Source organism: Candidatus Nitrosotenuis uzonensis, from assembly GCF_000723185.1.
GTDB classification, from domain to species: Archaea; Thermoproteota; Nitrososphaeria; order Nitrososphaerales; family Nitrosopumilaceae; genus Nitrosotenuis; species Nitrosotenuis uzonensis.
The window spans coordinates 1-57,671 of sequence record NZ_CBTY010000006.1; the positions used below are offsets into that span (position 1 = coordinate 1).

A 57,671-nucleotide genomic window follows, 5' to 3' on the forward strand; every position below is an offset into this window, starting at 1 on the left:
GGGAATAATCAAAGTATAACAAGACCGTTTTAGCTAAAATCTAACCGCAAGACATGATTTACATTATTATAGAATGTGCTTGTAGCTAATCAATAATGTTCCCCATTCGTGACGAGAATCCAAAACCGCCAGGGTTCAAGCCAAAAGTTACATATGCGCTCATCATAATCAACATAATCGTATTCTTTTTTGAGGTTGCAGTGACAGGACAGTTCTTTGAATTTAGCAACAATCGCGCCGCGGCACTGTTCTACGAATGGGGGGCAGTGCCTGCATGTATAATGGGTGAGAGTTCAATAACAATACAACAAATTCGTGTCTCCTGTCCTGACATGCCAATGCTTGGCCTTCTAAGTTCCGTCTTTTTGCATGGAGGACTGATGCACCTTGGAGGCAACATGCTATTTTTGTGGATTTTCGGAGACAATATAGAATTAAAATTTGGCAGGGCAAAATATCTTGGAATATATCTTGTCTGGGGAATAATCGCAGGACTTGCACATGTAGTGGGCGATATGTACAGCCCGATACCTGCAGTCGGAGCTTCTGGGGCAATTTCGGGCGTACTTGGGGCCTACCTTGTCATGTTTCCACGCGCCAAGGTCACAACATTCCTTATGATGGGATTTTTCTGGAGGATGCTGCATGTTCCGGCAAAATGGTATTTGCCATTCTGGCTTCTCTTTCAGAACGTACTGCCATTCCTGATTGGAGGATTCGGATTTGGCTCTGGGGGGGTAGCGTACCTTGCGCACATCGGGGGATTCGCGATAGGCTTGGCAACAGGTTATCTTTACAAAAAAACGCACAGACCAGAATACATGTATGGCTCCAGATACGGTTGGAAGGGAGACTAAAGAATAAATCCGACAGCCAAAGCACACACTCATGCCAATAATTACTGTCTCAATGTATCCTGGCAGAACACAACAACAAAAAGAAGAATTTGCCAAGGCGATAACAAAGTCCGCAGTTGAGATCCTCAAGACCAAAGAAAGTCACGTAATTGTGGTCTTTGAAGACAATCCAAAAGAAAACTGGTACATGGCAGGTAACCCACTGTAACACTTTCTTTTTATTTCATTAAAATTTCACTAAATTCATGAAAGTAGCTGTAGTTCAATTTCGCGCATCAACTGACAAACAAAAAAACCTTCAGCGAATTCTTAATTATGTAAAAGAGTCAGCGCACAAAGGAGCAAACCTTTGCGCATTTCCAGAATTTATGATGTTTTACACAACTGCAAAACAGTCTCCAGCAGAGCTTGCCGAGCTTGCAGAACCAATTAACGGAAACTTTGTTAACTCGATCGCAAGTGAGGCACGAAAACACTCAATCACTGTAGTGGGTACGCTCTACGAAAAAAGCAAAAAGAAAACCCGTGTGTATGATACATCGTTTATAATATCGCCTTCAGGCAAGTTGCTTAGCTCGTACAGAAAGATCCATCTGTATGACGCATTGGGATTTCGAGAATCAGATAAATTAGAACCCGGCTCAAAGATTTCGCTACCCATACGCACCAAAGTGGGAAAAATAGGCATGATGATCTGTTATGATCTACGCTTTCCTGAGATGTCACGCATTCTTGCCTTATCCGGATCCGAAATCTTGGTGGTTCCTTCCGCATGGGTACAAGGGGAGATGAAAGAGGAACACTGGATTACAATCAACAAAACACGTGCAATAGAGAATGGTTGCTATGTAGTGGCCCCAGATCAAGTTGGAAACATTTACTGCGGAAGAAGCTTAGTCGTCGATCCCTACGGAAAGATTTTGCTTGACATGAAAAAAAAGCAAGGAGTTGGAATCGTGGATATATCGCTTGACAGAATAAAGCAGACGAGAAAAGCGCTACCGCTACTACAAAGCAGAAGAACCGATATCTATTCTAATCTTTAGAAATCCTGCTCTGACAGTTCATGTTGGAGCACTGCTGCTGCCATTTCTGCCTTCTAGAATATCTAAAGAAAATAATCGGCCAGGCGCACTGGCTGCATGGAGTCTTTGTAATGCCAAGCATTGCCTTTTGCAGCAGGGGTGATGACGCCCTACATCCGTTATAATAGTTGGAGCATCCAATGAAACGCTTTTTTGTTTTTCTAGATCTGATTATCATCAGCTTGCCTATCTTGCAGCTGGGGCATATGACAAGACCGTTCTTTGGCTCATTTGAGCCTAAAATTATATATTTTTTCTTGTTTTCAGACCATGAAAGATAGCTATTCTTATCATAATACTGTTTGATCTCCGAACGCATCAGATCGACTCGGCGCTTTGTGATCCTAACACTGTTTCGAAGTTTAGGCATCTTTTCCATCAAAACTGAAGCTGATTTCTTCAACAGGATATTCAAATGCTTGAAGGATTTTATAGGGACCGATGGTCACTGAGATTTGTGGAAAAGGTTTGCGTTCTTGGTGCTGGAAGCACAAAATACGGAAAATTAGAAGATAGCATTACAGACATTACAATTCAGGCCTCAATCGGGGCAATAGAAACTGCCGGTATAGACCCAAAAGAGATTCAGGCAGGCTACATTTCAAATGTGTTCGGAATTGCAGACAAACAAGTCCACTTGGGACCTGTCATCATGAGCAATCTAGGGATACCAGAAAAACCATCGCTTTCCATCGAGTCGGCGTGCGGTTCTGGCTCAGTCTCATTCAGAGAGGCATTTGCAAATGTAGCAGCAGGATTCTACGATGCGGTGTTGGTAGCAGGAGTAGAAAAAGTAACACATACTGGCACAGAGTGGACCACAACATACTTTTCATACTGTTCTGATTTCTTTTACGAGGGTGGCGCAGGTGCATCATTCCCAGGCCTCTTCGCATCCATGGCGCGAGCATATCTTACTGAATTCAAGGCAACAGAAGAAGACTTGGCTATGGTTGCAGTAAAAAATCACGAGAACGGGCTGCTCAACCCAAAAGCGCACCTTCGAAAAAAGATTACAGTTGACGATGTCATGAAATCCGCAGTTGTAGCAAGCCCGTTAAAGCTTTACGACTGCTGTCCATTTTCTGACGGTGCAAGCGCCGTTATACTATGTAGTGAAAAATTTGCAAAAGAACACTCTAAAAATTATGTCAGCGTAATTGGATCCGGAAGGGGTGGATCACCTGCCACCCTGCAGGGTAGAGATCATATGACCACCATCCCGAGCACAAAGATTGCCGCAGACGCTGCATACAAGATGGCCGGAATCACTGCAAAAGATGTCGATTTTGCAGAAGTGCACGACTGCTTTACAATCGCAGAAATAGTTGACACAGAAGATCTAGGATTCTTTGAAAAAGGTACTGGAGTGCAGGCTGTAAGGGAAGGAAGGACTGCACGAAACGGCGATATCCCAATCAATCCATCTGGAGGACTAAAGGCAAAGGGTCATCCAATAGGAGCAACTGGCGTGGGCCAAGTCGTAGAAGTTTTCGAGCAGCTAACCGGCAAAGCAGGGGACCGTACAGTAAAAGATGCACAAATAGGGCTTACTCATAACTTTGGCGCAACCGGAGCAAGCTGCGCTGTTCATATCTTCAAAAGCGTGTAAAACCTTGTCTGAACAAAAACACCAGTTCATAGATGCGGTAAAGGCAGGTAAAGTCCTAGTCAAAAAGTGCACAAAATGCGGCCATCAACACCTTGCAACGGTCTACTTTTGTCAGAAATGCGGCAACAAGGGATTTGAGAACGAGATTCTTGAGGGGAAGGGCACGGTTGCCACATATACGATAATCACTGTGCCTCCTGCAGGATTTGAAAAGTATACGCCATACGCGTGGGTGGTCATGAACATTGATGGTCACGATCTTAGGATTTCAGGTTTTCTTGGTGGAATAGGGAGCCCATCCCAACTACCTGTAGGCTCCAAAGTCAAGATAATCGGATATGATGACCGCGGGATCATACTGGAAAAACAGTAAAATCAATTTAGTAAATTAATTAATAATTTTCAAAAAAGATTCTTAATAGTTTTGGCAAGACCATCATATTATTGTCAGTAGATGTTGTATGCGGTAAATGTGGGGCCAAAATCTCCAACATGAAAATGCTCAAGTCGATCAAGGATGTAATGAAGCACTACAACAACAGGTGTCCGTCATGCGGTCAGACTCTGTCTACCAGTGAGTTTTCCGTGGAAGTACAAAAGAACTGATCAATAAAGATAGCTGAAGATCTAGTCATAAATCTTATTTACTCCTGATCTCTAGGCTATGCATGAGCATTGAAGTGGCCACTGGAGCAGCCGACTCGAAGAAGGCCGGAGGTATCTTACAGTCCACCTCAAAGCGTGTAAGGATGATCTTCTCTGTTATGGCAAGTCCAAACAGAATTGACATATTACGAATCCTGAATTCAAAGGGCCCACTAACTTATTCCGAATTAAAATCGCTAGCAGGTTTCAAATCAAAAAAGGAGAGTGGGAAATTTGCATACCATCTAAGAAAACTCTTAAGGCAATCACTTGTCGCACTTAACAAATCTGAAAGACGTTACACGATAACAAACCTTGGAAAGCTCGTGTTGAGCCTTGCAAGGCAGATCGAGGAGCGCTCTATCATAGAGTCTGGTAAAATGTATGTTCGAACATCTCATGAATCAATCGAAGAGTTCAATTCACACAAGATAATCCAATCACTTGTAAGGGAAGGAAGCCTCCCGCTTGAGCTTGCCCAGAAAATCACCGAAGAGGTGGAAAACCGCATCTACAAGTACCAGACTACCTATCTTACAGGCTCGCTTATTAGAGAAATGGTAAACTCGGTGCTGCTAGAGCACGGCCATGAGGAATACAGGAACAAACTTGCCCGCCTAGGCATGCCTGTATTTGACGTCCAAGAGATGCTCACAAACGTGGACAATATCGATAATGGCGCTCAGGGGCTGTTCTTCAAGGCAGGCCAGTCTGTCTTTTCGGAAAACCTTCTACTAAACACTCTTCCAAAAGACGTCGCAGACTCGCACTTATCAGGAGATATCCACATATCAAACCCTGGAATCTGGTCTCTGCTGCCAGACACGCTATTTTTCAACATAAAGGAGCTCATAGATGACGGCTTGGATCTGAAAGGCAAGTACCTTGGCGTAGCGAGAATTCCAACAATAAAAACACTTGACAACCTTGCATCATCGCTCTCAATGATAATATCGCTCACTGCAAAGGAGGCATCAAAAGAAGTCATACTTGACGGACTTGTACATCTATGCTCCAAGCATGCCAAAAACATAACAGATCTTGAAGAAAAACTCGTAGCCGCATTTGCAACATCGTCGGTTTCATCCAAGTATACAAAAGAGCCCACGCTTACATCTTTTAGAATCCAACTCGGATCGGATGGCAAGATAGTTCAAGCAGTGCTCAACGCCTACAAAGCATACGTGAAGATGACTCCGGTTCCACAAATAGGGCTGATAATAGACCATTCGAGCGGCAAAATCTCTGATGTTTCTGATATTGTATCTGAGATAATTTCAATTGGCGGCAAAGTCCTGTTCTCAAAGGATGAAACATCATACAGTGGAGTTGTAAGGATCAAAGGCAAGAACAGCACATCGTCAATCAACTTGCAGTCACTTACGATCAACCTGCCCAGACTTGCGTTCGAATCAAACAAAGACGAGACTTACTTTAGGGCAAGACTTGCACTTTTGATGAAACCGGCACTAGCTGCAATGTCGTTACGCAAAAAGGACATATCCGATCTAACAAGACGCGGCCTTAATCCAGTGCTTGCTGCAAATACACAGTACATGCAGCGCAGCTCAGTCTGCCTTGTAGTGAATTTGGTGGGCCTAAAGGAAGCCGTCTTTAACATACTTGGATACAACAACGACAAGGAGGGCCAAGAAGTAATCTACAAAGTAATTCAGACCGCAGTGGACGTAGCAGAAAAGAAAGGCAAAGAGATGGGTGATACGGTAATAGTCACCATGACTGAAAGCGACGGAACCTCCAGATTCAGTGCCCTTGATGGAGAAAAATATGGTAAAATGTCCGTACAAAAGTCCCTTGACGGCGAGAACTATTCGGAAGGGATATTGATTTCTGCTTCAGAAATTGACTCTATTACCGCCAAGGCAGAAAAGATTGTAGAAGCTAACAAGACATCCAAGATACTCAACGGCGGCCTCCTCGTGAAACTCCGATTTGAGAAGGAAACCAACGTAGAAGACATCAAAAAGGCTTTGGAAAAGGTAGGCGATCTGGTAGGCACGTTCAGGCCTAGTAAGGACGTCCCAATATGCGGCAACTGCGGCTTCAAGGACGAGAAGCTATTTGACAAGTGCCCTGTCTGCAAGTCTCCTTACATACTCAACTAGATCTAAAGTCGAAATTCGCAGTTCTGACATTATGAGATAAAAATTAATCCCTAACTGATCATAGATCATACATCAAATTGGCTGAATTCGTTTTTGTCCTCAGGAACGATTGTTCCGAAATTTTCCGTAGCGGTGTAAACATTGTTGAGCTAAAATCTGAAATCTTTGGCAGTCAGGGTTATATCCAATATGGTTTTACCTAGTGAGGGGAGACATTATGACAACAGATTTTTCTCAAATAGAAAGTTCGATCGTTGACGTCAAGAAGCGTGACGGACGTATTACAAACTTTAACAAAGAAAAAATTACAAATGCGATCTACAAAGCCTTGGTTGCAAACGGCAATCCAGATCGCAAGATTGCAGAGGAACTCACCAGCGGAGTCCTGAGCAAGCTAATTTCACAAGGCTTTTCTGCTTCACACCCTCCAAGCGTCGAGGATGTGCAGGACATGGTAGAATCAACCTTGATTGAAAAAGGATACGGCGAAATCGCCAAATCGTACATATTGTACAGACACGAGCGCCGCAAGATACGTGAGGACAAGATGAAGGTTTTAAATACCAAGTCGCTTGACCCGGTGGCAAAGGCATTTGATCTTAATTGCCTTCGAGTCCTTGCATCAAGATATCTTCTGCGAAACAACAAGAACGAGATAATCGAAAGCCCTTCACAAATGTTCGAGCGTGTTGCAATTCTGGTCGGCATAGGTGATATCCTATATGATAACGAGCTGTTTGCAAAGGACGGCGACATACAGCAAGATGTTGAGGAGGCAAAAAAATATCTGAACAAGCTTGATGACTTTGATTACAAATTCAAGATAGGAAGCTTTTATCTCAACAAATACCACTTCAGGGGACTGATCAACCACTACATCTATCTTGCAAAGCGCGGGCAGATGAAGAAGAGCTTCAAGGAAGTACTAACACTAATTGCAGCAAAAAAGTTTGACAGCTATGCGGACAGGATTCAAGAATACCATACTCTTATGACAGAGCAAGACTTTCTGCCAAACTCTCCAACAATGATGAATGCAGGTGCAAGACTTGGCCAGCTCTCAGCATGCTTTGTTCTTGGAATGCCAGACGATATGGCAGACATAATGAAGTCTACCTCTGATGCAGCTCTCATATTCAAGTCTGGTGGTGGAGTTGGAATCAATTACTCTGATCTTAGGCACGAAGGAGACATTGTAGCCTCTACCTCGGGAGTAGCCTCAGGACCTGTATCGTTCATGAACATCATAAACACAGTAACCGAGGTAGTAAAACAGGGAGGAAAACGAAGAGGGGCCAACATGGGCATCCTCGAAGTTTGGCACCCTGACGTTGAAAAGTTCATCACTAACAAGACCCAGCCGGGAGTACTTGAGAACTTTAACGTAAGCGTAGGAGTGTGGGAAGACTTTTGGACCGCACTTGTAGACAGCCCAGACGGTAAATACACTCTGAGAAGTCCGCGTGACAAGGCACCTGTCAGGGAGATAAATGCACACCAGCTAATCGACGTAATAGCACACTCTGCATGGAAGAGCGCAGAGCCGGGACTGATCTTCTTTGATAACATCAACAAGTACAACGTCTTTGCAAAGGCAAGGGGTGGACCACTGAGGGCAACCAATCCATGTGTTACTGCAGATACGTGGGTTGCTACATCTGAAGGACCAAGAATGGTAAGAGATCTGATTGACGTACCGTTTAAGACACACTTGAATGGCAGACCATGGAGTACAAACGGATTCTTCTCTACAGGTATAAAGAAGATCTACAAACTGAAAACAAAAGAAGGCTTTGAACTGCGCTTGACAGAGGATCACAAAGTACTATCTGTCAGCAACATGAAGAGGAACTCTTTGGAATCCGAATGGACGCAAGCAGGAGATCTAAAAGAAGATCAAAAAATTGTTCTTGATGACTGCCGTTACTATGAATGGGACGGAAAATTCGGTCAAGAAGAAGGATATCTAATGGGTCTTATGATCGGCGACGGTCACATCAAAAAGGACTGCGTTATACTGTCATCATGGGGTGAGAGTAAAGGTGATGCGTCCGTAAGAGGTCTTGTCTTGCAGTATGCGCAACAAATGCCACATAGAGCAGACTTTGATGGCTGGATGAAGGTCAAAGGACGAGGTGAATACAGACTTTCATTGGCGTCAATAAGCGGACTTGCAGAATCTCTCGGATTAAGACATGAAAACAAGACAATAACCAAAGAAATTGAAATGGCGTCGTCTGCTTTTTACAAGGGATTCCTCAGGGGATTCTTCGATGCAGATGGAACCGTGCTTGGAAGCCAGCAAAAAGGCATATCTGTCCGTCTTTCACAAAGTGATCTTGGCATACTGAAAGCAGTTCAACGCATGCTTCTCAGATTGGGCATTGTGTCAAGAATATACACAAACAGAAGAACGGAACAAGAAAAGCTCTTGCCGGATGGGAAGGGACATCAAAAACTATATCATACCAAAGCGCAACACGAGCTTGTAATATCTGGAGAAAATCTACTGCGTTTCCACAATGTAATAGGATTTGCAGATACAGAAAAGATGAACCATCTGGATTCATTGCTTGGGAACTATAAACGAAGTCTCAACAAAGAAAGATTCGTAGCAACAGTAGCAGAGCTGGTGGAGGATGGCATCGAAGAAGTATATGATGTTCAGGTGCCAGGAGTAAACGCATTTGACGCAAATGGAATAGTTGCTCACAACTGCGGAGAGCAATCGCTATACCCGTACGAATCATGCAACCTTGGATCAATCAACTTGGCAAACCTAGTCAAAAGAAAGGCGGACGGACAATACGAGTTTGACTGGCAGCGATACGAGGAGACAATACGCAAGACCACCAGATTCCTTGATAATGTAATAGACATGAACTTCTATCCGGTTCCGGAAATTGACAAAGCATCAAAGGAATCAAGAAGGATAGGGCTTGGCGTAATGGGCGTAGCAGATCTTCTCTACAAGCTGAGAATACCGTACAACTCAAAGGAAGGATACGAATTCCAATCAAAGCTTGCAGAGGCGCTGACATACTACTCTATGGAAGAAAGCGTCGCACTTGCACGATCAAGGGGCGAATTCGATCTTTGCTCAAGAACAGAGTATCCGGAAGGCAAGATTCCAATATCTGGCTATTATGAAAAGCCAAAGGGCGGACACTATTATGACTGGGACGCACTAATTGCGAAAATCCAAAAACATGGAATACGAAACGTGTTGACAACCACGGTTGCCCCCACGGGAACTTTGTCCATGATTGCTGACTGCTCAAACGGAATGGAGCCTACATTTGCACTGGTATTTGAAAAGCGTGTAACTGTTGGAAGATTCTTTTACACAAACAAGATCTTCGAGCAGGTGTTGCGAGAAAACGGCCTGTATAGCGATGAACTGCTGGCAAAAATCGCAGACAATTACGGCTCAGTAAGGGGACTAAAAGAAGTTCCAGAATGGATTCAGAACATCTTTGTTACAGCAATGGACATACACTGGTCCGATCACCTCATGGCCCAAGCTGTATGGCAGGACTGGATTGGAAACGCAATCGCAAAAACGATCAACATGCCAAACGACGTGTCTGCAGATGATGTCAAGGCAGCGTACCTTCTGGCTCACGAGCTTGGTCTCAAGGGCATAACGGTGTACCGTGACGGCTCAAGGCACACACAAGTGTTGCACATGACAAGCGAGAATGCGGAGAAGACATTCGATGTGGAGCCTAGTGCGTACCTGCGGGAATACATTGCAAAGAACATCAAGAACGCGTACATCCGAGCACAGGTAAACAACGCACTTGAGCTCAAGATTCCAGAAGAGCCTCTTAGGCAATCCGAAGTAAAGGAGGAGGTTCCGGAGGAAATGCTGTGCCCATCATGCAAGAACCATCTGGTCTTTGTTGAAGGCTGCAGCATATGCATAGAGTGCGGCTTTAGCGGATGCACATCCGGCTAAAACCATCACAACTCTTTTTACTCTCGTTTTTCACTTGCACAACTAGTGAACAAAAAAATTCTTATTGCAATCGGGATTGCAGTGGCAGTTGTAGTTGGTATAGTGGCATCATTGTCTATGTCTCAAGTCCCGCCGCAGCCTATACAACAAAATGAAAAGCTTGGCATTGTAGTGAATACGCCCACAAAAGAGGTCACCATTGAACAGCTTGACAAGGCTTATTCTGATGCCGCATCCACAGGAGCTGGAAGGAGCAACCTGTATCTGTTCTGGAATCATATAGAGCCACAGCAGGGCCAGTACAACTGGAAGGACACTGACATCCTGATGAGTATGAACAAGAAAAACAACATGAAAGTAACATTGTTTTTCTCGCTTGTGAATGGCAGACTGATAGGGCCATATCCGCAGTGGATGGGCACGCCAGGATTTGGTACCAGCCTTGAACAGCTGACTGTAACAACGCTTGACTCTATACTATCAAGATACAATATCATCGATTCTGTCATAATCGGCGGCGAGCTTGATGCGTACTTTAAGGATTCTGAGGGAAGCGTAACACTCTACAAGAAATTCTATGATAATGTATATTCTAAGCTAAAACAAAAGCATCCGGACGTAAAGTTTGGCAACGCGTTCTCACTTAATGGGATAATCAACAGGGATCTTGGGCAATACGTGACAGAACTTGCCGATTCTGGGGATTTTGTTGCATTTACCTACCTTCCAGTTGACAGGCTAAACGATATTGCAAAAACACCACAAGATGCGCGCTCGGATCTTCAGAAAATGCTGGAGCTTGTACCGGACAAAAAAATCGCAGTCTTTGAGATCAGCTGGAGCACATCGGATTATGTGAATGGCAACGAGCAGGATCAGGTTGAATTCATCAAGGTTGCCTATGACTTTTACAGGCAGAACGAATCAAAAATAGAGTTTTTCACGTGGTACAGGCAGTATGACCGGCCAGAAGGAAGCTGCATAATTGATCAGCAGTTTACAACATCATCAGTTTCAATAGGAGGAGATCAGTTCGTGCGAGAAAGACTTGGAAGCTATACCTGTGCTGCAGGCCTTGTCAAAACAGACGACTCGCCAAAACCGGGACTGTCGGAAATTACAAGACAGATACGGGCAAGTTGATGATTACAACATGCTTTCTTTGATAATTGCGGAAGCATCACTTGAACTGGTGCCAAAGGGGCTGTGGCACCACAACGCGGTTATCTCGTACTGCAGGAGAATTTCAAAGAGACCGTCGGAGGTGCTTCTTGATAATTCCTGGCACTTTGGAGCGATGAAGGGACTGCAAAACGAGATAAAAAGAGGAAGACCTGACATCGTGCACTTTTGCCTGCTTGAGGCGTGCACCATTCCACTGTATGATGACGATGAAATCCAAGTATTCGTTCATACACTGCATGACAAGGTTATAGAGGTCGGCAGAGGAGTGAGAGTGCCAAAATCATATCATCGATTTGCAGGCATAATGGAAAAATTATTTGCAGAAAAAAAAATCACAAGCGGAGATCAGACCCTGTTCGCACTCAAAGACATGACGTTCTCTGAGCTGGTTGATAAAATAAAGCCAGACAAAGTGATAGGACTTTCACCACAGGGACAGGAGAGCAATTACTATGATGCTGCAAGTAGATGTACTAACAAGTCTTGCCTTGTTGTTGGCGGCTTTCCAAAAGGCGATTTTGAAGACTCTACAAAAAAAAGAATCGACACATTTCTGAGCGTTGAGAAAAGATCACTTGAAGCTCATGTAGTGGTGGCTCGAATTTTGTACGAATACGAGAAAACCATTTTTATGTAGGCTACAGACGTTTCAATCTTGTGCGGCCGTAGTATAGCCTGGTAGTACGCTGGCCTTCCAAGCCCGTTACCCGGGTTCAAATCCCGGCGGCCGCACCAGCTATTTTCTGACCTAGGCATCAAATCGTTAGTAGAATCAGTAACAGCGTTACCAAAATCAATAACAGCAGAGTTTTGGATTAAAGGAATTTCTAATAAGAAAAATTCCTTAATCTTTTTTCTGATTTTATAATTTAAAACACGTTTGTGAGATTGACTAGGACTATAATTTCCAGAGAGATATTCACGCTCTGTTTTGCTGAGCACGGGTGTAGAGTCCTTTTCTAGTATTTTAATTCTAGGTAATTGTAGAATAACCTAACAACTAACAAGTAAAATTATGATTTTATAGCTGAGAACACATAATATTGTATGAGTAAAAACAGAAGTAACATATTGTTTGTCAAAAGAGACCTAGGTCAATTGGCGGCATGTAATAATGATTAGGTACGAAAGAAAGGGAAGGAAAATTCCAACTATTCCATAAATTACTCATAATAGAATTATCTAGACTTAACAATACAGATAAACCTCCAACAAACGCAATTGCTAAAATTTGAGGAGTGGTTTTTAGTCTTTTGCAAAATAAAATGATAATAGCAAAACCAAGAATTATGGGTTCATCGTGTTTTAGAATTGGTAAGAATAATAGTTTGTATTCTGGAAACTGAGCCAAATAGTTGTAAATCCATGTAATTCCGTAGATGCTCATAGAAATAATAGGAAATAATCTAGCATCACTAAAATTTGGTATTGTGTTGTTTAGAAATCTACGGATTACTTCAACAAATTGCATTATTTTCCATATTTTTGTTCAAAGCATCCTGTGAAAAAGGAATTGTTATTTTAACAAAAGATGTATCTAAAAAAATCCCTCACTTTTGTTATTTCTCTTTATGTTAAGAGCATAAACACAATAGTCAATTATAAAAATTAAAGAATTAGCAACTAACACATCATTTTATGAATTTAAGTCCAAAAATAATCCTACTAATTATCGCCGCTTCAGCTGCCCCAATAATGCCGATAACCATATCATTAAATCAAGAAGAGAGTCAAACGAAGTTTATTGAAATTGATGAAGACACAACTTTCGATCCAGTATGTCTAAATTCAAATAGGATGTCTTCAGAGCTTTTTGACCAACTATGCAGATCACATGGAGAAGAATGGTATGTCGAGATGGGTGGTTCGACTAATGTCCGATTCCTTAATGATTATTTATCAAAAATATTTTTTACAAAAATAATACTTTCAGATATCCCAACATCAGATGCAACCAAAGATGTTAAAATAGATAATGCAAAACTACGAATAGGCACACTTTATCAATCAATAAATTTTACAACAATGTCAAAAGAACGGTTTGTGATAACCTATGGTTTTTGCAGTAATACTAACTGGTCAGAAAACACCACAACGTCAGATCTACCTTGTATTAATGTCTCTGGTTCACCCATTATGGAGATTGATTCATTTTACGGTATCTTAAATCCAGAACGAATTTCTTCAGTCGAACTTGATATAAAACCACATGTTGATTTCGCACTGGAAAAAAAGTCAAAACGTTTTACTGAAATGATCACATTATTTCCTAGCTCGTTTTTAGAGAATGAGGATCGAATTAAATTAAAAGAATGTATTGAAAAATATGATACCGAAAGTAATCAAAATGATTGTATTAGGCAAAGTCAAATACTAATCTACAGTTCAGAATTTTCTCTGAAAGGGTTTAAACCCCAAATCCAAATTGATTATACTGTATCTCCTACTTCTTTGTCAAAAACAATCAACGCTATTGTATTTGCGATTTATCCCCTTTTATCATCATTTTTCATTTACAGATGGCAACAGGAGATTAGCTTCAACAACAAAATGATAAAAGTTTGCGAATCATTAAAGGAAGAAATTAGTGATTCGTATAAAGGATTAAGAGATGGAGTTGGAAAAGTAAAACCAACGCAAACTGTCAATGTTGAATTTGATGATGAGTATTCTGCCATAACATTTACTCTTACAAAACCGTTTACTGAGATCATACTATTTACTGATGCATACAAGGGGATTTTGCATTCTGGTTCATTTGAAAATTTTACGAAGGAACATCAAATAGATATTTCAACATTTTACAACCGAGTTAATGAATATAATAAAACGATGGAGTTGTATGCTACTGCAATGGAACAATCAAGGTTATCATTAGGTTCAAAGGATCAAAAACAGAAGCTTGAGTGGGGACTAAGAAAAAACATTGGAGATTGGTTAAAGTACATGATAGAATTACGAGATGAGATTATCAAAAGCGTGGAAAATAATGAAAATGGCATTCTTAAGACTCTTGATGATGAGATTCAACGTTTTAGAAACCCCTAGATTTTAATAATTCGTTATGCAAAATACAACATGGGAGAAGAGAAGAAGGAAATAAAGAAGGCAATGCCAAGCAGGACATCGGGAAGATCAGAAGAGGCATTACAAGGTAGAACTACCGCTAGTGGAGAACCAACAGTAAGTGCCAAGCCTGCAAAACCTATAAAAAAATCAGATTAGGTTTTGGCATTAACAACCATTTTTTAATTAATACGTATTACCAAAACACACGCATTCCACCATATCATTAACTAGTCAAATCTAGCAAGAAAGAGCTTAAGAATATAATAAATCAACAAACAAGATGCAGCAAAAAATTGATAACAAAACGGTTAGAGTTATCATTAGTTTTGCAATACTCGGTGCAATTGCTGCATTATTGGCTCAGTTAATCGATTTTGGTTCAGATGAATTTGATGCAAATGTAGATCATCTATTGTTTGCCATAGGAGCCTCTGCCATGGGCGTAATTTTCTTTGTAATGAAAAGAAAAAACATTACTAAATATGCAGCTGAATCATTTGAGATACTATTTTTTATCATTGTTCCTCTCACTAGTTTTATTCCGATTTTATCGGATCCAAATATGCACTTTGCTTTCTTTTTTCCAGTATATTACGGTGGAGTCAATGCATGGTTATTGGCATCCAAACATTTTATTTTTGATCCCTTGGATACTGACGAAAAAAGGATTTCATGGACTGGCATTAAACAGTTGTGGGGCATGCTGATGTTTCTTTCAGTGTTGATATTCCCTTTGTACTTTATATGGGTACAAAATAATTAATCAGACTCAACTTTCTATTGTTTCAAATCCTTTAGTGGGATTATTTCTGCATCACTATCTGTTAAGTCGATATGATGTGTGTTTCCTCTTTTGTTAATATTGACCATGCCACATTCGGTATTTAGGAAGTATTCATAGATAATATCAGAATACAACAAAAGAACTTCAATTAATTGCAAGAGATAGTCTCTATTCAAATCTAATTTGTCATCAGAACCTTTGTACCCTGTTGCATCTCTGTATTTTTGGTTAGGATAACCATTATTGTGAATAAACACATTTCTTCTGTAGAAGCCTTCGGTGAATTGATTGCAATTTTCATTTGTAGTTGATGCCAATCCCCATTCATTTGTGAGTTTTGTTAACATTTTTTTAATGTCCATTTCGCTAATCTCATAGGCTTTTTTCTCTAATTCATCAGGAGTGTGAGATTGATGCTTGTTCTTATACTTGGACTCAATCTCATATATTAGAACAAGTAATTCTCTGATAAATTCTCTAAATCTAGTAGTGAGAAACGAGAGAACCATTAAGTTCATCAAATCTACTGTTCGATCCCGATTTGCCCCATCGTGAGTTAATTTTATAACAACTTCAATCTCATCCCTTTCCAGACTCTCTAAGGCATTTCTTCCACCTTGGTTAAACAACCCAATTTTCTCATTCACTCTTTGTGCTAGATCAGGGTTTTTACTAACAAGACTTGTCCAATATTCGTCAATCCCACTTTTTTTATCTTGAAAGAATTTTGATGCCATTACTGGAAAATCATTTACTAAGTGTTTAGCCGCATCTAGATCATTTTGGAAATACACGTGAATGTCAATTATTTTCCGACCATAATATTCAGCCAGCGGATCTCTGAAGTTGTTTTTTGATACGAATCCCACACAATTACATTTTAGGCACTCCCCATCATTAGGGTGATCTGGAACATTATGTCCGCATCCTTCCCTATTACAAAAGGTATTTTCAAATGGCATTTTGTTTCCCCGATCATGATTAACACTGATCAGCTATAAACTTTGGGCTTTAATTACCAGATTAGTTTCGTTAGATATTTTCTCAATGTTTAATAATATAATCGGTTTTTGCATCCGTTTGATCGGCTAGATGAATTACCAAAGCCTCTGAAAACTGTGGTTCCTTAGGAGACCCCCATTCTAATTTTCCATGATGACTAAGTATAATGTGGATTAGTTTGAGTTTCAGATCCTTTGGAAACCCATCAATCTTTGATATTTTCTCCTCAACCATATGTTGACCTATGCTGATATGACCAATTAGTCTACCTTCTTCACTAATGGTGATAGTACTTGAAATCTCGTATTCTCTAATTTTTCCAATGTCGTGTAGAAAACACCCTGATAGGAGAAGATCTTTGTCTAATTCTGGCCGATCTTTTGCTATGGTTTTACAGATATGAATGAGATTTAGAGTATGTTCTAACAGTCCTCCAAGATAATTCTGATGTCTAGATACGGCAGCTGGGCAACGTGAAAATTTTTCCATAAATTCCGAATCATTAAGAAAACTATCAACTAGGGTAGCTATGTACGGATTCTTCATTTCAGAAAGAAGACTTCGTAGCTCCCCTAGCATTTCTGAAATGTCTTTTTTAGATCTAGGTAGAAAATCACCAACTGAATATTTCTCTACGTTTTTAATTTCATCTGTGCCTGAAATTGAAATTTGTAATGCTTGATTATATCTGATAACCATTCCTTTAACATGGATAACATCACTATTTTGGATTAAATTCCAAATCATTTGGGTTTTAGTTGATTCATTTCCCCAAAATCTAGCCTCAATTTTGCCTGTTTTATCGGCTATCTGGATTGAAAACCAAGAACCTTGCTTCCCATTTTTGTACGGAAATAATGGAGATTTGCTTCTTACAGCAAAGATAGAATCTATATTATCTCCTTCCTTCAGGTCTGATACAAATTGTAATTTTCTTATTTGTTGGTCGAACATTTTACTTCCAAAAAAAAGTTAGGGTGTTACCGTGTTACCAATGTTACCACAGTTTTCTATTAAGCTTCTAGTCATAGAGCTAAATAGTAAAACTGGTTACATCGGTTACTTCGGTAACGACCTCGCTGTTGGGGTTAAGGCTTATGCCTTTCCACACTTTGGTTGGTTTTCCATCCATTCTGCTAGTTTTAGATTCAACACGAACATTCTTCTTCAATTCCTTGTTGAAGGTAGCTTGACTTTCTGGCATTATGTTGTATTTTTTACACCATCTTTTGTAGATTATTTGCGTGATCTTCTTTGGTGCCAATGCCTCAATGTCTTCCACTAGGCATTCTTCTATGAACTTTGGAATGGGGTCTGACTTTTTCTGCCATTCTTCTCGCATCTCAGCTATTGAACGTTCATAGGTCAATCGCTTCTGAGATACCAGTCTCTTTCTTACCTTTATCAAAAGATTGAGTATTCCAGAAAGCTCTTCCTCTGTCGTCAATTCAAACTTGAGATTTGGGTTCTTTTTCTGTCCAATTCCATCTACCTCAGAGCGAAACTTTACCTTCCATTCTGTGACGATGAATCTTCTGTATGCTCCATCAGAGTTGTCATTCAACTTTGGTAGTCTATTCGCTGAGAAAAATAGCCTCGCCTTATTCTTCAGCTTGAAGGTGTTTTTGAACTTCTTTTCTGCCTGCATGGTATCTTGACTTGCTAGGGCTTTTAGCAAACCCATCTTCTTTAGCTCGTCTGATTCAATGTCGGCATAAAGATTCACACACTTTCCATCAAGATCAGCCCTGGCAAACTTGTTGTCTACCAAGTCATGAATAGATGTATTTGAGACATTATCTTCACCAAAGAAAACCTCTATGACGAAGAAAAGCGTACTTTTTCCATTTGCTCCCTCCCCCAAATGAACATAGATTAGCTCTAGATTCAAGTGTGGGCAAAGAATGGAGGCAAATTCCTCAAGTACTGTTGTCCTGTCCTTATGGTCAGGCAAGCTACTCATCAGAAATTCCATGAATCTCTCTGGTTTTGCCTTTGGATTGTGTGGTACTGATAGTTGTATCCTACTTGGATAATCAGGCGTATGTTCCTTGAGTTCTCCAGTTTCCAAGTTCAACAGACCATTCTTTACGTTCAGGATCTTTGGATCACTGTCAAATGCGTCTCTTGGAATATAGGAAAGTCTCTTAATCGTGTTGATGGTTTCCTTGCAAATTGATGTATCACAAGTACCCATCAATTTTTGGCATTGTTCTTTTATGAGTACCTCTGCTCCTTCCTTGTAGATTCCATCTTCATAGACAAGAATTTCTTCAGTGTCTTTTAGTGTCTGAAAGTGGAAATCTTTTGTTATTTTTCGTGCCAGAATAACATGTGGAGACTGCTCAAAAATCTCACGTGATTCTATGTCGCTAGTACCAAAGTTTTCTTTTTTATTTCGTTTTTTTCTACTCATCTGTTATTTTGTTTCAACTTTATGTTGATCTTTTACCATCGTTGTTAATGTGATTCACACCATAGGACTTCAGTCCATGAGACTAGAGCATAGTTTGTGCTCAATGATTAATTGATTTAATTAACTTAAAAGACTTGGGCAAACAGTTGAACATGTCTTTTTCCTATCTGAATTAGCCGCTATCTTCAGTGGTTTTTAGCTTTTCAGTTATAATCCTTGCAACAAATCTACTTCTTGGAAGATCACTTCTTAGCTGGTCAATCTGTTGCCATGTGTTTTCGTCTAAAGATATTGATTTCTGTATTTGACTCATGATTAACCTAGCTTCTCTTTGTTTTATTAAATTGGTGGCTACAGCTTAATGCTAAATTTCATGCCAGTAGCTAAGTAGACTATATAGGACATATAGCCTATATAGACTAAAATTTTACTTTTCATCCAATCTTACGTGGCATATTACCAAAAATCAGGATTATTTCTGCACTCTAACTCCAAATAGGTAATTCGGAAACAAAGGATCAACCTTGTTTTTAATAAACACCGCCCCTGAAAAAATACAGGTATTTGGACGATACTGGAAATGAAAAACCGTAACTTCACAAGAATCATGATAGCCATTAAAGGTAATAATGACTGCTTACAATGATTCATAATGCAAGAATCTGATATTGAATCTTTGAAAGTTGAATTAGGAAATTTGCAAAAGCTACACACAGATTTAGAAAAACAAATGATGAAATTTGACGAAATTATTCCATTTGAACGGCAAACCACTGCCATGATTTTTTCTCCACGACTTTTGAACATGATGCTAGCTTGTGGGCCGCAAATAGAATCTATGACTAAGTTAATTGCCAAGCGTTGTAATATTGATGCATTTGATATTGTTGATGATGCAGGTACAAAATGGTCTAAAAGTGTACCAAAACTGATTCAGGAAATTAACTCTAAAGCGGTTTTAGCCAAGTTTCGTATTGTCTCAAAACCTCATCTGCTATTATTTACACCATTTACATTACATTTAGAATGGTGGCAAGACTATAACAATCTAAAACATGGATTATCTACCAATCAATTTAAGATTAATTATACTGTGGTGATGAACGCATTGGCTGCATTAAGTGCATTACATTGCATAGCTGATAAGTTGATGGGATACTCTGATGACGATATACCACAAGTTCTAGATGCAAAAAATTGGGTTAATGATGAATATTTTATTAAAATTGCAAACTTGGATAAAACTAGCACAGTTAATCATTCTTGGGAATCACTATTGTTTCAAGTTGATGCATTCTACAAACCATTTTGATTGTATATTATAATGTACAAACATATTCCAAAATGGAAGCATTTGTACTAGTGATAACCTCAATTATCTTAACTGTGAGTGATGATCAAAGGTGATAATAGATAGTACTCATTTTGTAATGGCAGATTACATGGTAGATCTAACCAGACAACAGGCTTACGCTGCTGTACAACTGTGCCTACAAAACGCTAGAGAATACCTTAAAGATGCAAAAATGCATTATGATAACAAGAGGTTTCAGCACATACGTATTCCACTTCAATTTTCATTAGAGGAATCTGGAAAGGCTAGAGCTATGATAGATCAGCTACAAAATGGACAGCAAACTATACAGATGAATCGCGATATGCGGAAAGGACATCAAATTAAAGTGGATTATATTAGACAATTTGTAAAACCTAGCAAACAGAAAGAACAGGAATACAATGATGTTTGGAGTGCTTGTCCTTTTCTTAGCCCAAGTGCAGAACCAATTTTTGATGGCGAAGCCGAAGAAATGAGAAAAATGATGCAAGAACAGATTGCAAGCGATACAACAAAAAAATTCATAGAATTGGATAAGGACATCATTAATAGTTTAACTGTAGATGCCCATGAAAAACGACTTGGTACGCTAGTTAATTTTGACGATAACACGTTTGATCCCATATTGGCTGGATCTATGAATGAAGGTCATTGTTTAGTATTGATTGACGCAATTAACAATATGTTAGATGATTTCGATTCTACATTTTCCAAAATTAATCCATGAATGGGTATCAAAACCTTATTGGCATTATCATGTTCGCAAAAATAAAAGAATAGCAAAAGATACTAAAATCATAATCGTTCCACTCGACTAGCTGCCCATCCAGCTGTATTCCAGAAGATTTTGACTAGAGCAATCGTAATTCCTATCAATATAAGAGGAATAGAAACATACCAAATATTATCGGTAAAAAATAGGGCAAAGATGCCTAAAATGATGCAAAATATCGAGACCTTAGCAGCTTTGTGACTCATTTTCATACATCCTAATGCCTGTTGACGCAATTGGTTAATTCGTCTGTTTTAGTGATTATCTTTTGTTTGTATGGCAATAATCCACTGTTAGTAGGTGTTTTCTCAACTAATAAGACCATTTCAGCTGAATTTACTATTACCTGTTCCATAGCATCTTTGCCAGAAGATGGAATCATTGCCGAAGCTGGTAAGCTGTTACATTGCGAGACAGCATTATCCAAAGATTGCAAATAATTATCCAATACCGATTTTGCCTTTGTTATATCCATAGAGCTTAGTTGGGAAGCTGTTGAGCTTGAATTGAAACAATTTTGCTTCCATATATCCTCCCATTTCATCCGCACATCTGGATCTGGATCGTAGTTAATTATTTGTACCATGCCAAGACACACATCCGAGGTACTAATCCTTCCATTCATTTCAGCCTCTCTATAAGTATCTGATACTGCCCAATATGGCCTGTATTTTAGAATGCCATTCTTGTCCACAGCGTCTTGATAATCCTGCAGCTTTTTCTCATAAGATTCCTGTTTTTGAATCGCTTCCTGTTTTTGTTGCTCCAATTGTTGTTCAAACTTCTGCTTTTCTTCCCGTTCTGCAGCTTGTTTGGCATATTCTTCTGGATAAAGCATCTGATAAGTAAATGCCGCAGATAGTCCAATGGCAAAAAACCCAACTATTCCAATTACAATAACAAGCGTAATTTTCTTAGCTCTACCCATAGGTAATTTTGGAGGCTTGTTTATCACTGTGATTAGAATGTGTGTATATTGTATTTAATTTGTGCTAAAAAATATCCTTACAGATTAATCACAGTTTACATACTTGACAAAATCTGACGAATTATTAGGGTATATCAAAGCGAGTTCGTACAGGTATAAAATAATCAAAGCATTAGAAGGCAGAAAACTAACTCCCAAGGATCTTGCCAAAGAAACTAGTATTCCTCTCTCTCACGTGAGTAATACTTTAGCAGAGTTATTGGATAAAGAGCTAGTGGTATGCTTGACTCCCAAACTAAAGAAAGGGAGATTGTATGATCTTACGAAAGAAAGTATGAAAGCTGTGAACGATCTTGAATAATTAATTCAATCAGTCTACGATTGAGTTGGTTAGATCACAATAAACTAATAATCATAAAAATAACTACATTATACTCATTTTATGTCCAATGATGATACTAAAGAAAAAATTGAAGACGTTAAGAATATTGAAAATAAATTCTATGAATTTCTTAGAGATGCCCAACCATTAGCCTTCTTAGCATCCTTCTCTATGATTATAGCAGTTTTTGCATTTCCTAATGACAGATTTAATTCAGTTTTTGAATTTGCAGCAATAGCATCAGCTATGTTCCTAGTGTCATTTATCGTCTCATTGATTGGACGAATAGCTCTATTTGGAGAATCATTAGAAAAATCAGATAGATCAACATATACCGATCTAGCAAGATATGGTACTTTCTTTTTCTTTGGAATTGGAATAATTTACCTTATCCTAATTCTGCTAGAGTTCTCAAAAACTATCTCTTCGTCAATTACTTCTATCAGTATAGGATGGGTTCCTCTATTCATGGGGATTGCCATTTTTCTTTCTGTTAGAAAGGGAATAAAAGATTCTATAAAAAATGACTCACTCATACGAAAATTAACCAGTATTGTCTTTATAGTTACAATTACATTGTTACTTTTTGATGGTGTCAAGAATCTTACCAAAGGATTAACTGGAATAATTCTAATTCCAGATGATATTTCTCGAGTTCTTTCATATTCGCTATTTGCTCTATTTGGTGCAGTTGTTGTTTTGATGGGAATACAAAATAAAAAAACAAAAGGTTCGTTTACTAACCCAGATTATAAAGAAGGAAAAACTGGTCAGATATTGAACATTGTTTATGTAATAATCGCATTCGTTTTCATAGTAGTCATATTTATGCATACAAATGCCACAACAAACTGTGACGAAAAATGTAAATCATATTTCGAAAATCTTGGATTTTTATGTACTAAAGAAAATGAAAATATCTTTTCATGCAGATTTGTTGCAGATAAGCCAATCACAGTCATAATTCCACAAGATGCATCAATATCACCAAATGAAAAAAATTTTTCACCAAACCAAATTGTTGTTAGTTTAGAAGTAAACAATACCATACGTTGGGTTAATCTTGATAAAAATAATCATAAAATAATGAGTGATGATAATCTGTTTAATTCTAACGAGTTATTTTCTGGTGATGCATTCACGTATCGATTTACAAAAGAAGGTGCATATTATTATCATGGTGACTTGCCTTGGTTATCAGGCAAAATAATAGTTAAGGACATTGATGTCAATTACAAAAAAGGGAAACCACTAGAACAGATGACCAATGAACAAAATATCTTTTATTTAATATTTAGAACAACTGATAATTGGAATCCAATACAAAAATTATCAATTTTATCAAAGAATTCTATAATGCTAAACTTACAGAATCAGACAGAACCACAACCTATGGCAATCGGGGATACTATTGTAGTGAATTGTCTCATTTATGAGGATCATCCCATAAAGGCAAACATGACGTTGATGGAGATTAATGAAAATAAGTCATATGTGATTTTTAAAAAAATTCAAAGAAATACTGAATTTTGTGATGATGGAGTAACTTTTGTATCTTGATAACAATTCTTGAGATGTCGATTCGCTTATGATCTCACTATTGGCATTGCAAGAATTTTTAGGCTTTAATGATGGTGTGACTATACACAATACCACACATGTTATTGATATAACTCCTAGTGTGATTTTTGGTATTTTTGGAATCATAGTTATTTTACTATATACAAAAACTAAACTGCTTAAATTTCTTGAAAAAGGTATTGCGAGAGCTTCTGATCCAATAACAGATCATAGTACTCCATATGAGCAATTTCATGTAGATAAGCTTGAAACCATCAGGAACAATATCCTGAATAACTATCGTATTCTGATCACTATTTATGGGATATTGCTTGCTTTTGTTATTTCAGATAAAATTTCCTATGTTTTTTCCACGTGGTCAATGATCATTTGGTTAGGATATACATTAGCAGTCATAGTTAGAACGGGGATGATCAGCCTAGATTTATCTGATATTATTGAAACCGAAACTAATCTGATAAAACTCAAAGTTCGATTATTTGCGGCAAAGAAATTTCAAAAACACAATCTGTATCTTCTTGTTGTTACAGTTGCGTTTTTACCAGTGGTCTTTCTTTCACCGGCACCAGACATTGATAAAATAATGACATTGCCTTGGGGTATCCACATAACTGTGCTTGCAAGTGCCATAGCAATAATAGGTACATTTCTGGTGTTTTATTTTGTCCCATTAAAAACAAGATTATTTGAAACTAGGGGGGGACTCTTTGATACCTATATCTTCGTAATTATGCTGATTATATTATCCACTCTTAGCTACGTATTCAGATCTCCCGTTGAACAAATCACAATTAGTTTTCTAAATAATATGCATGTGGTGCCAGGAATAGTTCTTACTGGTGCAGGAGTTATCGCATTGGCAGGAGCCGTAGCATGTGGTATTTTTGTAAAAGGACTCTTTGGCTTGAGTAGACTATTTGGAAAAGATTAGAATTAACACAAAAATATCTCAGGTTGTTATTTAACCGCATTAATAATTGTGGTCTCTATTTGTACCTCTAAATCCTTGTTTGAATAATGGGATTCCAAGTTTTTATCCATTTTTTCCTATGCTCACTCATCATAGGCAAAAAATAATGTCTCTGGGAAACATTTCCTCTCCTACCCTGCATAAATTCGGCTAGAAGTGGGTCTATTTTCATGGCGTTAATGGTAAAATTGAGTTTCCTCAAATCTCTCAAATCAAAACCTAGTGCTTTTTTGGTTATGTGATAATACACTTTCCTGCTTATCGTGTGTTTAATCTCATCATGGATTAGTGGATGACAATAAACGGCATTAGCTTTCTTTGTCTTTCTATCCCAAAATAATTCCATTATTCCATCATGGCATAAGTCAGAATGATTGTTAAATGCCTTCAAGCCTTCCGAAGTTCTCAAACCGGTAACAAGCATAAAGAAACCGAAGTTGCTGTATCTAACTGGTATCTTTCTTAATTTTTCAACCACATCATTGACATTGAGTTTCTTTCCTAGAGTATAGTTGTCAATGTATTTCCTTGACGACCAGTGAAGCTCTTTTCGTTTTAACCATTTTGTAAATTCCTCATGGATGTTGGTATCATTAGAAATATCCAGATACCTAGTAAGATTAGAGACAGCCTTCATAATTTCTAGTCTGGTACGGCTGGAATCCATCAAAACAAGCCTATCTGAAAAACCATACTCCCAGTATTTCTTAGAATATCGGAATAGCTTGTTTGCATAGGACTTTTGTTTATTCGCAAGAAGCCATTTACTATAGTCATCCCAGCTAATTTCTTTAGCAGTTTTTTGAAATAATTCTACTATGGGAAAACTTCCAAGCCCGTTACCCGGGTTCAAATCCCGGCGGCCGCACCTATTTTCTGGGAATATAGTTAGGAAATGAGATTTTGCACTAAATTCTTCTAAAATTATGTGGATAGAGGAGAATTTGATTAAGTGAAATTATTAATCAAAACTACGATGAGTACCAAAACCTAGTATTATCAGACAATAAAGATCATTTATCTAAAACCCGTCCTAATCGTATCCCGTGAAAATCACTCTTGTATTGATTGTAGGTATAGTGTTCATGTTATCCTACAGTATTGATACAGTTTCTGCATATTCTACTACTGCTATTACTGTACCATCTGGAACCAAGTATACGTTATGGACAGATCTAAATGCAGGCAATAGATTTCAAGTTTCAATATCTGTATCTGGGGGAACAAATGATGATGTTTATCTGGCTGTAACAGACCCGTATGGCAACACTCTGGTATCTGGAAGAATAGTTCAACAATACAGTACAGAAATTGTTGCAGATTCTACTGGACGTTATAATTTTGAATTCGATAACAACATGTCTGCTGTCAGCGACAAACAAGTGTCGTTTTCTTATCAAACAATATCACAATCCCAAAACCCAAACACACCTAGTTCAGATTCTACAAACTATAATCCAAATGTCCAAGAAAGTTATCATTATGTTTACATCGATCAATTGCCAGACTATGCCACAAGTTATGCAACAAATGTGATTTATGAGGCAACAAATGCATGGACTAATGCTAATCCAGACATCAAGTTTTACAAAGCAGAAACAGAGGGACAGGCTGATTTGGTTGTTCATTGGATAAGAGATTATGGTACTGTAGCCGGTACTCTTGGAGAATATGTTAGGGGTACTAAACTAGTTCAAGTCGGACTTGGAGATAGCAACTGTCTTGGAACATGGCAACCATATTCTACACAAACCGTGGAACACATTGCTACACACGAAATTGGACATTTCTTGGGGCTGGATCATTCCTCAAATCCTAACAGCATCATGTATCCAGTTATACCAATTGATTATGGTGAAGTCACAATTCAGCAAAATCTTGCGGCAGGATACATTTCATATGTCCCGTTCTGCACTAGCAAAGATGAGACTTCTTTCCATTATTCTATAACCTCGGATGATCCAACCTATGGATTCAAAGTGTATGTGGTTCCAGCTATCAGCGAATATGATGGTCTAAAAAATAGCTTATCATTCAATCATTATTCTGGTAGTGGATGCTATGGAGAAAATTATATCACGTACGGCAACACGTGTGAGGGAATATCAAAAGGTAGTGGTTTACTCATCATACTTGATAACAGACAAACAAACGCCCTAACAAAATTAACCATAACTCAACAAGAGATACCATTTACAACGGGTACAATGCAATCCACTACGTCTGCAATTGTATCATACAATTACATGTCTAATGCTGAGGAGACACAAGCAACCATGCAAAAAGCTATATCTGAAGCGCAATCTTCACTACAATCTCAAATAGATGCGGCCGCAAAAGCACAAGCTCAGGCAGAAGCACAAGCGGAATCTGTAGCCCAAGCAAAAGAGCAAATGCAGAACAAAATAAACACGGTAATGGAAAAGGCACAGTCTGAAATTTCAAAGGTAAAATCCGAAGCAGAGTCGAAAATAGGTGCAATATCGGAGGCTCATGAGAAAAAGGATGTATATCAGAGTCAGATCGATAAACTAAATTCTGAACTAATATCTTTGGAAAAATCAATTTCTGATAAATCAGATGAAAGCTCCCAAGATGAAATCAATATGGCGGATACCAGTCCTACAAGGGATTATACGTTGTTCCTCCATATTACTATCAAAGCGTAAGTGGAGAGATAGCATCATCAATTACTGTGGAGTTCTGGCTAGAAAAATAACTTCAAATATTTTTTTATTTTTTGCAGAATTAGTTTAGGATTTTGTGATTATTTCAATGGATCTTTTCTTCCATACAAATGACACACAAAGTGCAACAAGATAAGCAACAATCCCAATAATCATGGCGTATGATGCTCCATACGTTATTCCAATCACAACCGATAGGACCGCTCCAAGTACAGAGAATGCTCCGTTGATGGCCCACATCCATGGAACAAATGTTGGCTTGTACATTTTTACAATCCTCATTCCAGTCGGCATCGGTATTCCCATAAGAAATCCAATTGGAATGAGAAGACCCACGCTAATGAGTACTTTTTGAATAAATGGCTCAGCTATCACAGAATAGATTATTGTGGGTAGTACCAGAACATAAAATACGCCCATTGCAGTTATCCCCCCAATAACAAATGTCAGATTTTTTGTGTTGTTTTTTGCAAGCCTTGAGCTGACAAGGCTTCCAACCCCGCTTGAGAGCAACACTGTGAACAAGAGTATTGCAAATGTCATTGTTGGATTTCCAAGAAGCAGAATTAGTTTTTGTAACAAAGCAAGCTCAATTAGAATAAAGCCCGTTCCAAGGGCAGCGAAATATATCACGATACTTTTGGCTTTTAGCTTATCATTTGAGGCTGATTCATCTTTTTTTCTTAGCCAAAAGTATGGCCCAACTAAGAAAATTGCTGTAATCATAACACTGATGTAAAGGAGAGCCTCCAGGATATGTGGAAACGGCTTTTCAAATGACAAAAAGTATGGGCTGTCATCTGTCACCGGATAGGCCTTTGTTGGAAACTTTTCATAAAACTCTGGCAGTGTTATTTGGTTTTCCAACAACTGTGAGTATGGTTCTAAGGCAACTTGTCCGGGTATTATTATTGGCTTGTAGCCATCCCTGTAAAATGACTCGGACAAAAATGCAATCTCTTCTTGTGTAAATGGCGCCTTTGAGAGTATCGCTAGGGTAACACTCGGATCCTTATCAGTCGAGTCGGAACTAACAATTAGTATGTGCTTGTAAACGTCTTGCTGGGAAACGCCATTTTTTTCCAAAACCGTAGTAAAAGTTGAAACAAACCTTGGGGCATCAATTAACCATCTTACAGCCACAACCTTTCCTCGGTCAGTCAGATGATCATAGTATTCTTGGAATCCTTCTACTGTGTACAAAAAGTTTTCAGAAACACCAAGGCCTCCGGAAGATACTGAAGCCCAAGTGTCTACAAACGGAATGTAGATGACATCATATTTTTCTGTAGAGCGGGAAACAAAGCTTCGTCCTTCATCCACATTTGCGTTTACATAGTGGTGAGAATACAGGTTTCCTGCCTTGTCCCCATAACCTTTGACGGTCTCAAAGATTATTGGATTTATCTCAACCGCTGTAACATCCGTGCTCCCACTTGCCAGAGCAGCAACGACGTCTCTGCCTCCACCAGAGCCAATGATGAGGACTTTGGGGTCATCGATCATCTTAAATGGCAAGTATTGCATCCACGATGAAAGATCCTTTCTGCTCTCAGGATTGCCATCCCACGAAATTATGTTGGTGCCTGCGCCGCCGTCGATGAAGATTTTGGCAACTAGGCCTTCTGCTGCACACTGTGGCTGGCCAAATATCGGATCTAAGGAACGCGGCTCACAGTTTCCAGTAGGACCTTCTACTACATCTATTCGTGAAAATGAGTTCCATTGTGTCTTTACAATGTGGGTTCCAGGATTTTCTCGAAGAAAAATCGGCAGGTCTTTTTGGGTTTTCGAATCGGTGGGAATGGAAAAGATCTTTTCTTGAGAAGTCATGTTGACAAAAAGAAGGGAGGAAGCAAACGCTACAACGGCAATGCTAAGAAGAATTTTCTTTTTGTTTTTGGTTATTGATGAAAAAATGACGGCACAAACAGAGGAGATCAATCCAACAAGCAATGTAGTTCCTTCGCCACCAAAGATTACCAAGAATAGTACCACGCCCAAGGCGCCAAGCGATGCGCCTATGAGGTCTGATGCATACAGCCTTCCAGCTACATGAGCAAAGGCGCTAAATGCAGCCGAGATAATAATCCCTACAAAGAAAAACGGTATGGCAAAAAGGAGCATAAATAACGGCAGATAGGTCACGTGGGACTCTAGCGTATGCATTACAACAAGCGATATTGGAATGACCAGAGCAATTCCTATTGCAGCAGCAATGGTGAGGTTTGCTGCCCAGTTTTCTTTGATCTTCTTTAATCTATAGTGTACGACTAGTCCTGATGCACCAAGGCCGACTAGGGCAACCGATACTGCCACAAAAGCAAAATGATACCATATTGCTGCCGAAAAGATTCTAGTGATGGCAATCTCTAGAATCAGACCAGAAAGGGATGTCAGAAAAATTCCTGCAAAGAGAAGCCTTGTGTTTATTTTGGTAGGAGATAGCCCTAAATCTGACAAATCATTTTCCTTCTTTTTGATTCGTATATTATTCTTTTAGTGAAAATTTGCCACACCTACCAAATCCTAATTGCTGCGTCTGGGTAATCTCTACAGTAGTTATGGAAAGTTGTTTTTCAATTTGAGTAGTTTGACAAAAAGATACGCTAAAAGTCCGATGGATGACCATACAGAAATACTGGCAAGAATTATAGCTGTTGGAAGAACTAATGGCGGTATTGAAAAGCCACGGGATTTGCCATAAATATTATCATGATAGTTGGATAGTTAACGAATCCTGCAATTATGTCTAGATAATGTTTATCATAAGATAGAGTTGCAATATAGCTTATGACGCCGGCCAAAAGACCATACAAAGCAAACAGAAACACAATTCTTTTGTCATCTTTGAGTAACTTGGATAAATGAAAGTAGGAAGAACTTTTTTCAATCATTTGGTTTTGTTTCCATTTTTACAATCGCAAACCATATGCCAAGACCTACGATTGGAAGTCCCATGAAGATAAACCAGTGTCCGATGGGCTCAAGCGGCCGTGTGGAGTCTTTTAGCTCATTTACGTTTACATTTATCATCATTGGAATCGTGTAGCCCTGTAGAAAACACCCACAATTACTAAATAATTTCTGGTAATCCTGTAACAATTGTATGCTATTATTCGGTACATCACCTCTCTGTTCTGCGTCAGGATGTACCTTGAGAGAATATCCTCGCCCAGCATTCTCTTTATTACAGAAAATATGGTCTCTGCCTTGCTCCTCTGGTGGTATGATCCCCAGTCAAAACGACGCTTTATCATTTTGCGGTGGAAACCCTTTGTTTTCCACACCTGCAGGGATTCGTATTTTGGGCGTATGATGGTACGTGGTATGCCAAGATTTTCTGTCATGACATGGTTCTGCTCAGAATCATACCCCCGGTCTGCAACGACGATCCCGACAGGAACCAGCCGTGTAGCTTGCTGTAGCAGTGGTGCAAAATCGACGGAATCGTGCCTCCTGCGATGCCGTATCTTGATGCCACAAACGATTTGCCTCTCATGTCTGCTAGTATGGATACCTTGACGAATTTCCTTCGTAGTTTGAGGCGTTTTGTATAATAATATAGTGCGTAGCACAGTATGAGGCCTGACCATGGGACAGCCCAGTAGAGTCGATTCCTGCAAACATTTTGCGTATTCTGGCATGTATGACAAACGATTCGAGGATTCGAATCATAATGCCGTGTGTCAGACGGGCTGCTGCCTTCTGCAGTGTCGTGTAGTGTGGGATTCTGGACAACCCAAGAAACTCTCCCACACCAAAAGCTTCTTGTAGGAATTCAACAAATCTACGGTAACTCTTGCACTCGTACTGACGCAGTACAAGCAAGATCAGGTGCTGCCAGACCGTGAACACGTGGTTGGATTTTCTGTGCAGGTATGGCGGTATCCTGGCCCTTTTTATTATCTGCATCATGGTACGAGCCATTCTCGCGTATCGAGATGGCTTCATGGTGTAATGCAACGATGTTATCAGCTTTAGATCTGTCCGTGGAATCGGATCTACAAAATGGTCAAAAATCGGTGTTTTCTACAGGGCTATTTCTATTATCTTTCTAATTAAAGGAAAGATTCGTACCTAGGCATAATTAAAGCCTGAAAAAGTGCAAAATAACCAAACCCAACTATATTCCCCGCACCTATTTTCTGGGAATATAGTTGAAGTGTTAGATTTTGCACTGTTTCATTTTTTTAAATATGGTATGGGATCAAATTTGTCCTCTAAAGAATATCAAGATTATTTGTTGAAGGTTAAGGCAGGTCTTCTTTTAACAGCCGTTTTGTTGGTCTTTCTTCTACCCAACATTACCGACTCTTTTGCCCAAACAAATAACGGTAGGTTTACGTTTCCTAATGGAGGCATTGTCGAATATGCAATAGAAAATGGCCAAGTATCTAACATGGAAATTTACCACGATACAAAGTCACTTAGAATCAATATCTCAGCATACGGTGATGGTAGACTAGATCTTTCCATTCCAAGAGATGTTCTTGATGCAAAAAACGGATATGATGATAGTTTTATAGTTTTGGTTAATGGTGTTCAAGCTAATTTTGATGAGCAAACCACTTCAATTATTATTCTAGAAATGGATGTTTTGGAGAGAATTATCTAAGTTATGGTGGAACTTGTGATGGAATTGATGAAACAAGCGGTTTGTTAATTGTAGTTGATAATAGGCAAATTAACAAACTAACCAAACTTACTGTAAAACAACAAGAAATGTAGGATTAGAGGATCTAAAGCGTTGCTTTCCATCACACAGTAATGGCGATGTGGACAAGAAGCTAAAGAAACTGGTAAGGAGAACTTTGTCTTACAGCACACCACATCGTATGGCCCTCAATACGCCCTGAACCCCCAGCGATTGCAGGATGTAATAGATGAGCTTGACAATACCAAATGATCTTATGTTCTTTTGAACAACAGTCGTCTTAAGTCTTAGAAGACGCTCTTTTTGGATACGATGTATGAGAAACGTGAGATTGGCCAGCGTTGATGATTATCTTGCCTTGATTTTCTTGTAAGCAGCCTTCTCAAGCCTGTTCATTATTCCAAGACCGATGCCCTTCTTTGGAACTGCCTGCACCAAAATCACATCAATTTTCTTTGAATCAAATTCCCTAAAGACTCCGAACAAACTGGCGGCAAATTTCTGATAGCTTGGACCCACAATCTTTATCGCATCGGCGTTATACCTTGCTTTCGTAATGCAGACGATGCCTACTCTTTTCTGCTGCTTTTTTAATTCTCTTGTAAGCCTGATAATCTTCTGAGAGACCTTGCTTTCAGATCCTTCAACCAATATCACTTGAGCGTCGGGGGAATAGTGTTTGTATTTCATTCCTGGCGAGCGATAAACGATTTTTGCTTTTTTCCCCCTGAGTACAGGATGAATCTTTATCTTTCCCAACTCCTTCTGAAGCTGCTCAACGCTCACACCTCCTGGACGAAGAAGGATCGGCGTCTTTGCTGTAAGATCTATTACAGTCGATTCGATCCCAATCTTTGTGCTGCCACCGTCCAGTATCAAGCCTATTCTTCCATCCATATCTTCTAGTACATGCTCTGCAGTGGTGGGACTGGGCCTGCCAAAATAATTTGCCGATGGTGCAGCAATGGGAGTGTGCGCTTCCCTGATCAGCAACGTGGCAATAAAATTCTCTGGCATTCGAATCGCCACGGTGTCCAATCCGCCAGTTGTTATCTTTGGAACAATCTTGGATTTTTTTAAAACCACAGTAAGCGGTCCGGGCCAAAACCTTCTTGAAATCTTCTTCATTACATTGGGTATGTCTACTGCAAGTTTAGCAAGATCGTCCTCATCTGAAATGTGAACAATTAACGGATTATCCGACGGTCTCCCCTTTGCAACAAAGATCTTCTTTACGGCCCTTGCGTTGAGCGCGTCGGCGCCAAGCCCGTAGACCGTCTCGGTGGGAAATGCGACAACGCCTCCGCTCCTGATTAGTTTTGCAGCCTCCCTAATCTTTGTCAGCTCTGGCTTTTTTGGATTGACTCTCTGAATCTTGGTGCGCATTTTGTTGACTTTAAGGCAGATCGACGCTCGAATTAAACTATGGACTTTTAAGTAAATTTCCCGCCATTCATACAATGAAAGTCGACGCAAAAAAAATCGCACTAGAGAGAATGTCTGTACTAATGAGACAGGCAGTGCTAAATGCCAGAAAGAATCCTGCACTAGCACAAAGACAGGCTGGACTGGCAAAGCGGATAAGCACAAAATACAGGGTGAAGATGCCCTATGAGATTAAAATGAACTTTTGCAAAAAATGCAAGATGTTCATAGTGCCTGGCATGACCTCAAGGATAAGGCTTGGCAGGTCCACGCTCAAGTCAATTAGGATAACGTGTTCCTATTGCAACCACACCTACAGAAAAGTGATTCCTGCTAGGTCTTCAAAAGCCCACTCTGACAAAGTACCTTTATAAGACGATTTACAAGTCTGACTTTCACATGGCAAAAGTCTATGATGTCCCAGCAGATATTCTGATAACACGCTTGGCGCAGATACTCAAAAGTGAAAACATTGCCAAACCAGAGTGGACTAACTTTGTCAAGACAGGCTCCCACGTACAAAGACCGCCACACGAGAAAGACTGGTGGTATACGAGATGTGCATCTGTATTCAGAAAAATATACCTGCACGGGCCAATAGGAATAAACGATCTTAGATCAGAGTATGGAGGCTCCAAGGCAGTAGGATACGCGTTCTCGCATCACCGCGATGCAGGAGGGGCAATAATCCGTCACGCAATACACGAGCTTGAAAAACTTGGTTATGTGGAAAAAGTCGCAGGAAAAGGCCGGGTCGTCTCACATCAAGGAATGAAAAAGCTTGACAGACTTGCCTCTGAAATAATAGACGAATTAGCAGCACAAAACCCGATTCTTAAAGTCTATTCATAGTGAATCACTATGGACTATGAGCAAGATCCACCAAATCCTCAACAGGAAGCACAGATCGCAGCCCAAAAAGAGATTATACTAAAACAACTTCTCTCGCCTGAGGCACGGCTGCGACTAAACAACGTAAGAATGGTAAAGCCTGAACTGGCAGCTCTTGTAGAAAACTATCTGATAGGAATGGCCTCGCAGGGAAGACTACACTCACAGATCTCCGATGAGCAGCTAAAGCAAATTCTAATGTCTGTTCAGCAGCCAAAACGAGACTTCAAAATCAACAGGCGCTAGTCAAGAAAATATAATTAGGGGTTAACTAGGATCCAATTCATGAAAGCGCTAGTCTATGAAGAATATGCTCCTGACGATAATTATGCAAAAATCCTCAAAGTTAAAGAAATACCAGATCCAAAACCAAAAGCTAATGAAGTTGTTTTAAAACTAAAGGCCGCAGCTCTGAACTATAATGACCTGTGGGGGATGAGGGGACAGCCTATCGCAATCCCACTGCCTCACATATCCGGTTCTGATGCAGCAGGCGAAGTAGTTGCAGTAGGTGAAGATGTGACAAACTTCAAGGTAGGAGACAAAGTTGTATCTCATTCAAATCTTGCGTGCAGAACTTGTGAACTATGTACGTCTGGTAGAGAATATGACTGTACAAAAAGACAAGTTTGGGGATTCCAAACGGGCCCATTATGGGGTGCATACAGTGAACTTGTGCATCTGCCAGAAACAAATGTCTCAAAAATTCCAGAAGGAGTTAGCTTTGAAGCGGCAGCAGCTGCATCCATGACTATTCTTACATCATGGCATATGCTAGTGGGTAGAGCAAAGATTGTACCTGGACAGATAGTGTTGATAATGGGTGGTGGCTCTGGTGTTGGAAGCTTTGGCATTCAGATTGCAAAGTTATACAACTGTCATGTAATTGCAACTGCAAGTAAGGACAAGCTGGAAAAATGTCTAAAATTAGGAGCAGACTATGCAGTGGATCATCGAAAGGAAGACTGGTCTAAGGAAGTCTATAAAATAACCAAGGATATAGCCGCAAAAGAAGGTAGAAGGACTGGCATTGACGTTGCATTTGATCACATTGGAGAGACTCACTTTAACAAACAGCTAACACTGTTGAACTATGGTGGAACCTTGGTATCATGTGGAGCGACAACCGGTTATGATGCAAAAATTGATCTCCGACACATCTTCTTTAAGGGAATCAATGTGTTAGGTTCTACGCAGGGAACCAAAGCAGAAATGGAAGCAGGATTGTACTGGATGGGTAAAGGCAAGATAAAAGCTGAAATAGACTCGATATATCCATTTGAGCAAGCTGCCGAAGCTCACACCAAGATGCTAAAAGGCAACTTCTTTGGCAAAATCTTAATGAAGCCAGAAGGCGCCTAGTCATTAAATGGCTGGGCTCTTTCGAAGCCTCCTGTTCGTTCCGGGAAACAATCCAAGATTTTTAGAAAAGGCAAAGACCATTCAAGCCGACATAATATGTTTTGATCTTGAGGATTCGGTGCCAGATACTGAGAAGGAGAACGCAAGAAAGCTTATAAAAAAAGCACTGAACTCGCGCTCAGAGTATGCCTCAAGCGTATACGTCCGTACAAATGCCCCCTCGTCAGGAAAAATTCCGGATGATCTTGAGCAGATAGTGCAAAAAGGACTAGACGGGATCGTAATACCAAAGGTAGATTCAGCCAAAGACGTACTTAAAATAAAAAAAATGCTTGCCAACCTTGAAAAAAAACGCAAGATCGACCAGCTAGCAATAATTCCATCAATAGAGTCCTCTCTTGGCGTGGTAAATACATATGAAATTGCCTCGTCCAGCAAGCGCGTTGCCGCAGTCATATTCGGCGTCTTTGATCTGCTAAACGATATGGGAATAGAATACAAAAAGCAAGCAGAAGGCGCCAAATATGCACGTGCAAAAATCCCGCTTGATGCAAGGGCAGCAGGAGTCTATGCAATAGATGCAATATGGCAAGACCTGCAGGACAAAGACGGCCTGTTGCAGGACTGCATCACAGGCAAGAGCCTTGGATATGTTGGAAAAAGCATCATACACCCTGACCAGATTCCGGTTGCCCACGGGGCATTTGCACCAAACAAGGCAGAGCTAGAATGGGCAAATAAGGTATGTCAGGCGTATGTTGAATCCACAAAAAAAGGCAGAGGTGCTACAGTAGTTGATGGCAAGATGATAGACGAAGTGCATTACAAGCAGGCAAGAGCACTATTGGATATTGCCAAAATCAACTAACATGGTGCTAACTCTTCGTTATTCAAATTCCAATTAAAAACACTCAAACTACCACGTTCGTATATTGAAAAAACATGTGGCCATAATTGGAGCTGGAATAAGTGGACTGTGTACTGGCGCGCTTCTTGCAAAGGAAGGAATTGAGGTAACAATATTCGAAAAATCTGCAAGAGTGGGCGGCAGAACAATCTCAACGCAATTTCGTGGCCATATACTTGATAACGGATTTCATATAATGCCGTTCTACAAGACATCATCGGTTTATACAATTCTTGCAGATATTGGAGTATTAGGAAGAATTCCACTTGCAAAGGTACATGATATATCATTCTATCAGAACGGTCAATTTCATAGATATCCAAAAGGACTTGGCGATATACTGCGCATGTCTCTTTTGCCTCTCAAAAGCAAGATTTCGCTTTTGAGAATACTGATTCCAATGGCATTTTCATCAATAAAAAGATCAGAGAAACTGGACGATCAATCACTTGATAGTATAATATCCAAGCTCGAACCAAGGGCAAAGTCGTTTTTTGATGCAGTATGTATGCTTGCGTTTGCTGATACACCAGATCGAGTAGCCCTTGGGGAGTTTGTAAGGACGATAATACGAGCAAACCCGTTACGGGGTGGAACAAGCGAGTTTGCCTATCCCAGTGAAGGCGGTTACGATACCATCTGCAAGGTCCTTGCATCATACATATTGGAGCAGGGAGGCAAGATACACTTCAATAGAAAAATAACCAAGGTACAGATAAAAGATGGCGTAATCAGGGGAATAGTGGAAGCAGGCGGAGGTATCACTGAGGTTGACTGTGTGGTGATCTCATATCCTGCATATCTTGCGGTGCACGATCTGTTTGAGGAACAAATACTTGATGCAGAGTTTCTAAACTGGCTTGATCGCCTTCACAAGACGACGTCAGTGGTAGAAGTTCATTTTTGTCTTGCAGAAAAGATAGATACAAGACAGATCGTCTTCCCGATAAATTCTGGTTGTACTGCAAAAGGGATATTCTTTGTATCTAATATTTCTCCATCCGTATCGCCTCCTGGACAGCAGCTGATCATGGCAGGAACTCCCGTATCGCAGGAATATGCAGATGATGCAAATAAGATAAGAGAGATCACCAAGAAAATGAAGATGGAGCTAGCAAACATGTATCCTGCCTTTGAGAGGAGTTTACTGTGGGAGCGTCCAATGTCATGGAAGCTTGTTGAGGCAGTAGTAAAGGAGCCCGGCATGGTGTGGAAGAAAAAGGCACCGCACCAGATTAGTGGAATAAACGGCCTTTTTTTCGTCGGGGATTCTACCGTAAGCTATGGAATAGGTACTGATTCTGCTGCACACAGCTCGCTCCTCTGTCATCCAAAAATACTCTCATATCTGAAAGGCTAGTGCTACATTCTGAATAGACTGCCGCAAACTAAAATGCTACAAAACACCAAATATGCATATGCACTATTCATTAAAGATAAAAAAATTGGACATACAACAAAGCTATTTCGTAGGCAAGGCAGAATTGGGAAGGAAGGAATACAACGTAAACATCCAAGGGGAGGGCAGCAAAGGAAAGTCCATACTGTTCCCGTTTGAGGCACCAGAGCAACCAGTACTGGTGAGGCTGTCCGGACCAAAGGCCTTTGTCGAAGAATTTCTACAATACGGAGGCAGGTCTGAGTGGATTGAAATAGACTCTGATTTGATGACCTCTTATGCAGCTGATCATCAGGACGAATTCGACTATATTGAAATTTATCCGGACATAAACGAGTAGTGTACACAAATGAGAAGGATTTACATCATGGTGGCATGTGCAATGACAGCATATTTTACAATGACCACACTGGTACTGCCAGAATCGTATCAGAATATGCACACAAGCATACCTGAGCCAAGAATAGATATTGCATTGTCCCATTCTACGGTAACACTGGGTCAATCATTTGAGATATCAACTGTCTCATATAATGATGGAGATGACGCAGACCTGCAGTTAGTGTCGGTTGCATTTCCACAAAGTAAAGATCTTGACGGGATAAAAATAATATCATATGATTTTTTACAATCGCCTCGCCTAATTGAGACTGGAAAAGAAATAGGCTCTCAGTATGCTGGGGGAGCAAAGACAGTAAAATCACAGTATCCGTCAATTGAAGCATACAGTAGACCATCAAAAGAAGGAGATACTTTTACAATGACAATAGAAGTGACTCCAAAAGAGATAGGCACTTTTCACATTTATACAAAGTCAGTAGCAATGCCGCACACATCAGAATTTGCGCACTTTCCGTCGCATGGAATAATTGATCACCAGGGAGAATTTGTGCAACAACATACTGTTGAGGTTATTCCATGAGACGACAGCTAACTCTTGATAGAAAGATGGATTATGCCAAATTCAGCTTGATTGGAAACCTCATAGTCAGCATAGGCATTATGATGGTGACAGCAGGAGGTAGCTGGGACATAACAAACCACATTCTCAACAAGCCTGAAACATTCTTTGCTCCGCCGCATGCAGTGCTGTACTCTGGCGTAGGAACGGCATTGCTTGGTTTTTTCGTGTCGTATCTAGGATGGAAAAAGAGTGGTAAACACTACCCATTTGCCATGGGAATGAAAATCTGCGGAATGGGAATAAGTCTTCTTTTGGCCGCAGGGCCTGCCGATTTTGTCTGGCATTCCAATTTCGGTCTTGACGGACTTCTTAGCCCACCGCATCTTGCGCTAATCTCCGGCATGATGCTTTCGGCCGTAGGTGCATTTGTAAACTCTGCACGATACACAAAGCAGCAAGTCAATTCGTCCCGAATTTTGATTATAATTTCTCTCATTCCGGTATGGTTTTCGGCGACTGGTCTATTCTACTCGTTCTCACTTCCATTCTCGGAAACAGACTATTTCGACTTTAATCCACACCCTGTATTTGCAGCAGCATTTGCATCAGCTGCCTATCCATTTCTCATATCCTCAATTCTTATCACTGCCTCGACTTTATGTGGACGCAAATTTGGCGTGGTTAGTATCATTGGCATATCATATCTTGGAATAATGTCCCTTACGGCGATAGTACCAAACGAGTCACTTCTGGCTACAATCCCGTTTTACTGGTTAAATCTAATTCCGATCGTTTGCGGGGATCTCGTATTATCAAAAGCTAAAAGCGCAAGTGGCATATTTGCAGCAGGTGCCATCTTTGGAAGCGCCTTCTTTTTTATGTACTATCCACTTATTACCTACACCTACAACGAGGTTTTCCTCGAGAAAGTGATATGGCCAAGTCTTACCTCATTTGTGTACTTTGAGATGGTGCCAACTATTGCGCCCATACTTGTTGCATCTGGTTCTGTAGCAGGCATGTTTGGGGCAAAATTCGCAAAAAAACTCACTAATGCTTTGTGAATTAGAAAAAATAGGTTAGTGGAGGTCTAGCGGTATGCTTGCTGAGCCCCACGGCTCCTTTACGTTGAATTTATACTCTCTTGAGGGGTCGAACTCAAAGTCAGTATAGCTTCCATATCCTATGGCAGGACCAAACAGCATATTGATAAATCTGGACTGTCCGGGTTTTAACACCACTTGACCGTTTGTAAAATCGTGCGCAGAATACTTGTATGTTGTTTTGCCATCTGTCAAGTCATAATTACATACTGCAGGACCAGTACAGTAAAGCGTTATGTTATCGCTTGAGCCTGTGTTTTCCACTAGAAACTTCAAGTTAACAACGTCGGTATCAGTACTACTCTCAACCTTTGCTCCGGCGTAATAGAATGTAATCGGACCTATCGCATAGCCTTTCGCTTTTGTCTTGAATTGATCAACTTCGTATTTTACCTTTGTTTGCGTTTCACATTCGTATTGCTGACGCTGCGTTTCTTTTTGTCTACATACTTCAAGCTTTGATTCTAACGTATCTGTCTGTTGCGTTTGACGTACAGGGTCTACCACAACTATGCCGTTCTTTATGAGAAATTGGATTCCCTGAATAAAATCTCCGTCAGATATGGTTCCATCTGCCCACCATTTTGCATTGTTCTTGACCCATGCTGGTATATCAGAGGACATGCTAGTACCTTGGGCGGTTTCTGGTACCTTGATTATATTTCGAGTTACTAGATACTGTATGCCCTGTACAAAGTCAGAGTCGCCTATGGTTCCATCTGCCCACCATTTTGCATTGTTCTTGACCCATGCTGGTATTTCCTCGGCGCTTACATGCTGCCAGGACAATCCTACAAGTATGGCAATAGCAATTGTAACGATTGTTTTCATTGTTGTTTGTCATCGTTTTTATTATATAAAGTGGTTATGGTGATTTATTCTAGTGCTAATTCTTTTATCTGGATTTAGCACTAGTAAAATGGTTTTATCGCATCTTAAATACAAAAACACACAGATCGTGCTTATGGCCACATCATGTAAGGGAACATGCAAAAATTTCAGGGCAGAGTCTGTGCAGAACAAGATAAGATATGAATTGGGTCACAAAAGATGCTCGTACTGCTCTATCTTCCTTCAAGTTGATGGAGTATGGTGTCCCTGTTGTGGCGCAAAGATGCGAAGCAAGGCAAGACACAAAAAAAGAAAGACTGCCTGTGAGTTAGGAGCAAGTCCAAATGCCGCATGTTGTGTTTGATAAGAGTATAAACCTTGATATCTTGGCAAGTAGCTTTGAGCCCATCTTCGTTAGGGAACCGTATATCATCAAGATTCAAGACATATTTGTTAGTAAGTCAAAAAAATCAGCACTTGTTCCTACAGTGATAGTGGACAAGAAAAACCAAAATTTCCTAATAGAAATATTTGCAAAGGACAACAAAACCACTATACGATTATTTCCATGGACAGATCCTGAAAAAACAGATGGCGTCAAGATGGCACTTGGATATCTTTCAGCCATAATACAGCGCAAGTTTGACATAGCTTGTGTCTCTAGAACAAATATCTTGGAATTCATACCTGCAATTTAGTACGATATTGCCTGAAAAGTTTTTTTGTAATTGATGATTCTATACTATGATCCACTATTGGAGGTGGATAGTCTATACCAGTAGGTCGCATCTTGTACAAATTGTGAATCTGTTTTGCTTTAAGACCGGCAAGTTCTGGAATCCATTTTATGATGTAACTGCAGTCTGCGTCAAATTTTTTTTGCTGTCGCCACGGGTTAAAAATCCTGAACCATGGTTGTGCGTCACATCCTGTAGATGCAACCCATTGCCAATTTCCATTGTTTACGGCAGGGTCATAGTCTATAAGATTTTTGGCAAAATGCCGTTCCCCTATCTTCCAATCTATATGCAGATCCTTGACAAGAAATGACGCTGCGATCATTCTGATACGGTTGTGCATAAATCCTGTCTTATCTAACTGCCTCATCCCAGCATCAATTATGGGAAATCCAGTATTACCATTCTTCCATGCCTCTAGATGTTTCCTGTTACAGGACCATTTGATCTTGGAATATTTTGTGTTAAAAGGACCTGAAATCACATGTGGGAAATGGTACAAAATATGTCCGAAAAACTCTCTCCAGTGGATCTGGCCCATCAAAGCATGATGCATACCAAGATAATCAGATATGGCATGATACACTTCCCTTGAAGATACGGTGCCAAATCTGCTATGGGCAGAAAGCATGGTAGTGCCAGACAAACTGGGATAGTTACGCTCCCTGTCATATCCGGCAAAATCTGCAATTCTTTTGAGAATTTGAAGACCGTATTTCCTACCGCCAAATGTGGTAGAGACCTGCTCTAGTTTTGTTTTCAAGAACTTCTTACTAACTTCCTGATTAAATAGCGTGCATTCAAAGTTCACATGTTTGTTCTGTACTGGCTTTGAGACTGGAATCTGTATTGCAGCCCTAAAAAACTGTGAGAATACCGTATACGGGTTACCCTTTTTGGTTTTAATCAGATCTGGATGGTACAAAAAATGATCTGTGTATTGCTGAAACCGTATGCTGGCCTTTTTACAAAACTCTGAAATTGAATTCTGCCTCCTTTTTGCAAACAAAGTGTAATCTTGATTAATAAAGACCGCATCTATTTTCTGCTTACTGTCTATGTCATTGAGTGCTTTGACATAATCACCTGAAAAAATATGCAAGGTTGCACTCATTCTTGTAAATTCATCTGCAAGATCCGTCAAACACTCTATCAAAAATTGTTTTCTGCGTTCTGGAATGTTTTCATTTTCTACAAAGGTAGAATTTAACACAAAACATGGTATGACCCTTTGCGATCTCTTGCACGCTTCTAGTAGGGCAGTGTTATCGTGGATCCGCATGTCTCTGGTAAAGAAAAATACGGATCTTTCAAACTCAGGTTCAACCGAGTTATCTACAACTAAGTTCATGCAGCTATCAGGCAACCGAATCCAATAAAAACTGGTAACATTTTATTTTCTAGTGGTAATGCTCAGACTGATGTTTTCTACTTAAAATATAATTTCCAAGTAACTCCTACAATGAATACACAAAAAAATGATTCTGGCGCCCTGCTTTCACATAATGAAATACGAGACTATGTAATCAGGAGTTTTATTGAGGCAAAAAACAAAGGCGACATTAACGAGCTTGTACATTTTCACTCCATCAACAAATTTCTTCTATTGGCGCATAGCCAAGATGATGCGGTAGTACTAGGCAGACTAGTTGCAAATAAGGAACGGCTTGCATACTCAAAGATATTTGAGATCTATGGGATACAGCTTGAAAAAACATTAAACAAAGAGCCTACAATAAGAACACACTCGAACGTTATACAAAAGACAATAGGATACTTCAAAAAGGATCTTTCTTTAAAAGAAAAACAATCCGCCCTTGCCATGCTCTCAATGTATAGATTGGGACAGGAAAATCTAGAGTCATTACTGTTGTTTTTAGATGATTTGACTAGGAAATTCCAGAAGACATATCTGGTAAGACAGACCTATTTCTTGCTCTACGTAAGAGTCAAATCACAAGAATTTGATTCACATCGATGAAGACAGGTTTTATGGCAGGCAGTCTCATGCGTGAGCAGGACTAACGTGTCTTCTGATGCCAGATAACATCATTCGTGATAGAGCTTTAAGATTATTCTCCAGTATTATTTGGGCGCCACCAACTTTGGCATTAGTTTGGTTTTTGAACGCTTGACCGCCTACAAATATCGGAACGTGTGTCCTTTCCAAGATCTTTTTTACCAATCTCTGACCAGGTTTTATGTTGTCTGGCAGTGTAATTGAGATAACCACAAGATCAGGCTTTGAGGATTCGACAAACCTTGCGATTGATTCGTGTGGCTCTGTCGGTGTCAGATTGTATACTTTGTGGCCCATACTGGCAAAGTTAGTTTCTAATATGTTAGCGCCAAGATTGTGTTCTTCGCCCTCAGGAACACAAATAATGATCTTCTTTTTTCTCTGCACATGAGCGTATTTACTGTTTATCATCTTTACTAGCGTGTTTGCAATGTTACTTGCAACATGCTCGTCTGCTATTCCTATCTCGTTTCTTTCCCACATGTCTCCAATCTTGTACATGACTGGAGTAAGGATCTTCTCAAAAAAGCTCATCATTCCAGATGTTTTAGAATAGCTATCATAGATCTGCTTTGTGGCATCAAAATCCCCTTTTATGAGGTGACGATATAACTGAACCCTTAGTTTTGCTAACATGTTCTCCCTTTCTGCTATTTGTGTATTATCAATAGAAGACAGGTAAGCGATTATTTTCACATTGTTCCTATAGTCTTGTGGCAGATCATCCTTTGTTACCTCTGATGCCTTTCCCAAGTATTTGATTGTCTCCTGCCTTGCTGTATTCTTTTTTGGATCCCAGACACTTTTTACAAGATACAAATATTTCTCACCTTTTACTGTTTTAGCTCTTAGGTAAACCATGAACGTGTTCCATATGTCAAATTAATAAATAATGTTAAAGATTCATTCTAGTGCTAAAATTTTAAATTACATTCGTAAAAGCCTTAACAAAACAGTATGCAATTAGCACTAGTAGTTAATTTTACTACTAGCTTAAATAATATAATTTGAAAGAACATACATGAAGCAGCAAATAAAAATACAAAGCATACAAGTGCAGCCCCATGGTGATTCTCACGGATAAATTTCTAGTTGGAATAGGTTCTTGTCTTGTGGCGTTGGGAGTTGCCTTTTTACTTGCTACGCCATACATGTTAGATACACGCGATCCATTTGTGTTAGGTGGATTTTTTTGGTCTATTGTAGGTGGAACTACTATTGGATTTGGTTGGCATGCCGGAGACAAAAAGACAAAACAGCTTAATACCATGCGTTAAACCCATGCAAGCAAATACTGTTTCTTGCCAAGAGAAACCCTATAGCATATTGATTACAGGTGCTACTGGCTTTATTGGTTCTCGCCTTGTTGTTTCATTTACAAACAAGGGCTATTCTGTAAAGGCCTTATCAAGAAAAGATATGGCTGATCGTCAGAGCGTTCGATTTGTAAAAGCTGATATGTTCAACATGGAGCAACTGGAAGCAGCACTAAATGAAGTAGATGTAGCGTACTATCTAGTCCATTCCATGGAAGGAGATAAGAAGAACTGGAAAGAATTTGCATCAAGGGAGCGAATTCAAGCACAGAACTTTCTCAAGGCCGCAACAACGGCCGGAGTTAAGAGAATAATATATCTTGGAGGTTTGGCAGATGAGGAATTAGATCTCTCACCTCATATGAAAAGTAGACACGATGTTGGAAAGATACTCTCTTCTGGAAGCATACCTGTCACACAATTACGTGCCTCATTGATAATAGGTGCAGGCGGAGGGTCTTATGCAATGCTAAGATATCTTGTAGAACGGCTAAGAATAATGGTTTGTCCAAGATGGGTAAAATCAATGGCGCAGCCTATAGCATTAGATGATGTGATTGATTATTTGATTGAGTGTATAGAAAAACCAGAAACTACTGGAAGAACATTTGACATAGGTGGTCCAGAACGACTAACTTATGAACAGCTTATGCGAATCTATTCTGCATATCTGAACAAAAATCTCTTTGTTATACATATACCATTTCTTACTACACGGCTTTCCTCGTATTGGGTCGATCTAATAACTCCCGTAAAGGCTTCACTTGCAAGGCCTCTGATTGACAGCCTTGTACACGACACAGTTGTCAGAGACGATTCCATAACAAAAATCATTCATCTCAAACTTCGTTCAGTAAGGGAAGCAATAGATCTGGCAACAATGGAAATTAACAAAAATCCGCCTCCTGAAGAGATCAAAGAAAGCAAGACTGGTTTTAAAACAAACCAGCGCCTCTTACTTGCATCTCTTTTTGTAATGTCCTTTATAGGTACAACTTATTATTGGCTAGACGACCGACAAGAAGTATACCAACTCGGTTGGATTTTGGCTTCAGCATTGTGGCTTGTCACAATCGGATTCTCAATTCTATTTGTTAAAAATAAGACAAGACTTGGATACCTTGTTGCAGGAATACTCTCATGGGCCACTCTAGCATTCTGGCTATTTGACAACTATTACGTCGTATTCCAAGATTCTATAATAGCAAGACAGCCAAACTTTGAGATGACTGTGAGGAACTTTGTCGGAGTTATAGTCGCATGCACTTCAATACTTGCATCTCATAACGTCTTTCATAAAATACACTCATATCAGTATCGAGGTGTGCCTGTCTAGAAAACATTGTTTTTTACCTAGCTGCAAATTATACTATGTAATGGATCACTACGAAGAGGCGGCAAACAACTTTTTAGAGCTATCAAGCCAGCAGAGGCTTCAAATAATATTCAGGCTTTTGGAAAAGAAGTCCAAAGTAACCTCGATGGCAAAGGAGCTTGATGCAACAGTACAAGAAGTACACAGAAATTTTGCTAGGCTCGAAGACGGCGGATTTATAACAAAAGATCCGGATGGCTATTACGCACTTACCACATATGGCAAGACGATATGCTCTCAAATTCCCTCAATAATATTTCTCTCACAGAATAGAAAGTACTTTGAAGACCACAACTTTGGTGACATACCGCCCAAATTCATCATGAGAATAGGTCAGCTTGCAAACTCGACCCACATAAAGGGAGTTGCAAAGATGATGGAGATATGGAAGTCAATATACAAAAATGCAAACGAGTACATCTACGAGATTCTTACAGAAATACCGCTTGATGTAATAGAGCCCAAAGTCAAAAGGATAGAAAAAGGTGTAAAGTTCAACTACATTCTTTCCGAATCCACCGTGATCCCACAGGGAAGGAAAAAACTACTCCAAAAGCTGAATTTTGGCAAGCTAATAGAAAAGGGGCTGGTTGAGAGACGGATGAGAAAAACGATCCAAGTGGTTGTGGTACTAAACGAAAAGGAAGCATGCGTTTCATTTCCAAACATAGAAGGCGAACCGGAAATAACAGAAATGTTCTACAGCGCGGACTCGATGTTCCACGAGTGGTGCCTTGACTACTTTAGATATTGCTGGTATGCGTCAGAAACATTTCAAGAAAACAAGCTGCGTGAATGACTGTATTTTGTTGAATCGTGGTCGTTGGAGCACCGGCAGGAACGCTCCAGTCCACAATGTTGCCTGAGATTTTTGCATATTAAAGACGCGCGTAGGAATTATCAGTGCCATCTAAAATAAGGCATGCCGCACTGTGGTGCACATTCTCATATAATTCAGAGTGTAATGTATGGTATGTCAACAATCCAAATCCAAAGGGAATGGCAGCCTGAGCCAACAAAAAGTCTGGTTCGAAATTATCCAGTACAAGAAGGTACAAAATTTCATGTAAGACAGCAAGAGTGCATCGTCTGCTCGATACCAAAAGTGCCATACGTATTTGGCCAAGAAAAAATCCCACTTGTTATGGCATGCCCAAAGTGCGGACACAAGTCGTGGGCTCAAACAGCTCAAAATTGGCAGAAGGCAAAATTGGCAGAAGTATGCGTAAGATAGTATCGATTGGAGATCGCTGAACAAAATAGACTGATCAGGTTGTACCAACATGTTTCAGAAAGTAATGAATCAGTTGATGATTTCCAACCTCCATGTATTTGATACTTTATCTAATATGATGCATATGGCAGATGTTGTATTCTCTATAGATCACAGAAAACTATTGTCGCCGCTTTTATCTCTAAATCATGGATTTGATAAAATATGCTAATGTCTGTAAGTTTGGAACGCACGCAAGAGATATCGTTTTTGTGCAAAAATCTCCTCTCAATCGAAAAAATAATCTGTGCTTCGGTTGTAAATAATAGGGGAAAAATTATAGAGTCTGAATTTAAAAACAATATACTAAATCTGTCTGATACTGAGCTGGAAATGCTGTATATGCAAAGAGCATTACAGACGTCCATGATAAAAGAACTCGATTGTAAATTAGGCAAATGGAGCTACACAATAACGGATCGTGACTTTATTGTAGAGATAATTATCCCATTTGATGATGGAATGATCTTCATTGCGGCTGAATCTGGCATAAAAATCCACAATTTAATTCCGCAAATTCATGAAATTATAGATGCCAGTATTGATATTGAAACTAAAGAGAGCGTTTCCTGCTAGATAAAATTTTTAGTTATGGCGTATCAAATTCGCTTGTATCAAGTGATAAAATCTAGATAGGGCTGACTGCATTTTTGAGAATAAATTGATACGTTGCTCATCATGTGATACTACCATTGATTTTAGATAGTGGATTTTATAATAAAAAATTGCCCTGATGAATTACAGTTGTTACAATGTATATCATAAGTCATATAGACTTCAAATGCAGTGAAATCAGATGTGATCAGCTCTTACTATGTGTGCTGAATTGAGTTAAAGCTTGAAGCTTCTATATTCCTGAACAAATTTCTGATAGAGTACGGATCGCAGGTCGTATTCACTCTTGACCAACATATCTACTTTGTATTTTCTTGGAAGTTTGTGCAAAAAATCCACAGTTATATCTATATCATGTATTGCGCCTAGTGAGTCTTGAACTTGTTTTAGGTGATTTACAAAGTCAGATGACGTAGAATCATCTACAAGTTCAAGCAGATATCTTAGCTTCTTACAATTCTTGCGCAGCTCATGTAATTCTGATACATTTTTCTCATTTTCTACCGCTTTGGGGATCAACATATGGATCCTCTCTACCAACCTGTATGTGACTTTGTTGAATCTCCTCTCTAATTTTTCACTAGAAATATCTTTTACTGTCAATCTCGGAAATCTCATTGAACTTGCATGTTCAGCTCTTCTTCGCGCCAAGATCATCTTTTTCTTCTTTTTACTTTCAATTAGCTCCAATATTGTACTATTGGAGGATATTCTCTTTGATATTACATCAAAATCTCTTATCTGACTATTGGTTTTGAAAAGTTCTTTATACGCAACAACAAAATCTCTTATCTTTGGCTTTTCTCGAAGTTTTTTAGGCATTATTCTCCAGGCAGATTCTAGTCTTCTAATCGAAGTTCTTACATCGTGCACATTCTCTTCGTTTGTCGTATCTAGATACTGTGTTAACTTTTCTTGCACTTTCTGTACTATGCGTTGCAATGTTGTAAAATATTGCTCAGATTCTAATTGTCGCATTTTCATCGCTTTGTTCTCAGAAATGTATCTACTCTCTTTTTCAGATCTGCGTTTATCTCTTCTGCAGTGTGATCCCCCTCTATTGGAACAAGGCCATACGTTTTCTGCATAGTCTGGAATTCCTTAGCTATTTTTTGTTGATATATGATAAACGATTCAAACATATCATCAGATAGGCCCATATCAGAGCCAGATTCATAGTAGTCAAGAGAGGAATTTTTTTCAAATACTCTGTGTACGAGAGTATATGGATCCACCTTCAAATAATATACAAGATCTGGAACAAGAGCAAAACCGTACAGGTCATGAGACCATTTCCTTGGAATGCCCCTAACGGTATTTCTTGCCATTAGAGTGTAAATGTATCTGTCTGCAAGAACAATATATCCTGCTTCAAGTGAAGGAATTATCTTCTGTTCCAGCTGGTCTGCAAAATCAGCTGCATAAAACAACGCCAGAGTTTTCTTACCAAGGGCAGCATTCCGCTTTGCTTCTAGTATGCCTTCACCTACAAGCTCTGAGCGCTTAAGTCCTGTATTAATCACTGCATGACCATCTGCCTCAAGCTTTGCAGTTAGTAAAGAAATCTGTGTACTTCGGCCTGAGGAATCAGGCCCTTCTATCACGATCAGCTTTCCCTTATGATTGATGTTCTCAAGATACGGTATTCCCTTTCCGTACCATCTTACGGTTTCATTATTTTTTTCTCGCATTGTTCTTCAGCTCTATTGATTGCCTTGGCGCTCTTTTGGGCAATAGTGGGGCAACCTTCTCTCTCATCATGGTCTGTTGCTCCTCTATTCCTAACGTCGCATCTATCATGACGAACTTTTCAGATTCGGCTATGGATTCGTACTGGTCTATTATCCTAGATTGGAAAATTCTATAGCTGTCATAGGGATCCTTGCTCAAATTCAAATCCATCCCTGCTTCATAGTATTTCAGTTGAGGTCTTCCATTTAGTATCCTGTTTATCGCAACCTCTATGGGAGTTCTAAAGTAAAACGTAATGTCGGGCTTTATCGCAAAACTGTATACCTTTCTTACCCATTCTTGACTGCAACCCCTTGTCACATCGCGCGCATATGCTGTGTAAATGTATCTATCAGCGAGTACAAAGTAACCGGCGCGAAGTAATGGTAGTATGTTTCTTTCATATCTGTCAGCAAAATCGGTTGCATGTAAGAGGCTGAATGTAGTAGGAGTCAGTTTTGCCTTTTTCTTTCCTTTTGATGTTATTTCCCTGACAAGCTCAGACGAGTTCCATTCAGTCAAAAACACATGATGGCCATTAAAGCGAAGCCATTTTTCTAGCAATCGTATCTGTGTGGACTTGCCAGACCCATCTATGCCTTCTACTACAATCAATTTTCCCGGAATTGGGAGACTCTTACCTTTTATTCGTAAAACTGTCATAGATTAGGATAACAACGATCTGTTAGAGGATTATCTATATCTTATCTATATGCTCTACGTAATTTACAAACTTTGTACAGTCTGCGATGTAGAGTATTTGGAATTATGAATTATAGAATACGATATATCTATATCAAATGCGTCTGATATTTTCTCACATACGTCCTTAAACAGGATGTTAGGGAACGAGCTTGTTACGGGATAGATCTTCATACTAATTGCATTATCTAGCATTTTTGTTTTCATCCTAGTCTCAGATTTGCCAAGAACTTCAGAAAGCAGTATTAACGATGCTATCTTTTTTATTGATTTTTTGTCTGACTGCTGTAATATCGAATCAAATCTGTCAAATATTTTGTCAAGACGTTTTTTCTTCTTTGAGTAGATCGTGGACAAAACAGAGACTAGCTGATCACGATGATCCAATTTGCTGTCCACATCCATTCCAAAGGAAAGGAAATTTGTGATGTTCTGTAACATATAGCTTCCTGAAATATGTCTTAATGAATGTGCAAGTATGAGACGTTCTTGTTCAGTAATCATGTTAGACGAAATCAAAAATCTTACTATGTCCTCCATATGTTGTGGGATCACATCCGATTCGTATGAATAACGAATAGAATTTTGTATGTGTTCTTGTTCTATTCTGCCCACAGAAAATTCCTTTGGATATTCTAAGGATAGTGATAACGTACCCTCTCTTAGCCCCTGTGCGCTAACCACAATTTGTTCGAATTTGAGTTTATTCATAAGTGAGTCTATCACACAAGACCCAGCAGCTATCGTTTCGGCTCTGCCGTTGCTAATTGAGCTAATTTTGGTAATCTTTTCTGGTTTTAGGAGCGCAAATTTGGAGCTGATCAAGTGAACCGATTTTGCCGACAGTCTGTAATTATGAATCTTGTTCAGAGGATAGTTTGTAATATCTTGGTGGTATTTTGCCATGGAGCGTAATGTCCCTCCGACTCCGACCAGAACACAATCGTTTGCAAGCTGCATGTCCTTTCTTGATGGAATCATATCCCATATGTGAGATTTCATCTTTGCAAGATTTTTCTCTGAGATGGCACCGGAACCGTCGGAAAATTCTTGCATTAGCCTGAGTGTTCCAAGCGGGAGGGAGATTATTTTTTTTATCTTAAAACGATCCGAGGATACAAGCTCAAGACTGCCACCGCCTATATCAAAAAACAATACTGAAGGTAATCGTAGGGCTCGGATTGCTCCGGCGTGAGAGTATAACGCCTCTTCCTCTTCTGATAGCACCCTGAATCTAAACCCAGTTTCAAAATGAACCTGCTTTAGGAAATCATCTCGGTTTGCCGCCTCCCGGACTGCACTGGTGGCAACTGGCAGTACGTGTTTTATTGACTGTACATTAATTATATCGCGAAACAGCTTGAGTGCGTCGATTGTGCGTCTAATGGGGATTTCTTTTAGATTTCCCGTTTCTGTAATCCCCTCTCCAAGCTTTACTGTAACTGCCTCGTGTTGGTATGCCTGATACGAATTATCTGGATTTACATTAAAGTTGACCAGCTTGACCGAATTTGATCCCAAATCGATTACTGATATTTTTTGCATCTTGTAATATGACACCTTTTCATTATTGGGTTCTTATGTGTGTAAACTGAACAAAAAGTGACTCATTTGCTGATTTTTCTTATTACCTTTGGCGTTAGCAACCATTCTAGATTTCCGGAAAGTCTAGGTCGCAAAGAACTCGTCTTTATTTTTGCAATTCCTCCAGTTTTTAATGAAACAGAACCATGTACTGAGCCGGTAATGTAACAGATCAAATCAACAAGAAGTGGACTATGACCTACTAGCAATATAGTTGAGTTTTCTTTTTGTTCCGACAAAATTTTAGCAATTTGTTCCACATTACCTTCTGGTTTCAATTCATTGACTTCTACAATTCTTACTTTTTGTGATTTTATTGCAATCTCGGCAGTTTGTTTTGCACGTGTTAGTGGACTGGAAAACACACGATCAAACATTATTCCAAAGACTGACAACATCTTGGCGATATACTCGGATTCTTTTACCCCAACATCGGAAATTGGTCTTTTGAAATCATCCATCACTTTTGTACTCGTGTTGGCATCTCCATGTCTGAGAATGAAAATATTCATCTTCGACAAATCCTGATTCTACTTCCACTAATTAATCTGTTTAAATCCAATCATATCACCATTGACGCACTGGAGAATCCAAAACAGTTGCTGTGGCTACTATATTGAACAACACCGCAACATTTCTTACACATCTTCATGAGAATCTTTCTGCATTCTGTACATCTTGCGTAGTCAATCAAGCTCCCACCACATTTTCTACAACTCTCATCTGGCATGTCCTGACTGGAGCAAAAAACGTAATGATTCTGTTGATAATAGATTTCTGATACATACGTAAACTCAATACTGCTACTGTTGGAATCACGTACCGTCCAAAAGACCAATTCCAGCATTCTCTTTTATGAGAAACTGCTCTGTTATCTTGTGTTTTCCTGTAACAATATAGTTTATTGCATCACTCATGAACATAGCATGATCTGCAATCCTTTCAAGATAACGCAAAACCAAGGCTTCTGCCAAGGCGCATTTGGTGTTTTTTGAATTTATAAGCATAGGCAGCCTTTCCTTGTACAACCTATCTACAAAGTCCTCATTTTTTTGCATGGTCACTGACTTGCGTATATCAAGATCTGCAAAGTACATGACTGCATCCTTTATCATGGTCTTCACCTTTTCTGAAACCTCAATAAGCCAGCTCTTATCGCATTCTGATATGTCGCCATAAATGTCACGCACTAGTGTGATATCGTAGGCGTATCTGCCGAATCTTGAAAAACCGTATGATATCTCTATTGAAGATCTGATTAGTCTGAAATCATCAGCTACTGGTTGGTATTTTAATAGCATTTCGAATGTCAGATCTGCTACCTGAAAGTATTTTTTGTTGATCTCGTTTGAGATATCGTGAACCTGTGACGCAGTATTCTTTCCATACAAATACGACTCTATTGCCAACATGATGGACTGTACTGAAAGATCTCCCATCTCGGACATGAGGGAGGAGAGCTGTTTTAATGAAGGATCTATTAGTCTGGTCATATTATCCGAACTGGCCCTGTACGTATTTTGCCGTCAATTCGTTCTTTGGTTGAGTGAAAATCTTTTTTGTCTCATCAAACTCTATGAGATCTCCAAGATACATGAATGCGGTATAGTCGGAAACGCGTACTGCCTGTTGCATGTTGTGCGTTACTATAATTACGGTAAACTCTTTTGCTAATGCAGTTATCGTCTCTTCGATCTTCTGGGTCGCAATAGGATCAAGAGCTGACGCGGGTTCGTCCATGAGTAGAACTTCAGGCTGTATCGCGAGGGCACGGGCAATACACAGTCTTTGTTGCTGACCTCCTGACAACTCGATAGCTGCCTTTTTTAGATTATCCTTTACTTCATCCCACAAGTATGCCATCTTTAGCGAATCTTCTACTATCTCATCAAGGATTTTCCTGTCTCTGACACCATTAAGACGCAAGCCTGCTGCCACATTGTCATAAATTGACATCGTGGGAAACGGGTTGGGTTTTTGGAATACCATGCCCACCTTGCGCCTATGGTATATTGGATCTTTGTCCTTTGAATAAAGATCCTCTCCATCAAGCAGAATCCTTCCCTCCACCTTGGCATTCTTTGTCATATCGTGCATTCTGTTAAGGCATCTGAGGAATGTCGTCTTGCCGCATCCTGATGGACCGATAAGTGCTGTAACTGATCTTTCTTTAAACTTCATTGTGACATTTTTTACTGCCTGAATGCCATCATAATATACTGAGACATCCTGTGCGATCATCTTATACTTTCGATCGTCTCTTTGTATACCATTCTTGGAATCCATGCTGTCGTGTTTTACATCATCTGGTTTTACGTCAACTACTGTGGTCATTTTCTAATACCGCCCATCATCATCTTGAACATACTGCCTTTCTTTTTTGCAAAATAGTAGCGAACTATCAAGTTTATTGCCAGAATTATAACTATTAGGACAACAGCTGCGCCCCATCCTTGCATTTGAGCACTATCATAAGGCAGCAACGAGAGTCTCCATATTCTAAGAGGTAGTGCATCCATGGGAGCATCAAATCCAGAAAAGAACTGACTGCTACCAAGAACTGTCATGATAAGAGGCGCCGTTTCTCCCCCGATTCTTGCAACCGCTAGCAAAATACCAGTTAACATTCCGCTCTTTGCAGCGGAAAGAACAATCCTGAATGTGATCACCCACTGCTTTAGGCCCAACGCGTGGCCTGCCTCCCTGTATGTGGTGGGAACCAACTTGAGTGATTCCTCTGTAGTTCTTGCTATTATGGGAAACATGATCAGGGAGAGGGCAAACGCACCTGCCCAGAGCGAAAAGTGGCCTAAAAGAAGTACTATCACCAAAAACGCAAAGATTCCTATCACTATAGAAGGAAACTCCATGAACACATCATTGAAAAATCTAACGATTCTCCCAAGTCTGTTGTTGCCAAACTCCGAGAGAAATATGCCGCCCATTACGCCTATTGGAATTCCTATCAAGCTTGACATGCCTATGATGATCAATGTGCCTTGAATCGCAGGCCCAATTCCGCCTTCGCCTGAGCCTACGGCACCGGGCGGCTGTGTCAAAAACTCAGCAGACAACGCAGGCAAACCGTTTTTGAAGACTTCAACTAGTATGCTAAACAGGGGAACAAGGGCAATAACGACGCAGCCTAGCACTAATCCCAGAACAATCTTGTCTACTAGCAGTCTACCTGATACATTTTGTTTGAATAAATCTCTGTACTCGGCACGTCTCTGGCTTGAGCTCATCATGCGTTAATCACACCCTCTTTTACCTTTAACATCCTTGAGACTAGCATGTGCGCTACGATGTTAATGCCGATAGCAACCAAAAGAAGTATCACGCCGACCCCAACTAGTGCTGGAAGGTGCAGAGATGCAGGTGATGCCTCTATGAATTCATTTGCTATTATGCTTGACATTGTCTGTCCTGGCTGAAATAATGACTGTGGAAATGCGCTAGGACCTGTAGCATTTCCGATAAGCATGGTGACTGCCATGGTTTCACCCACCGCCCTTCCAAGGCCTAGTATTGCAGCTCCGATCAGCCCTGTCTTTGCATAAGGAAATATTGCAAGCTTGAACATCTCCCATTTTGTTGCACCAAGCATGTACGCTGCTTCTTTTTGCATCTGTGGTACAGCGGCCATTATCTCCCTTGAAACGGCAGAAATTGTTGGAATGATCATTATGGCAAGAATTACACTCGCAGTGAGTATGTCTAGGCCAAAGGGGGCAGGAGAAAAAAGCCAAATATCTTTGCCAAATGTCTCATACAAAGGATATTCAATCCAATGGAGGAATATGTCTCTGAAGACAAACAGCCCCCACAATCCGTAAATTATGCTGGGCACAGCCGCAAGCAAATCCACCAGCATTGACAGCGGGCCACTGATGAATTTTGGAGCCTGAGAAATGAACATGGCTATTCCTATGCTCAAGGGAACACCTATTACCATGGCAAGTCCTGCAGTCACAAGAGTTCCCATAATATATGGGGCTGCACCAAATGATTCGCGTCCCTCCACAGCATTCCATTCGGAGCCGGTAAGAAATGAGATCCCAGAATGTTCCCAAATCTCATGTGATTCTGAGAAAAGCTCAAAGACCATCAGTAGTATTACGGCAAGAACATAGACTCCTGCCACAGTTGCCGCCATCTTAAATATCCTATCGGCGCTAATCCCGGCAATCTTGGTATGTCTTGGACTGTTGAGCATTATAGCTTAACGCCCAAGATTTGATTTATCTAGGATCTGTACATATTCTACTGACTCACTGTAGTTCTATATTGATCAATATAGAATAAAGACTAAAGCAGTATTTAGCTACAAATTTCAAAACTAGTAGTGCAATCAATAGAAGATACGAAACAGACTCGACGTATACAAATCAGCGGCGGCTCCACCTATACCATATCTCTTCCCAAAAAATGGATTGACGAGCTAGGAATCAAAAACGGTGATAATATGACAATCGTGAAAAGTGCAAATCGATCCATGACGCTTTTTCCAGGACTCGACACCGAAAAGCCGGGAAAAAAGGCAATCATAACAATAAGCCAAAAGGATGCAGATGAGTCCATCCGAAGAAAAATAGTTGCGATGTATCTTAACGGCTACAAGACCATCCAAATCTTATCCAAGGGAGTAAAGATTCTACCCGAACATTCACGTCTCATAAAAGATCTAGTACGCAAATCGATGATCGGAACGGAGATAGTGGAATCTGATTCAGAATCAATCACAATTCAGATACTTACTAGGCTGCCAGAGCTGACATTCGAGGTGGCCCTCAAACGAATGCACCTTATGACGTCTAACATGCATAGGGAAGCAATCGAGGCACTCAGTAAAAATGATGTTACGTACGGCGAAGAAGTGGCAAGAATGGACGATGAGGTGGATCGATTCAGCCTTTACATGATGAGGACACTGATTATGGCAATCCAAAACGCAAGCATGTTGTATGATGTTGGACTGGAGCAGCCATCCGACTGTCTTAACTATAGAACCGTAATTTCAAGAATAGAGAGAATAGCGGATCATGCGGCATTGATTGCAAAGCGGATAAAATTCCTCAAGGAACCACTAGATCCCAAAATTATCAGGGAAATCCAAACTCTAAGTGAGAATGCAATAAGCTGTTTTGATAATTCCATTCTTGCCCTAACAAAAAAAGACCACATTATGGCAGAAAAAACGGCTTCAAGCATAGTGGATATAGTAAAAAAGGAAGAAAGTCTCATGTACGGAATGCGGGAATCGAAAAATTCTACCGTAATCAAATTCGTCCTAGAAGATATCCGTAGAACTGCCGAATACTCTAGCGATCTTATCGAAGTCGTAATTAATGAGACAATTCGAAATATTATTTCGGAAAAATAAAAAAGAAAAAGAGTTTTTTACTGTCTGCCGTACGGTGAGTACTTGTCACCACTACTCT

General features: G+C 39.8%; 63 protein-coding genes and 1 tRNA gene (1 of these 64 running past the window's edge). 39 read left to right on the forward strand and 25 right to left on the reverse strand.

Annotated features, from left to right (window positions below; genetic code table 11):
- Window positions 1-95 precede the first annotated feature (95 nt).
- The 3 genes from NITUZ_RS00615 to NITUZ_RS00625 are packed head-to-tail and all read left to right on the forward strand — an operon-like array spanning window position 96 to window position 1,903.
- Window positions 96-857, forward strand: a complete 762-nt coding sequence (locus tag NITUZ_RS00615) for a rhomboid family intramembrane serine protease (protein WP_048194208.1) — start codon at window positions 96-98, stop codon at window positions 855-857.
- 31 nt (window positions 858-888) lie between these two features.
- Window positions 889-1,065, forward strand: coding sequence for a tautomerase family protein (locus tag NITUZ_RS00620; protein WP_048194210.1), 177 nt, complete (start codon window positions 889-891; stop codon window positions 1,063-1,065).
- Window positions 1,066-1,102: 37 nt separating this feature from the next.
- Window positions 1,103-1,903 (forward strand): carbon-nitrogen hydrolase family protein, encoded by an 801-nt coding sequence (locus tag NITUZ_RS00625; RefSeq protein ID WP_048194212.1) that lies wholly within the window; start codon window positions 1,103-1,105, stop codon window positions 1,901-1,903.
- Here NITUZ_RS00625 and NITUZ_RS00630 read toward each other — a convergent pair.
- Window positions 1,893-2,321, reverse strand: a complete 429-nt coding sequence (locus tag NITUZ_RS00630; protein ID WP_048194215.1) for a topoisomerase DNA-binding C4 zinc finger domain-containing protein — start codon at window positions 2,319-2,321, stop codon at window positions 1,893-1,895. The two genes, NITUZ_RS00625 and NITUZ_RS00630, sit on opposite strands and share 11 nt — an antisense overlap.
- A 69-nt stretch (window positions 2,322-2,390) precedes the next feature.
- On the opposite strand from NITUZ_RS00630, the gene NITUZ_RS00635 reads away from it, so the two are divergent.
- The 11 genes from NITUZ_RS00635 to NITUZ_RS00680 all read left to right on the forward strand — a co-directional run bounded on the left by NITUZ_RS00635 (window position 2,391) and on the right by NITUZ_RS00680 (window position 15,303).
- Window positions 2,391-3,554, forward strand: a complete 1,164-nt coding sequence (locus tag NITUZ_RS00635) for a thiolase domain-containing protein (protein WP_048194845.1) — start codon at window positions 2,391-2,393, stop codon at window positions 3,552-3,554.
- Between the two features lie 4 nt (window positions 3,555-3,558).
- Entirely contained in the window at window positions 3,559-3,927 is a 369-nt protein-coding gene (locus tag NITUZ_RS00640; RefSeq protein ID WP_244443774.1) for a Zn-ribbon domain-containing OB-fold protein, read from the forward strand.
- 71 nt (window positions 3,928-3,998) lie between these two features.
- On the forward strand, window positions 3,999-4,160 hold the full coding sequence (locus NITUZ_RS10085) for a hypothetical protein (RefSeq protein ID WP_177309423.1): 162 nt from the start codon (window positions 3,999-4,001) through the stop codon (window positions 4,158-4,160).
- A gap of 62 nt (window positions 4,161-4,222) precedes the next feature.
- Window positions 4,223-6,325, forward strand: coding sequence for an anaerobic ribonucleoside-triphosphate reductase (nrdD, locus tag NITUZ_RS00645; RefSeq protein ID WP_048194217.1), 2,103 nt, complete (start codon window positions 4,223-4,225; stop codon window positions 6,323-6,325).
- 217 nt (window positions 6,326-6,542) lie between these two features.
- Window positions 6,543-10,286, forward strand: a complete 3,744-nt coding sequence (locus NITUZ_RS00650; RefSeq protein ID WP_052370020.1) for an adenosylcobalamin-dependent ribonucleoside-diphosphate reductase — start codon at window positions 6,543-6,545, stop codon at window positions 10,284-10,286.
- Window positions 10,287-10,331: 45 nt separating this feature from the next.
- Window positions 10,332-11,429: a hypothetical protein gene (locus NITUZ_RS00655; protein ID WP_048194219.1), complete on the forward strand. Its 1,098-nt coding sequence runs from the start codon at window positions 10,332-10,334 to the stop codon at window positions 11,427-11,429.
- A gap of 10 nt (window positions 11,430-11,439) precedes the next feature.
- Window positions 11,440-12,108: a ribosome biogenesis protein gene (locus NITUZ_RS00660; protein WP_048194221.1), complete on the forward strand. Its 669-nt coding sequence runs from the start codon at window positions 11,440-11,442 to the stop codon at window positions 12,106-12,108.
- A gap of 22 nt (window positions 12,109-12,130) precedes the next feature.
- Window positions 12,131-12,206: transfer RNA gene (locus tag NITUZ_RS00665), tRNA-Gly, on the forward strand.
- Between the two features lie 903 nt (window positions 12,207-13,109).
- The gene (locus NITUZ_RS00675) at window positions 13,110-14,519 is read left to right on the forward strand and encodes a hypothetical protein (RefSeq protein ID WP_048194225.1); all 1,410 of its coding nucleotides are present in this window, start codon (window positions 13,110-13,112) and stop codon (window positions 14,517-14,519) included.
- Window positions 14,520-14,549: 30 nt separating this feature from the next.
- Entirely contained in the window at window positions 14,550-14,696 is a 147-nt protein-coding gene (locus tag NITUZ_RS09910) for a hypothetical protein (protein WP_155991149.1), read from the forward strand.
- Between the two features lie 124 nt (window positions 14,697-14,820).
- Window positions 14,821-15,303: a hypothetical protein gene (locus NITUZ_RS00680; RefSeq protein WP_048194227.1), complete on the forward strand. Its 483-nt coding sequence runs from the start codon at window positions 14,821-14,823 to the stop codon at window positions 15,301-15,303.
- 14 nt (window positions 15,304-15,317) lie between these two features.
- Here the strand turns inward: NITUZ_RS00680 and NITUZ_RS00685 are convergent, their stop codons facing one another.
- The 4 genes from NITUZ_RS00685 to NITUZ_RS09915 form a co-directional block, all read right to left on the reverse strand.
- Window positions 15,318-16,286 (reverse strand): hypothetical protein, encoded by a 969-nt coding sequence (locus NITUZ_RS00685; protein ID WP_048194229.1) that lies wholly within the window; start codon window positions 16,284-16,286, stop codon window positions 15,318-15,320.
- Between the two features lie 82 nt (window positions 16,287-16,368).
- Window positions 16,369-17,280, reverse strand: a complete 912-nt coding sequence (locus NITUZ_RS00690) for a 3'-5' exoribonuclease YhaM family protein (RefSeq protein ID WP_048194231.1) — start codon at window positions 17,278-17,280, stop codon at window positions 16,369-16,371.
- A 79-nt stretch (window positions 17,281-17,359) separates the two neighbouring features.
- Window positions 17,360-18,742 carry a DNA primase family protein gene (locus NITUZ_RS00695; RefSeq protein WP_048194232.1) on the reverse strand — a complete coding sequence of 461 codons (1,383 nt, stop codon included), beginning with the start codon at window positions 18,740-18,742 and terminating at the stop codon, window positions 17,360-17,362.
- 172 nt (window positions 18,743-18,914) lie between these two features.
- Window positions 18,915-19,055 (reverse strand): hypothetical protein, encoded by a 141-nt coding sequence (locus NITUZ_RS09915; protein WP_155991151.1) that lies wholly within the window; start codon window positions 19,053-19,055, stop codon window positions 18,915-18,917.
- A 339-nt stretch (window positions 19,056-19,394) separates the two neighbouring features.
- Between NITUZ_RS09915 and NITUZ_RS00700 the strand changes: the two genes are divergently transcribed.
- Entirely contained in the window at window positions 19,395-20,054 is a 660-nt protein-coding gene (locus tag NITUZ_RS00700) for a hypothetical protein (RefSeq protein ID WP_048194235.1), read from the forward strand.
- A gap of 91 nt (window positions 20,055-20,145) precedes the next feature.
- A complete protein-coding gene (locus NITUZ_RS00705; RefSeq protein ID WP_155991153.1) occupies window positions 20,146-20,805 on the forward strand; it encodes an AbiV family abortive infection protein in 660 nt (219 codons plus the stop codon).
- 262 nt (window positions 20,806-21,067) lie between these two features.
- On the opposite strand, the gene NITUZ_RS00715 is transcribed toward NITUZ_RS00705, so the two are convergent.
- Window positions 21,068-21,805: a hypothetical protein gene (locus NITUZ_RS00715; protein WP_048194240.1), complete on the reverse strand. Its 738-nt coding sequence runs from the start codon at window positions 21,803-21,805 to the stop codon at window positions 21,068-21,070.
- Window positions 21,806-21,881: 76 nt separating this feature from the next.
- Between NITUZ_RS00715 and NITUZ_RS00720 the strand changes: the two genes are divergently transcribed.
- The 3 genes from NITUZ_RS00720 to NITUZ_RS00730 all read left to right on the forward strand — a co-directional run bounded on the left by NITUZ_RS00720 (window position 21,882) and on the right by NITUZ_RS00730 (window position 24,672).
- Window positions 21,882-22,139 carry an ArsR family transcriptional regulator gene (locus NITUZ_RS00720; RefSeq protein ID WP_048194242.1) on the forward strand — a complete coding sequence of 86 codons (258 nt, stop codon included), beginning with the start codon at window positions 21,882-21,884 and terminating at the stop codon, window positions 22,137-22,139.
- A gap of 81 nt (window positions 22,140-22,220) precedes the next feature.
- Window positions 22,221-23,720 (forward strand): cupredoxin domain-containing protein, encoded by a 1,500-nt coding sequence (locus NITUZ_RS00725; RefSeq protein ID WP_048194244.1) that lies wholly within the window; start codon window positions 22,221-22,223, stop codon window positions 23,718-23,720.
- A 40-nt stretch (window positions 23,721-23,760) separates the two neighbouring features.
- Complete coding sequence (locus NITUZ_RS00730; protein ID WP_155991155.1) at window positions 23,761-24,672, forward strand: hypothetical protein; 912 nt, start codon at window positions 23,761-23,763, stop codon at window positions 24,670-24,672.
- 67 nt (window positions 24,673-24,739) lie between these two features.
- Here NITUZ_RS00730 and NITUZ_RS00735 read toward each other — a convergent pair whose 3' ends face one another.
- Complete coding sequence (locus tag NITUZ_RS00735; protein WP_244443775.1) at window positions 24,740-25,564, reverse strand: site-specific integrase; 825 nt, start codon at window positions 25,562-25,564, stop codon at window positions 24,740-24,742.
- Between the two features lie 193 nt (window positions 25,565-25,757).
- Here NITUZ_RS00735 and NITUZ_RS00740 point away from each other — a divergent pair, with 193 nt between their 5' ends.
- A complete protein-coding gene (locus NITUZ_RS00740) occupies window positions 25,758-27,380 on the forward strand; it encodes a M57 family metalloprotease (protein ID WP_048194249.1) in 1,623 nt (540 codons plus the stop codon).
- An 84-nt stretch (window positions 27,381-27,464) separates the two neighbouring features.
- On the opposite strand, the gene NITUZ_RS00745 is transcribed toward NITUZ_RS00740, so the two are convergent.
- The 4 genes from NITUZ_RS00745 to NITUZ_RS10090 all read right to left on the reverse strand — a co-directional run bounded on the left by NITUZ_RS00745 (window position 27,465) and on the right by NITUZ_RS10090 (window position 31,352).
- Window positions 27,465-29,861: a spermidine synthase family protein gene (locus NITUZ_RS00745; RefSeq protein ID WP_048194256.1), complete on the reverse strand. Its 2,397-nt coding sequence runs from the start codon at window positions 29,859-29,861 to the stop codon at window positions 27,465-27,467.
- Window positions 29,862-30,287: 426 nt separating this feature from the next.
- The gene (locus NITUZ_RS09920) at window positions 30,288-30,437 is read right to left on the reverse strand and encodes a hypothetical protein (protein WP_177309424.1); all 150 of its coding nucleotides are present in this window, start codon (window positions 30,435-30,437) and stop codon (window positions 30,288-30,290) included.
- Window positions 30,434-30,994, reverse strand: coding sequence for a transposase (locus tag NITUZ_RS09770; RefSeq protein ID WP_177309425.1), 561 nt, complete (start codon window positions 30,992-30,994; stop codon window positions 30,434-30,436). Before NITUZ_RS09770 ends, NITUZ_RS09920 begins: the two co-directional genes overlap by 4 nt.
- Window positions 30,906-31,352 (reverse strand): hypothetical protein, encoded by a 447-nt coding sequence (locus tag NITUZ_RS10090; RefSeq protein ID WP_177309426.1) that lies wholly within the window; start codon window positions 31,350-31,352, stop codon window positions 30,906-30,908. The genes NITUZ_RS09770 and NITUZ_RS10090 overlap by 89 nt, the downstream gene beginning before the upstream one ends.
- Window positions 31,353-31,563: 211 nt before the next feature.
- Between NITUZ_RS10090 and NITUZ_RS00765 the strand changes: the two genes are divergently transcribed.
- Window positions 31,564-32,016, forward strand: coding sequence for a hypothetical protein (locus NITUZ_RS00765; protein ID WP_048194264.1), 453 nt, complete (start codon window positions 31,564-31,566; stop codon window positions 32,014-32,016).
- 387 nt (window positions 32,017-32,403) lie between these two features.
- On the opposite strand, the gene NITUZ_RS00770 is transcribed toward NITUZ_RS00765, so the two are convergent.
- Window positions 32,404-33,441, reverse strand: a complete 1,038-nt coding sequence (locus NITUZ_RS00770; RefSeq protein ID WP_048194266.1) for an L-threonylcarbamoyladenylate synthase — start codon at window positions 33,439-33,441, stop codon at window positions 32,404-32,406.
- Between the two features lie 74 nt (window positions 33,442-33,515).
- Between NITUZ_RS00770 and NITUZ_RS00775 the strand changes: the two genes are divergently transcribed.
- The 9 genes from NITUZ_RS00775 (at window position 33,516) to NITUZ_RS00815 (ending at window position 40,007) form a co-directional block, all read left to right on the forward strand.
- Window positions 33,516-33,854 (forward strand): ribonuclease P protein component 4, encoded by a 339-nt coding sequence (locus NITUZ_RS00775; protein ID WP_048194268.1) that lies wholly within the window; start codon window positions 33,516-33,518, stop codon window positions 33,852-33,854.
- Between the two features lie 25 nt (window positions 33,855-33,879).
- Window positions 33,880-34,332, forward strand: coding sequence for a 30S ribosomal protein S19e (locus NITUZ_RS00780; RefSeq protein WP_048194271.1), 453 nt, complete (start codon window positions 33,880-33,882; stop codon window positions 34,330-34,332).
- Between the two features lie 9 nt (window positions 34,333-34,341).
- A complete protein-coding gene (locus NITUZ_RS00785) occupies window positions 34,342-34,617 on the forward strand; it encodes a DNA-binding protein (RefSeq protein ID WP_048194273.1) in 276 nt (91 codons plus the stop codon).
- A gap of 39 nt (window positions 34,618-34,656) precedes the next feature.
- Window positions 34,657-35,733 carry a zinc-binding dehydrogenase gene (locus NITUZ_RS00790; RefSeq protein WP_048194275.1) on the forward strand — a complete coding sequence of 359 codons (1,077 nt, stop codon included), beginning with the start codon at window positions 34,657-34,659 and terminating at the stop codon, window positions 35,731-35,733.
- A 7-nt stretch (window positions 35,734-35,740) separates the two neighbouring features.
- Window positions 35,741-36,601: an HpcH/HpaI aldolase/citrate lyase family protein gene (locus tag NITUZ_RS00795; protein WP_048194277.1), complete on the forward strand. Its 861-nt coding sequence runs from the start codon at window positions 35,741-35,743 to the stop codon at window positions 36,599-36,601.
- Window positions 36,602-36,665: 64 nt separating this feature from the next.
- The gene (locus NITUZ_RS00800) at window positions 36,666-38,000 is read left to right on the forward strand and encodes a protoporphyrinogen/coproporphyrinogen oxidase (RefSeq protein ID WP_048194279.1); all 1,335 of its coding nucleotides are present in this window, start codon (window positions 36,666-36,668) and stop codon (window positions 37,998-38,000) included.
- 58 nt (window positions 38,001-38,058) lie between these two features.
- Window positions 38,059-38,379 carry a hypothetical protein gene (locus NITUZ_RS00805; RefSeq protein ID WP_048194281.1) on the forward strand — a complete coding sequence of 107 codons (321 nt, stop codon included), beginning with the start codon at window positions 38,059-38,061 and terminating at the stop codon, window positions 38,377-38,379.
- Between the two features lie 9 nt (window positions 38,380-38,388).
- Window positions 38,389-38,961, forward strand: coding sequence for a hypothetical protein (locus NITUZ_RS00810; protein WP_048194287.1), 573 nt, complete (start codon window positions 38,389-38,391; stop codon window positions 38,959-38,961).
- Entirely contained in the window at window positions 38,958-40,007 is a 1,050-nt protein-coding gene (locus NITUZ_RS00815) for a hypothetical protein (RefSeq protein ID WP_048194289.1), read from the forward strand. Before NITUZ_RS00810 ends, NITUZ_RS00815 begins: the two co-directional genes overlap by 4 nt.
- Before the next feature lie 15 nt (window positions 40,008-40,022).
- Here the strand turns inward: NITUZ_RS00815 and NITUZ_RS00820 are convergent, their stop codons facing one another.
- Window positions 40,023-40,877, reverse strand: coding sequence for a hypothetical protein (locus NITUZ_RS00820; protein WP_048194291.1), 855 nt, complete (start codon window positions 40,875-40,877; stop codon window positions 40,023-40,025).
- A gap of 52 nt (window positions 40,878-40,929) precedes the next feature.
- Between NITUZ_RS00820 and NITUZ_RS10235 the strand changes: the two genes are divergently transcribed.
- The gene (locus NITUZ_RS10235; RefSeq protein WP_244443776.1) at window positions 40,930-41,241 is read left to right on the forward strand and encodes a hypothetical protein; all 312 of its coding nucleotides are present in this window, start codon (window positions 40,930-40,932) and stop codon (window positions 41,239-41,241) included.
- Complete coding sequence (locus tag NITUZ_RS00830) at window positions 41,222-41,575, forward strand: hypothetical protein (protein WP_048194292.1); 354 nt, start codon at window positions 41,222-41,224, stop codon at window positions 41,573-41,575. Before NITUZ_RS10235 ends, NITUZ_RS00830 begins: the two co-directional genes overlap by 20 nt.
- Here NITUZ_RS00830 and NITUZ_RS00835 read toward each other — a convergent pair.
- Entirely contained in the window at window positions 41,559-42,965 is a 1,407-nt protein-coding gene (locus NITUZ_RS00835; RefSeq protein WP_048194294.1) for a cryptochrome/photolyase family protein, read from the reverse strand. The two genes, NITUZ_RS00830 and NITUZ_RS00835, sit on opposite strands and share 17 nt — an antisense overlap.
- 111 nt (window positions 42,966-43,076) lie before the next feature.
- Here NITUZ_RS00835 and NITUZ_RS00840 point away from each other — a divergent pair, with 111 nt between their 5' ends.
- The gene (locus tag NITUZ_RS00840; protein ID WP_048194295.1) at window positions 43,077-43,595 is read left to right on the forward strand and encodes a DUF1722 domain-containing protein; all 519 of its coding nucleotides are present in this window, start codon (window positions 43,077-43,079) and stop codon (window positions 43,593-43,595) included.
- 24 nt (window positions 43,596-43,619) lie between these two features.
- Here the strand turns inward: NITUZ_RS00840 and NITUZ_RS00845 are convergent, their stop codons facing one another.
- Window positions 43,620-44,495, reverse strand: a complete 876-nt coding sequence (locus NITUZ_RS00845; protein ID WP_048194297.1) for a cobalamin B12-binding domain-containing protein — start codon at window positions 44,493-44,495, stop codon at window positions 43,620-43,622.
- A 203-nt stretch (window positions 44,496-44,698) separates the two neighbouring features.
- Here NITUZ_RS00845 and NITUZ_RS09930 point away from each other — a divergent pair, with 203 nt between their 5' ends.
- From NITUZ_RS09930 to NITUZ_RS00865, 5 genes are all read left to right on the forward strand, one after another.
- Entirely contained in the window at window positions 44,699-44,911 is a 213-nt protein-coding gene (locus NITUZ_RS09930; protein WP_155991164.1) for a hypothetical protein, read from the forward strand.
- 4 nt (window positions 44,912-44,915) lie between these two features.
- Window positions 44,916-46,286, forward strand: a complete 1,371-nt coding sequence (locus tag NITUZ_RS00850; protein WP_048194856.1) for an NmrA family NAD(P)-binding protein — start codon at window positions 44,916-44,918, stop codon at window positions 46,284-46,286.
- A gap of 40 nt (window positions 46,287-46,326) precedes the next feature.
- Entirely contained in the window at window positions 46,327-47,124 is a 798-nt protein-coding gene (locus tag NITUZ_RS00855) for a helix-turn-helix transcriptional regulator (RefSeq protein ID WP_048194299.1), read from the forward strand.
- A gap of 174 nt (window positions 47,125-47,298) precedes the next feature.
- Window positions 47,299-47,559, forward strand: coding sequence for a hypothetical protein (locus tag NITUZ_RS00860; RefSeq protein WP_048194858.1), 261 nt, complete (start codon window positions 47,299-47,301; stop codon window positions 47,557-47,559).
- 210 nt (window positions 47,560-47,769) lie between these two features.
- Window positions 47,770-48,174: a DUF6659 family protein gene (locus tag NITUZ_RS00865; RefSeq protein WP_155991167.1), complete on the forward strand. Its 405-nt coding sequence runs from the start codon at window positions 47,770-47,772 to the stop codon at window positions 48,172-48,174.
- Window positions 48,175-48,429: 255 nt separating this feature from the next.
- Here the strand turns inward: NITUZ_RS00865 and NITUZ_RS00870 are convergent, their stop codons facing one another.
- The 9 genes from NITUZ_RS00870 to pstC form a co-directional block, all read right to left on the reverse strand.
- Complete coding sequence (locus tag NITUZ_RS00870; RefSeq protein ID WP_211198869.1) at window positions 48,430-49,191, reverse strand: CHAD domain-containing protein; 762 nt, start codon at window positions 49,189-49,191, stop codon at window positions 48,430-48,432.
- Between the two features lie 2 nt (window positions 49,192-49,193).
- Entirely contained in the window at window positions 49,194-49,904 is a 711-nt protein-coding gene (locus NITUZ_RS00875; RefSeq protein WP_048194305.1) for a dTMP kinase, read from the reverse strand.
- On the reverse strand, window positions 49,888-50,559 hold the full coding sequence (tmk, locus tag NITUZ_RS00880; RefSeq protein WP_320408996.1) for a dTMP kinase: 672 nt from the start codon (window positions 50,557-50,559) through the stop codon (window positions 49,888-49,890). The genes NITUZ_RS00875 and tmk overlap by 17 nt, the downstream gene beginning before the upstream one ends.
- Before the next feature lie 111 nt (window positions 50,560-50,670).
- Window positions 50,671-52,191: a Ppx/GppA phosphatase family protein gene (locus tag NITUZ_RS00885; RefSeq protein ID WP_155991170.1), complete on the reverse strand. Its 1,521-nt coding sequence runs from the start codon at window positions 52,189-52,191 to the stop codon at window positions 50,671-50,673.
- Window positions 52,192-52,253: 62 nt separating this feature from the next.
- Window positions 52,254-52,742: a phosphohistidine phosphatase SixA gene (gene sixA / locus NITUZ_RS00890; protein ID WP_048194311.1), complete on the reverse strand. Its 489-nt coding sequence runs from the start codon at window positions 52,740-52,742 to the stop codon at window positions 52,254-52,256.
- A gap of 303 nt (window positions 52,743-53,045) precedes the next feature.
- The gene (locus NITUZ_RS00895; RefSeq protein WP_048194313.1) at window positions 53,046-53,723 is read right to left on the reverse strand and encodes a phosphate signaling complex PhoU family protein; all 678 of its coding nucleotides are present in this window, start codon (window positions 53,721-53,723) and stop codon (window positions 53,046-53,048) included.
- A gap of 1 nt (window position 53,724) precedes the next feature.
- Complete coding sequence (pstB, locus tag NITUZ_RS00900) at window positions 53,725-54,516, reverse strand: phosphate ABC transporter ATP-binding protein PstB (RefSeq protein WP_048194860.1); 792 nt, start codon at window positions 54,514-54,516, stop codon at window positions 53,725-53,727.
- Window positions 54,517-54,560: 44 nt separating this feature from the next.
- A complete protein-coding gene (gene pstA, locus NITUZ_RS00905) occupies window positions 54,561-55,475 on the reverse strand; it encodes a phosphate ABC transporter permease PstA (protein WP_244443777.1) in 915 nt (304 codons plus the stop codon).
- Complete coding sequence (gene pstC / locus NITUZ_RS00910) at window positions 55,475-56,446, reverse strand: phosphate ABC transporter permease subunit PstC (protein ID WP_048194318.1); 972 nt, start codon at window positions 56,444-56,446, stop codon at window positions 55,475-55,477. Before pstC ends, pstA begins: the two co-directional genes overlap by 1 nt.
- A gap of 129 nt (window positions 56,447-56,575) precedes the next feature.
- Between pstC and NITUZ_RS00915 the strand changes: the two genes are divergently transcribed.
- Complete coding sequence (locus NITUZ_RS00915) at window positions 56,576-57,613, forward strand: phosphate signaling complex PhoU family protein (protein WP_048194321.1); 1,038 nt, start codon at window positions 56,576-56,578, stop codon at window positions 57,611-57,613.
- Window positions 57,614-57,630: 17 nt separating this feature from the next.
- Here the strand turns inward: NITUZ_RS00915 and NITUZ_RS00920 are convergent, their stop codons facing one another.
- On the reverse strand, window positions 57,631-57,671 hold the end of the coding sequence (locus NITUZ_RS00920; protein WP_048194323.1) for a hypothetical protein. It continues 586 nt past the right edge of the window; only the last 41 of its 627 coding nucleotides appear in the window; the start codon falls outside the window, past its right edge; its stop codon occupies window positions 57,631-57,633.

Excerpts from the sequence above, each read along its gene's own strand:
- NITUZ_RS00615 (WP_048194208.1), top strand. The coding sequence starts at position 96 with ATGTTCCCCATTCGTGACGAGAATCCAAAACCGCCAGGGTTCAAGCCA.
- NITUZ_RS00620 (WP_048194210.1), top strand. The coding sequence starts at position 889 with ATGCCAATAATTACTGTCTCAATGTATCCTGGCAGAACACAACAACAA.
- NITUZ_RS00625 (WP_048194212.1), top strand. The coding sequence starts at position 1,103 with ATGAAAGTAGCTGTAGTTCAATTTCGCGCATCAACTGACAAACAAAAA.
- NITUZ_RS00630 (WP_048194215.1), bottom strand. The coding sequence starts at position 2,321 with ATGGAAAAGATGCCTAAACTTCGAAACAGTGTTAGGATCACAAAGCGC.
- nrdD (WP_048194217.1), top strand. The coding sequence starts at position 4,223 with ATGAGCATTGAAGTGGCCACTGGAGCAGCCGACTCGAAGAAGGCCGGA.
- NITUZ_RS00650 (WP_052370020.1), top strand. The coding sequence starts at position 6,543 with ATGACAACAGATTTTTCTCAAATAGAAAGTTCGATCGTTGACGTCAAG.
- NITUZ_RS00660 (WP_048194221.1), top strand. The coding sequence starts at position 11,440 with ATGCTTTCTTTGATAATTGCGGAAGCATCACTTGAACTGGTGCCAAAG.
- NITUZ_RS00675 (WP_048194225.1), top strand. The coding sequence starts at position 13,110 with ATGAATTTAAGTCCAAAAATAATCCTACTAATTATCGCCGCTTCAGCT.
- NITUZ_RS09910 (WP_155991149.1), top strand. The coding sequence starts at position 14,550 with ATGGGAGAAGAGAAGAAGGAAATAAAGAAGGCAATGCCAAGCAGGACA.
- NITUZ_RS00680 (WP_048194227.1), top strand. The coding sequence starts at position 14,821 with ATGCAGCAAAAAATTGATAACAAAACGGTTAGAGTTATCATTAGTTTT.
- NITUZ_RS00685 (WP_048194229.1), bottom strand. The coding sequence starts at position 16,286 with ATGCCATTTGAAAATACCTTTTGTAATAGGGAAGGATGCGGACATAAT.
- NITUZ_RS00690 (WP_048194231.1), bottom strand. The coding sequence starts at position 17,280 with ATGTTCGACCAACAAATAAGAAAATTACAATTTGTATCAGACCTGAAG.
- NITUZ_RS00695 (WP_048194232.1), bottom strand. The coding sequence starts at position 18,742 with ATGAGTAGAAAAAAACGAAATAAAAAAGAAAACTTTGGTACTAGCGAC.
- NITUZ_RS09915 (WP_155991151.1), bottom strand. The coding sequence starts at position 19,055 with ATGAGTCAAATACAGAAATCAATATCTTTAGACGAAAACACATGGCAA.
- NITUZ_RS00700 (WP_048194235.1), top strand. The coding sequence starts at position 19,395 with ATGCAAGAATCTGATATTGAATCTTTGAAAGTTGAATTAGGAAATTTG.
- NITUZ_RS00725 (WP_048194244.1), top strand. The coding sequence starts at position 22,221 with ATGTCCAATGATGATACTAAAGAAAAAATTGAAGACGTTAAGAATATT.
- NITUZ_RS09920 (WP_177309424.1), bottom strand. The coding sequence starts at position 30,437 with ATGATGATAAATGTAAACGTAAATGAGCTAAAAGACTCCACACGGCCG.
- NITUZ_RS09770 (WP_177309425.1), bottom strand. The coding sequence starts at position 30,994 with ATGGTCAGGCCTCATACTGTGCTACGCACTATATTATTATACAAAACG.
- NITUZ_RS10090 (WP_177309426.1), bottom strand. The coding sequence starts at position 31,352 with ATGAAGCCATCTCGATACGCGAGAATGGCTCGTACCATGATGCAGATA.
- NITUZ_RS00770 (WP_048194266.1), bottom strand. The coding sequence starts at position 33,441 with ATGCGCACCAAGATTCAGAGAGTCAATCCAAAAAAGCCAGAGCTGACA.
- NITUZ_RS00775 (WP_048194268.1), top strand. The coding sequence starts at position 33,516 with ATGAAAGTCGACGCAAAAAAAATCGCACTAGAGAGAATGTCTGTACTA.
- NITUZ_RS00780 (WP_048194271.1), top strand. The coding sequence starts at position 33,880 with ATGGCAAAAGTCTATGATGTCCCAGCAGATATTCTGATAACACGCTTG.
- NITUZ_RS00785 (WP_048194273.1), top strand. The coding sequence starts at position 34,342 with ATGGACTATGAGCAAGATCCACCAAATCCTCAACAGGAAGCACAGATC.
- NITUZ_RS00790 (WP_048194275.1), top strand. The coding sequence starts at position 34,657 with ATGAAAGCGCTAGTCTATGAAGAATATGCTCCTGACGATAATTATGCA.
- NITUZ_RS00795 (WP_048194277.1), top strand. The coding sequence starts at position 35,741 with ATGGCTGGGCTCTTTCGAAGCCTCCTGTTCGTTCCGGGAAACAATCCA.
- NITUZ_RS00805 (WP_048194281.1), top strand. The coding sequence starts at position 38,059 with ATGCACTATTCATTAAAGATAAAAAAATTGGACATACAACAAAGCTAT.
- NITUZ_RS00810 (WP_048194287.1), top strand. The coding sequence starts at position 38,389 with ATGAGAAGGATTTACATCATGGTGGCATGTGCAATGACAGCATATTTT.
- NITUZ_RS00815 (WP_048194289.1), top strand. The coding sequence starts at position 38,958 with ATGAGACGACAGCTAACTCTTGATAGAAAGATGGATTATGCCAAATTC.
- NITUZ_RS00820 (WP_048194291.1), bottom strand. The coding sequence starts at position 40,877 with ATGAAAACAATCGTTACAATTGCTATTGCCATACTTGTAGGATTGTCC.
- NITUZ_RS00830 (WP_048194292.1), top strand. The coding sequence starts at position 41,222 with ATGCCGCATGTTGTGTTTGATAAGAGTATAAACCTTGATATCTTGGCA.
- NITUZ_RS00835 (WP_048194294.1), bottom strand. The coding sequence starts at position 42,965 with ATGAACTTAGTTGTAGATAACTCGGTTGAACCTGAGTTTGAAAGATCC.
- NITUZ_RS00840 (WP_048194295.1), top strand. The coding sequence starts at position 43,077 with ATGAATACACAAAAAAATGATTCTGGCGCCCTGCTTTCACATAATGAA.
- NITUZ_RS00845 (WP_048194297.1), bottom strand. The coding sequence starts at position 44,495 with ATGGTTTACCTAAGAGCTAAAACAGTAAAAGGTGAGAAATATTTGTAT.
- NITUZ_RS09930 (WP_155991164.1), top strand. The coding sequence starts at position 44,699 with ATGGTGATTCTCACGGATAAATTTCTAGTTGGAATAGGTTCTTGTCTT.
- NITUZ_RS00850 (WP_048194856.1), top strand. The coding sequence starts at position 44,916 with ATGCAAGCAAATACTGTTTCTTGCCAAGAGAAACCCTATAGCATATTG.
- NITUZ_RS00855 (WP_048194299.1), top strand. The coding sequence starts at position 46,327 with ATGGATCACTACGAAGAGGCGGCAAACAACTTTTTAGAGCTATCAAGC.
- NITUZ_RS00860 (WP_048194858.1), top strand. The coding sequence starts at position 47,299 with ATGTCAACAATCCAAATCCAAAGGGAATGGCAGCCTGAGCCAACAAAA.
- NITUZ_RS00865 (WP_155991167.1), top strand. The coding sequence starts at position 47,770 with ATGTCTGTAAGTTTGGAACGCACGCAAGAGATATCGTTTTTGTGCAAA.
- NITUZ_RS00870 (WP_211198869.1), bottom strand. The coding sequence starts at position 49,191 with ATGCGACAATTAGAATCTGAGCAATATTTTACAACATTGCAACGCATA.
- NITUZ_RS00875 (WP_048194305.1), bottom strand. The coding sequence starts at position 49,904 with ATGCGAGAAAAAAATAATGAAACCGTAAGATGGTACGGAAAGGGAATA.
- NITUZ_RS00885 (WP_155991170.1), bottom strand. The coding sequence starts at position 52,191 with ATGCAAAAAATATCAGTAATCGATTTGGGATCAAATTCGGTCAAGCTG.
- sixA (WP_048194311.1), bottom strand. The coding sequence starts at position 52,742 with ATGAATATTTTCATTCTCAGACATGGAGATGCCAACACGAGTACAAAA.
- NITUZ_RS00895 (WP_048194313.1), bottom strand. The coding sequence starts at position 53,723 with ATGACCAGACTAATAGATCCTTCATTAAAACAGCTCTCCTCCCTCATG.
- pstB (WP_048194860.1), bottom strand. The coding sequence starts at position 54,516 with ATGGATTCCAAGAATGGTATACAAAGAGACGATCGAAAGTATAAGATG.
- pstA (WP_244443777.1), bottom strand. The coding sequence starts at position 55,475 with ATGAGCTCAAGCCAGAGACGTGCCGAGTACAGAGATTTATTCAAACAA.
- pstC (WP_048194318.1), bottom strand. The coding sequence starts at position 56,446 with ATGCTCAACAGTCCAAGACATACCAAGATTGCCGGGATTAGCGCCGAT.